Here is a 55,252-nt window from a genome sequence, read left to right as displayed (position 1 = left end):
AGGAGATGTCGTCAAAAGCCGGAATTGATATCGATCAATTCCTCGACAAGATCTATGCAAACGCATTTATGAAGAAGCCTCCTCCCGACCGGTCGCTTCATTATCAATTGTTCTACAATTCCATCTCAGCTCCGAATTGCAAAAAAGAATATCTTATTCAAAGGGTAAAGCAAACCAAAATATATTATAAAAAGAATGGAAAAATTGCGGAAAAATCTGAAAAATACTTGGTGGAAGTTTTCAAACTAAACAGTTACAGGCAAACCAAGCGCGCGGACGCTCACCATCAGTTTCATTTCCTGGGAAAAGCCACATCAAGAAAGACGGTGGTGGACATCGAAGTCGGCTGCGGCGAGATCAGCGGCGTCGCCGCAGGCTTTGCCTGGCCCTTTGACCGAAAGATACTATACAAGCTGGCTCAGGATTATTCCGACAAGATCGGCCTGTACGAGAAAATCGATTTCGAGTTCTCCAGGTCGTACAGCTTCACCTCGGAGTTCGACCGTAGTGGACACAAGATAACTTGGCCCGATTTTTTACAGAGCAATCTCTGACTGGCGGTTCCTTCTGAACTCGCGCTCCTAATTGGTCAGGCCGATCTCGCGCATTTTCGCATAAAGCGCTTCATCGGGCTCGCCGGTGACCGGCAGGTCGAATAGCGACTGGAATTCACGGATGGCGCTTTTGGTCTTCGAGCCGATGACGCCGTCGATTTCGATGCCTTCATTGCCGAAGGCCTTCAGGCCGGCCTGGACCTTGAGGACAAGCGGATCGGAGGCCGGCAGCCCGGCCGTTTGCACCTGGTCGCTGGTTTCCCGCGGCGCTGGCGCCGGCGTGGACACGATGCCGGCCGTCGTCTGTTTGGCACCAAGCTGGGTCAGAAGTTCGTCATCGATCGCGCCCGAGGCCGGCAGCCCAACCTTCTTGCGGTAGCTGGCGATCGCGGCGCTGGTGTTCGGTCCGGCGATGCCGTCGACGGTGCCCGTATAGAAATCGAGATCGCGCAAAATCCCCTGCACCTGCTCGACGACGGGATCGGGCTTTGGCTGGGGAAGCTGGACCGGCTCCCGCTCGATGCGGATCGTGGTCTCGTTCTCTCCATCATCGAGCCCGGGCATGCCGGTTTCGAAATCCGGCGCGACGTAAGTCTGGTCCAGGTTGCGCGTCGAGAAGAACGCACCTGAATGGAAATGCGGCTGATACCAGAGCGCGTTCGCCGAAACGAACGTCAAGGCGACGAGGAACGCCGTCGTCCCGCCGACAAGCACCGGGTTGCGCGAGATGGCACCGCCAAGTGCTACCGCGCCGTTGCGCATGAAAACCACATGGGCCGGCCTCTTAGGCCGTTTTGCGGAGCGAGCCATCGGTTCCCTCTTTGCTGGCCGTTGTCTTGACTGTGATTTCCCGGACATCATGCTCTTCCCGCTTCGGCGCCGGGCCGGCAACCGGCAGGCTGATCGTCACTGTGGTGCCCTCGTTCGGAGCGCTTTCGATGCTCATCGTTCCGTCATGAAGGGTCACCAGCCCCTTTACCAGCGAAAGGCCGAGCCCGGTCCCTTCGAACTGTCTCGTATAATCGTTCTGAACCTGCACGAACGGCTTGCCCAGTCGTGAAAGATCGTCGGCGCCAATACCGATTCCGGTATCACTCACCCAAAAGTGCAGCCGCGAACCGACCCGCTTGGCACCGATCGTCACGGCGCCGCCGTCTGGCGTGAACTTGATCGCGTTGCAGGCAAGATTGATCAGCATCTGCTGGATCGCCCGGCGGTCGCCGCTGATTTCGCCGACATTCGGGCCAAGGTCGATGCTGAATGTGATCGCCTTCGCTTCGGCCTGGAACTTCATCATCGAGTGGCACATTGCCACCGCGTCATTGAACCGGAATGGTTCGAGGTGGATCGCGTAGGTGCCCGACTCGATCTTGGAAACGTCGAGGATCGAGTTGACCACGCTGAGCAGATGCTCGCCAGACTGCTTGATCAGGCCGACATATTCTTTCTGCCTCGGATCGGAAAAGCTGCCGCACATTTCATAGCCGAGCATGTCCGAGAAGCCGATGATGGCGTTGAGCGGCGTGCGAAGTTCATGGCTGACGGCGGCGAGAAATCGTCCCTTGGTGATTTCGCCGCTGTTTGCCGCTTCGGTCGCCGATGCCGCGGCGTCGCGCAAGGCGATGATCTCGGCATTTGACCGGACGACCGCAACGAAACCGGCATCGTCATTGCCGTTTCGGGCAAGCTCGATGGCGAATGCCTGGTAGTTGCCGCCGCGCTGCTCCGCGGTCTCGTTCGGCAAGCGGAGCCGCAGTTCGACCTGCCGGAAAGCGGCGCCACCGCGCAGATCGGCAAGCGCGCAGAGATAGCCGACCCGGTCGGCCACGTGGATGCGCTCGAACAGCCCGTTGCCCAGCAGCAGTTCCGGCGCCAGCCGCAGCATATCACGCGACTTGCCGGAAACGTCGGTGATTTCGCCGTTCTGGCCAAGCCGAAAAACCACCGCGTTGATGACATCTTCCAGCACGACCGGATCTTCATCCGTCTCGGCGGTTGCATCGCGTTCGAACAGTCCGGCAATCCGCAGGCCGACCGTCGCTGCATAGAGGAGCGGCAGCAGCCACTGCCATGCGGAAATCGCCCCGATGCCGGCAAACTGCCCGAGCATCGGCTGCATCGAGAGCGCGGCCACGGCGACCCCAAGCCCGAGAGCCGCGGCTTTTCGTGTCCGCCATATCCAGGCCGATTCGAAAACAAACGCCGCAAGCATCATCAAAAGCGGAGAAGTCGCTCCGCCGCCGCCTGCTATGACTGCGGCGGCGGGAAACGGAGAAATCAGGAGCACGGATACGCTGGCCAGTCTGTCGCGTCCAGTCGAGACGACGAGAAGTGCCGCGAACCAGCATGCACCGAAGACGGCGAAGATCGCAGCCAGTGTCGCCGCCGGCCCGAACGGACCGAAGAAACTCTGGCCGATTGCACAGGCAGCGAAGAACGGAGCGATCAGCAGAACCGAGAGCAACCGTCGATGACGCTCGCGCTGCGCGGCGTCGGTGATCGAGGGATGCACCAGCCGGTCGCAACCGGCCGACATTCCCGCAAACCACTCATTGGATTTGGTTGCACACAGACTCAACAAAACGCACTCGCACTTGCCCGGCTTCACGGGTCGCTTTTGATTGATACCGAAACTCTCATCGAGCTTTTAAGGAATGGATAAAGCGCAGCCATCCGACACCGCATACGAGGCCGATATTGGGTCGCGGGCAGCGAAATACCCAGTCACTTCGCCCCATAGTAAACAGTCGGTTATGATCGATTGGGGTCGCCATTCATGCCCGACGCAAGGGAATGGTCAGGAAAAACATTAGAAAACAATGATATAGATGGTCAATAAAAGATTAAGCCAAACGTTCGGAAACGAAACGAATGAGAGGTCATTAAAATTTGAATCGTATTTGTCGAAAAGTCGAATGCGCCGGACAATCGCTCCTTCGTATGAGTGTGGCATCTTCCCGTGCAACGAAAGAGATCGCGCCGGCAAACGATGCGTGATCCGCAGTGCAGAGAGGGTAGGTCATGTTTTTTCTGATCCGAACCGCGTTCTGGTTTTCGCTGGTGTTGCTGATCATGCCTTTTGGCGGAACCGGCGGCGGCGGCAATGAAGCAGTCAGCCCCATCCAGGCCATGTTTGCCGCGCGAGAAGCCGTCAGCGACGTGAGCGGCATCTGCGAACGCAAACCCGATGTCTGCGAGATCGGGAAATCGGCATTTCAAACGATCGGCGTCAGGGCTCGTGAAAGCGCCAGGATCGCCTATGAGTTGCTCGACCAGCAATTCGGCGAACCCGATCCCTCCATTCAGACCGGCAGCATTCCAGCCGCCATCGACGCTCCAACCGTCAACTGATCCCCTTTTGACGCCGGCTCGATCCGGCGCCACCGCAAGCGCCTCCCTCTCGGCGCCTTGCGGTGTCTTCTTTTTCCGTGACCTTTGGCATCGCGGCAACTATATCCAGTGCAGCCATGGTCACCACGATCAACGAGATATTCGACGACTTCGCCTTCCTAGACGAATGGGAAGACCGCTATCGGTATGTCATCGAACTCGGCCAGGCGCTGCCGCCTTTCCCGGACGCCGCCAGGACCGACGCTCACAAAGTCCAGGGCTGCGTCAGCCAGGTATGGCTGACAACCGACCTCGGCTCCGGCGCGGATCCCGTGGTCACCTTTGCGGGCGATTCCGATGCGCACATCGTCAAGGGTCTCGTGGCAATCATGCTCGCGTTGTTTTCGGGCAAGCGGGCAAGCGAGATCGTTGCGGGCGATGCCGAAGCAACGCTGCGCAAGCTCGGCCTTGACGAGCACCTGACGCCGCAGCGCGCCAACGGCCTGCGTTCGATGGTCAAGCGAATCAAACGCGACGCCGCGATGGCGCTCGAGCCGGCCGCTTAGCCTCAAAAGGCGTCGTGTCTCAGGTTGAAACCGCCTCGTCTGGTTTGATGGCTTAGGTGAAAACGCCTATATGCTTATCGGAAGCAGGTGCGGAGATGTCGCATGACGATCTATAACCTTCTGATGATAATCGGTCTTGTTGTGGTGATTGGCTTCATCGTAAAGGGCTTTTGGAGTTCCACGCGCGTCAAGCCGATGGAACAGCCTGACAATTGGCAGCGTCATATCGGGGGCGACTGATCCCGATCCTACCGGATGGCCAAAGGCACCCGGGGATATGATCGGCAATGCTGACGACGCCGTCAGTTGATTTTCGGACGGTAGTCCGCAGTTCCCCAGTGCAGCATCTGCCCGGCATGGCCGCTCTGTCTCGATTGCGGATGATAATGGCGGTGCAGAACGCCAAGCGCGGTCTTCAGCACGATCTTCGCCGAACGGACCGGCCACTCCCGTTCCATTTCCACCTGCTCGAGCCCTTTCAAGAAGCAGCAGACGTCGATCAGCACTCCGGCAAGTTCGGGACCGACGGCATCAATCGCATCATCCACCCGCTGGCGTGAGGCAAGTGCCGCGTCGGTCAGATCCGCCACGCCGTTGCTGCCGTCACGCCGGCCGGACGCCACCGAGGCCACCCAGTTCGCTCCCATGCGCGGCATGATCTGCCCGCGCGTGTAATCCGAGCGCAGCCGCTCCCCGGCGCGCCATTCGCTTTCCGTCAGAAACGGCCGGCCGTCCTTGGCCTTGCGCCGCACCAACTGGGCAAGTGGCGATTCGGCGAGATTGGCGATGACGGTTGCCATGTTCCCGGCCGTTGTCTCGATCCTGATCTCGTCGAGGTCGCGGTGCTGGTCCTGGAACGCATCACCGACAGCCAGCGCACGCCTCAGATAGGCCGCACCTGTTTGCGACAATGAAAGTTTGCCGGCGACGCGCTCGACTAGGCCGCTCCGGGCCATCGCTTCCAGCGCCATCCTTGGAACGCTGATCGTTCCTCTGTCACCACCATCGAGAAGAATCTTGCCGCCGACGGCCCCGCCGGCAGGCACTGCCTCGCCGCGCGACAGGAACCGCGCGATCCGGACCCATTGCTTGTCTCCCCCCGCGGGACCCATTTATGCGACCTCGTGATTGCGGAATGCCGCCACCGCCACCCGTTCTGTCATCGCGACGATTCGATCGAAGTCGGGGTCGTCGCGCATGTCTTCGATCAGATGGCAGGCATATAACACCGTGGTGCGCTCGCGCTGGAACCCCTTGCCGACCTCGGTCATTGAGAGACCCAGGATGACATGCGTTACATACATGGCGATCTGGCGGACACGCGATATCTCGAATGAGGTCCGCCCGGTCTTGCGCATGTCTTTGCTGCTGACGCAGAACAGCGCGGCGGTCACGTCGATCATGCCTTCGCAGAGTTCGATGACCTCCTCGTTGCGTTTGCCGCTCGGCCGCCAGATCTTTGGCCGCCAGAGCGCCGACTTGTCGATCAGTTTGCGTAGCTGAAGAGAAGATTGAACCTGAAGCGCTTGCACGGAACATATCCTTCGACGAAGAAGATAGGAATATGTTCTTATACGCAGCCTGATGCAGGGTGTGAACAAAAAAGGAACATGAAAAAGGGCAGATTTTAACAAGCCATTGAAAACAGTGTGATATTTTTGTCCTGCATAAAAATATCGCACGGATTCATCCCCACCCCCTCAGCCAGCGCCAACAATGGCCCAGGCAAACAAGGTGGGTGCAAATGTCCGGAATTCTCGGTGAAATACGCGCTTTCAAGGCGCGCAAGGCAGTGCTCGAAATGGAAGCGCGCCAACTTGTGGCCTTGCGCCTGATTTCAGGCGTCGACATGGCCGCGGCGCTGGCGGCCAGACCGGACCAGGCAATCCACATAATGAAGCGTGTCGAGCGGCTGATCGAACGGGAACGGCTCAAGGGCCTGCGCCGACACTGGGCCTACGACCTCAACCGGCATATCGCGCTCAAGCAGGCGCTTGACCAACTGCGCCGGGCTCACGCCTGCCCGGTGCCGGTCCAGCCCTGCCGCTTGGCGCAGCCCTGGAAAGCAAGACGACGCCCAAAGGCGCCGTTTCGCTAAAGTCAAAATGCGGGAATTGTCGTTTATCTGGCCTTGCGCTTGCGGCCCAGACCCATCTTCTTGGCAAGCTGCGAACGCGCGGCCGCATAGTTCGGCGCGACCATCGGGTAGCTCGCGTCGAGGCTCCACTTGTCGCGGTACTGATCCGGCGTCAGACCGTAGTGGGTCATCAGGTGCCGCTTCAGCGACTTGAACTTCTTTCCGTCCTCCAGGCAGATGATGTAATCATCGTGCACGGATTTCTTCGGATTGACTGCCGGCTTCTGCTTGTCGGCCGGAGGTTGTTCACTGTTGCCACCAACTCGGCCCAATGCAGCATGTACATCGGCAATGAGGTTCGGCAATTCGCCAACCGGCACCGGGTTGTTGCTGACATAAGCTGCCACAACATCGGCGGTGAGTTCGATCAGCATTTCGCTGTTTTTTCCAGGCGTTTCGGTAATGTCCATATCTCTCAGGCCCCAACGTAAGTTGTCGTGAACTGTCCCCGATATCGAACTTCGGGGTATCAGGCGATTCCGTGCGGAACACTCAATGTGCGATTCCGATCGCAGCGTTTAAATGGGGCCTCCAGTATTCCAAGTCAATCGTTAATCGTTACTTCAAGGAAGAATGTTGAGATTCCGGTCTACTCCGATTCTATTTCTACTTTAGGTGCATCCATTTATCATACTTATCCTGGCCTGTTCACATTCGGTGACACACAGATACACTGCGGCTACATTAGCAAACCGTGAAATCCCGTTCCGAACGCTGGATAGAAATCAGCTTTGAGACGCAACCGGTGCCGGCTATGCCAGCCAACGCACACGCTCGCATTGTCCACAGTCGTGCCGGCTCAATGCGGGGCGATATACTTGCCGTAGACCCAGCCGGTGACGAAATTGCCGTTCTGGGAAGGATCGTGCCAGACCTCGCACCAGCGCTGCCGCACTTTCTGTTTCTGCTTCCAGTCCGGCTGGTTTGCGATGTCGAGCAGGTCGACGCCTCCGGTGCAGCGCCCAGTCATCTGCAGCACGGTGCCGTTCGGATAAGCGCCCTGCTTCTGCGAGCCGCTCGACGGAAATTTGCGGACATTGAGCGCATCACCGAAAGGCACGTTGGCGACTTCCCAGGCCGCGAAAGTCGCGGCGGCGGATTGTATGGCCGGCAGTGCCACCGCTGAAGCGATCGCCAAGGCCATTGCAGTTTTGACAAAGCTGTTCATTGCTGTTTCTCCCCCGGACCCGCCGGCTAAGTTGACGCGTTGAATGAATGCCTCGCGGCCCTTGAACCAACGCTGATCGGCGTGTTCACTTGCCGTTCAAGATAAATCCAGAGAACCCAATGACCCGAAATACCAGATTTCCCGAAGCCACACCGCCGCAGACCGAACAACGGCCGCGTCCCGACACCTGGCACAATATTACGCGCGTCGACGAATATGCATGGCTCAGAGCGGAGAACTGGCAGGAGGTTTTCAAGGACCCTTCCACCCTCGACCCGGCAATCCGCAGCCACCTGGAAGCGGAGAATGCCTATCAGGCTGCCTTGATGGAAGACACCGGGACACTGCGCAAACAGCTTTTTTCCGAGATGAAAGGGCGCATCAAGGAAGACGATTCGTCGGTGCCGATGAAAGACGGTCCCTTCGCCTATGGTTCGTCGTTCAAACTCGGCGGCGAACAGCCGCGCTATTTCCGCATCCCCAGCGCCGGCGGCGCTGAAGAAATCATCCTCGATGGCGATCATGAAGCCGAAGGCAAGGCCTATTTCCGCATCGGCGGCATCGACCATTCGTCCGACCACCGCCGCCTGCTCTGGGCCTTCGACGACAAGGGCTCGGAGTTCTTTTCGCTGCGGGTGCGCGATCTTTCCAACGGTGGCGACCTCGACGACCAGGTGTCCGACACCGGCGGCTCCGGGGTCTGGAACACCTCGAACGACGGCTTTTTCTATACGCGCGTCGATGCCAATCACCGCCCCTCGAAAATCTTCTTCCACGACATCGGCACGCAAACCGCCAGCGATCGGTTGATCTACGAGGAGACCGATCCTGGATTTTTCATGAGTGTCGGCGGCAGCCGCCGTAACGAATGGATTTTCATCGCCATCAACGACCACGAAACCTCGGAGTATCGGCTGCTGCCAGCCGGCGATCCTCTGGCCGTGCCGCGCATCGTGGCGCCCCGTGAAACCGGCCTGCAGTACGATCTCGAGGAAGGCGGCGACATCTTCTTCATCCTCACCAACGCCGACGGCGCCAAGGACTTCAAGATCGTCACCGCTCCCGTCGCCGATCCATCGCGCGCCAACTGGCGGGATCTCGTCCCGCATGAGCCGGGCCGGCTGATCCTGTCGATGCTGTCGTTCCAGAATTTCCTGGTTCGGCTGGAGCGCAAGGACGGCCTGCCGCGCATCGTGATCCACGAGCGCGCGACCGGCGAAGAACACCTGATCGCCTTCGACGAGGAAGCCTTCTCGCTCGGCCTCTCCGGTTCCTACGAATACGACACCGAGACGATGCGCTTCACCTACTCGTCGATGACGACGCCAGCGCAGGTCTTCGACTACGATATGCGCTCGCGTGAGCGTGTGCTCCTGAAAACCCAGGAAGTGCCATCCGGCCACGACCCGGAGAACTATGTGACACGCCGCCTGATGGCGAAATCGCACGACGGGGAACTGGTGCCGGTCTCGCTGATCTATCACCGTGAGACGCCGCTCGACGGCACCGCACCCTGCCTGCTCTACGGCTACGGCTCCTATGGCATCACCGTTCCCGCAGCCTTCAACACCAATTGCCTGTCGCTGGCCGACCGCGGCTTCGTCTATGCCATCGCCCATGTGCGCGGCGGCAAGGACAAGGGCTTCTCCTGGTACGAGGACGGCAAGCGGGCGAAGAAGATGAACACGTTCCGCGACTTCATCGCGGTAGCGCGTCACTTGGTCGCCGAAAACTACACGTCGCACGACCGCATCGTCGCGCAGGGCGGGTCCGCCGGCGGCATGCTGATGGGCGCCATCGCCAACATGGCGCCCGACGCCTTCGGCGCCATCATCGCCGAGGTTCCGTTTGTCGACGTGCTGACCACCATGCTGGACGAGACATTGCCGCTGACCCCGCCGGAATGGCCGGAATGGGGAAACCCGATCCAGTCGGAAGACGACTATCGGACGATCGCCGCCTATTCGCCCTATGACAACGTCACGGCACTCGATTATCCGCCTATCCTTGCAGTCGCCGGTCTCACCGATCCCCGCGTCACCTATTGGGAACCGGCGAAATGGGTGGCGCGTCTCAGGGCGCGCGGCACGTCGGGCAATCCGGCCCTGTTCAAGATCAACATGGATGCCGGGCATGCCGGTGCGTCGGGCCGGTTTTCGCGGCTCGAAGAGATCGCCTACACCTATGCCTTCGCGCTGAAGGCGACCGACAAGGCCAGCCAGACAGGCTGAGCCCGTACGCTCAGCCTTTCGGGAAGCGTCCATCTCGTCGCGCCGGCACGAGGGGCCTGCTAAGAATGGAAACCGCCCGCTCCTTCGAACAGCGGGCGCTGCTTGGCAAGCCCGTTGCCGACGACTTCGAAGAAGGCCCGCACCCGGGCGGTTCCCTTCAGGTCGGCATGCGTGACGATCCATATCTCGCCGGTCAGTGGTGGCAGGAGTTGCGGTATCGCGCGAACCAGGTCGGGTTCGGGATCACCGAGATAGCAGGGCAGCAAGGCGAGCCCAACGGCGGCTTTCACCGCGACCAGTTGGTTCACCAGACTGTTCGTCCGGTAGATGATTGCCTGCGCCGGCACCGTTCTGGCAAGCCAGTCGGCGGGTGCGATTGATGACGCCGCTTCGTCCCAGCCGATGATCGGATGCTCGGCAAGGTCCTTGAAGGCAGCGATCCTGCCTTTAGCCGCATCCCCGTAAGACCGCGCGGCATAGATGGCCCAAGCGACGTTGGCCAGCTTGCGGCCCCAGAGATCGCCCTCCTTAGGGCGCAGCGGCCGCAGCGCGATGTCGGCCTCGCGGCGTGAAAGGTCGAGCACGCGGTTGTCGATTGCAAGCTCGATCACGATGCCGGGATGTTCGCGGCGGAAGGCGGCTATGTGGCCGGTCAGCAGGCGGTAGGCCAGCGTCTCAGAGGACGTGACCCGCAGCCGGCCCGACAGGCGGCGATCGCGCCCCGTCAGGTCGCGGTCGAGCGCCATGACCTCGTCTTCGATGCGCTCCGCCGCATCTGCCATCCGTTCGCCGCTCGCCGTCGGCTGGTAGACCCCGCCGGGCAAGCGTTCGAACAAACGCACGCCCAGCCGTTCCTCCAGCCCGTTCAACCGTCGAAACGCGGTCGAATGGTCGATGCCGAGCAGCTTTGCCGCCGCGGTCAGCGTGCCGCCGCGCGCCACCGCCAGCACAAATCGGGGATCGTTCCAGTCGCTCATGAGCCGATCGTAGCACAGGCCATGCTTGCAATCACGCAAACAGCATTGGCGAATTGCCAAATTCCCTTGCGTGATGGCAGGCCCCATATTCCCGGCATTCGCAATGTCACGACAAGGAGCTCTTCCGTGAAACTCTACTACGCGCCGGGAACTTGTTCGCTTTCTCCCCACATCGTCGCCCGTGAGGCCGGCATTCCGCTAGTCCTCGAACGCGTCGACATCGGCAGGTTGCCGCACAGCACGGCGAACATTCCCGACTTCGGCACGATCAACCCCAACGGCTATGTGCCTGTGCTCGAACTGGACGACGGCTCGCTGCTGACCGAGGGCGTTGCAATCGTCCAGTATCTCGCCGACCTCATGCCCGAATCCGGACTGGCTCCGGCTGCCGGAACCCGCGAGCGTTATCAGTTCCAGTCCTGGCTCACCTTCATCTCGAGCGAGTTGCACAAAATGTACAGCCCGTGGCTGTTCCATCCCGAATACGGCGCGGATGCCGAGGCGGGCGCCCGCGACAGGATCCGGCAGCGCCTGGCTTTCGTCGAAACCCACCTTGCCGGCAATGGTCCTTATCTCATGGGCAGCCGGTTCACCGCCGCCGATGCCTATCTCTTCACGATTGTCGAGTGGTCATCCTTGACCAGGATTGACCTGACCCCGTTTCCCGCGGTGCGGGACTACCTCGCCCGGATCGCCGGCCGGCCAAGCGTCGTCGAAGCGCGCGCGGCCGAGCGCCGCAAGGCCGCGGCTTGAGGGCAGACCGATGACCACGCTCACCCTCGTCAGCCACCATCTTTGCCCTTACGTGCAACGCGCCGCTATCGCGCTTCACGAGAAGAACGTCGCCTTCGATCGGGTGACGATCGATCTGGCCGAAAAGCCCGGCTGGTTCCTGAAAATCTCGCCGCTCGGCAAGGTCCCTCTCCTTCGCGTGCCTTCGGCGGAGGCTGGCGAAACCGTGCTCTTCGAAAGCAGCGTCATTTGCGAATATATCGAGGAGACGCAGCCAGGGCCGCGGCTCCACCCCGAAGATCCGCTTGAACGGGCGCGGCATCGCGCATGGATGGAATTCGGCTCAGCCATTCTCGCCGAACTCTGGGGGTTCGAAACCGCGCGGGACTTTGCAACCTACGAAACCAGGCGGCAGGCACTGGCGGCGAAGTTCGCCGCGGTCGAAGCCGTACTCGGAGCCGGTCCATATTTTGCCGGCGCCTCCTTCAGCCTCGTCGATGCCGTCTTCGCACCGATCTTTCGCTATTTCGACGTCTTCGACACGATCGCAGAAACCGGAATCTTCGCCCAAGCCCCGAAAGTCAAGGCGTGGCGGGCCGATCTTGCGGCGCGCCCGAGCGTTCGTGCCGCTGTGGGAGAGGATTATCCGCGGCGTCTGCGCGCCTTCCTTGTGGCGCACGACGCACATCTCCTCAAGCTGGCAGCATGAGGCAGTCATGAGTCAGAGTGTTGCATGGATAGCCCTGGTGACTGCGGGACTCCTTGATGTGGCCTGGGCCGTTTCGATGAAATATTCCGACGGCTATTCCCGCCCGGGCTGGACTGCGGTGTCAATCGCGCTCCTCGGTCTTTTCGTCTACCTGCTCGGCCGGGCGCTGCAGGTGCTGCCCGTCGGCGTCGCCTATGCCGTATGGACCGGCATCGGCGCCGTCGGAACAGTGTTGCTGGGCGTGATTCTGTTCGGGGACACGCTCGGCCCGTTCCGCATCGGTGGCGTTGCTTTCGTCTTCGCCGGCATCGTTATGCTGAAATTCGCGCCGGCGTGAATGGCCACCCACCGACGAGAAGAATCCGCTCGCATTTACCGCTGCAACGCGCTACCGGCCCCATCCGGGCGGCGCAATCCCGCATCGTCCTATCCCTGCCTTCGGATCATGATCGATGCTCCTTATCGACACCTATCTCGACAAGTCCACCATCCAGGGGATTGGCGTCTACGCGAAAAACCCCGTAGCCAAGGGCGCCCTGATCTGGCGGCTCGACGAGCGTTTCGACCGGCTGATCGACGTCGAGACCTGGGAGGCCCAGAGCGGTCCGGTGAAGGACTATCTCGACCGCTACTGCTACCCGCGCCGCAGCGACCCCAGATACATCGTCTTCGAAGCCGACGACGCCCGCTACATGAACCATTCCTACAGCCCGAACTGCGACTTCTCGCATGGCGACCTCGCCCACGCACTCAAGGACATCGCAGCCGGCGAAGAGCTTACCTGCGACTACAATGTCTTCTTCGCCGACGGCTTCGAGTTCCTGGGAGATCGATAGCCCGGCGGAACCCGTTTCAGCGCACCGATTGCGTATTCGCTGAATTTCCGAAAAAATCGCCGCGCCTTGTCGGAATCGCGCGGCCTCGAACGTCCTTGGGTTGAAGGCGCCCGGAGTTGAACTCCCAGCGCGCGGATCGAGCCATGAAGGACGTGCAGCCATGAACCTTTCCTATCGCTGGGTCATCGTCGGCGCCGGCGCCCTGATGACCTGCGTCGCCATCGGCGCCATGTTCTCGCTGGCGATTTTCCTCGAGCCGATGACCACGGACACCCACTGGTCCCGCGCCGGCATATCGAGCGCGATGACGCTCAATTTCCTGATCATGGGCGTCGGCGGGTTCATGTGGGGTGCTGCGACCGATCGTTTCGGCGCCCGCATCGTCGTGCTGATAGGCGCGGTATTGCTCGGGCTCGCACTGGTTCTGGCGAGCCGCACGCAGTCGCTGCTCGCATTCCAGCTTACCTACGGCGTCCTCGTCGGCCTCGCGGCAAGCGCCTTCTTCGCGCCGATGATCGCGACGACCACTGCCTGGTTCGACACCAACCGCAGCCTTGCCGTCTCGCTCGTTTCCGCCGGCATGGGCGTGGCGCCGATGACCATCTCGCCATTCGCCGGCTGGCTCATTTCCGCCTACGACTGGCGGATGGCGATGTTCCTTATCGGCGTCATGGCCTGGGTTCTTCTCGTGCCCGCAGCGCTGCTGGTGCGCCAGCCGCCGGCTCCCGCCGCGGATGAAGCCGGTGCCGATCTTGCCGCCGAAGGTGCCGGCATGTCGGTCGGGCAGGCACTGCGCTCGCCCCAATTCCTGGTCCTCGGCATCACGTTCTTTGCCTGCTGCGTGGCCCATTCGGGACCGATCTTCCACATGGTCAGCTACGCGATGGTTTGCGGCATCGCGCCGATGGCTGCGGTCAGCATCTACAGCGTCGAGGGCCTGGCGGGCCTCGGCGGCCGCCTCCTGTTCGGCCTGAGCGCCGACCGGCTCGGCGTCAAACCCGTCCTCATCGCCGGCCTGCTGATCCAGGCGCTTGTCATCCCGGCATACCTCATGGTCAGCCGGCTCGGCGAATTCTACGGGCTCGCTATCATCTTCGGCGCTGCCTATGGCGGCGTGATGCCGCTCTACGCGGTGCTGGCCCGCGAATATTTCGGACCGCGCATCATTGGCACGGTGTTCGGCGCGGCAACCATGCTGTCGAGCATCGGCATGGCGTTCGGCCCGCTGGCCGGCGGCTTCGTATTCGACACGTTCGCCAGCTACTCATGGCTGTTCGTCGGTTCGGCCATTGTCGGCCTTGGCGCGGTGGCCGTGGCGATTGCCTTCCCGCCATTGCCGCGCGCTGCCGAGCTCAAATTGGCGTAACAGCCTGAGTTGCGAAGGGCCGATCCGCCCTTCACCTATCCACCCGGCTGGGCCGGCTGCCTGGCCGGGTACCCGTTGGGATGTGGCGGTACGGCCTTGAGATAGGCGGCGATCGCTTCGCGGTCGGCGGCAGGAAGCATCGCCATGTTCTTCTGCACCGCCACCATCGACCCGCCGACCGAATCGAAATCCGGCGTGAAGCCGGTTTCGAGGAAACTCGCGATGTCGCCTCCGGACCAGTCGCCGATGCCGCCCTCGCCGCTCGTTATGTTCGGCACGATGCCATCGCCTTCGGCGGCGACCGCGCCGGCAAGCCATTGATCCTTTTTCAGTCCGCCGGTGAACTGCCGCGGCGTGTGGCATTCGCCGCAATGGCCTGGCCCCTCCACCAGATATTGACCGGCCCGAGCGTTTTCCGGCGCGCCGTCCGCAAGTACTACGACCGGTTCATCGCTCAGATAGAGCCGCTTCCACAGGCCGAGCCCGCGGCGGATGTTGAACGGAAAGCCGAGCTGGTGACCGGCGGCCTTTCCCTCGACGGCGGGCAGAGTTTTCATGAAGGCATAAAGGTCGGCGATATCGGCCGGTTGCATGCGGGTGTAGGAAGAATAGGGAAACGCCGGGTAATAGTGCTCGCCGGCCGGCGAAACACCGCGCAGCATCGCATTGGCGAAATCCTCTAGCGACCAGCCGCCGATGCCGTCCTGCGGATGCGGCGAAATATTCGGCGCGACGAACGTCCCGAACGGGGTTTTCAATTCGAGCCCGCCGGCCAGTTCCAGCCGTGCCGGGCCTTCCGACTTCGGCCGGGCATGGCAGGACGTGCACCCGCCGGCCCAGAAGATCCGCTCACCCTTCGTCGCATCGCCTTCGCCAAGCGCTGCGACCGCCTCGGCATCGAGCAGAACCGGAGCGGAAAGAAACCAGGCAACGGCAGCGCCGGCGCCGCCGAGCAGGACGGCGGCGACAGCCAGTTTGCCGATCAGGCCCATCGAGCCGGAACTAGCTCTTCTTGATGCGGAAGGTCTCGTGGCAGCCGCCGCAGTTTTGGCCAAGTGCGCCAAGCGTGGCCTTCACGGCTTCGACGTCCTGCGGCGGGGCGGCGACGGCAGCGGCCGTATCGGCCTTGAACTTGTCGACCTTGGCCTGGAACCCGGCCATGTCTTCCCAGATCTTCGGCGACGCAGTGGTGTCGCCCTGGTCGGTGCCGGCCGGGAAGAGTGCCGCCACGTCCATCTTGGCGGCATCCTCGCTGAGCGTCGTCAGCGCAGCCAGCACCGCGGCGGCGTCGAAAGGCTGCTCGCCCTTGGCGATCGCACCGAGTTGACCGGCGGCCTTGCCGTTCGCTTTCATCAGTGCTTTCCGGTCGGCGATGGGATCGGCAAAGGCTGCCGTTCCGGCGAGCGCGAGGGCAGAGATGGCGAGTATGAGCTTTCTCATGAAATTCCTCCGATTGATGAGAGCGTGGAGACGAATGGTCTCGTGAATCTAACGACCGATTTGGACCATAAATTCCGATCACACGCATTCACGGTTTTGTGAGTTTGGCGCCGACCACAAACAAAAACCCCGGCCGAAGCCGGGGTTTTCAGTCGGCGATTATTTCGCCTTTTCATAGAGTTCCAGCACATGATCCCAGTTGATCAGGCTGTCGACGAACGCCTCCAGATACTTCGGGCGGGCATTGCGGTAGTCGATGTAATAGGAATGTTCCCACACGTCGACGCCAAGGATCGGCGAGGCGCCGTGAACCAGCGGGTTCTCGCCGTTCGGGGTCTTGGAGATGGCCAGCTTGCCGTCCTTCACCGAGACCCAGGCCCAGCCGGAGCCGAACTGCGTGGTGCCGGCGGCGATGAAATCAGACTTGAACTTGTCGTAGCCGCCGAGATCGCTGTCGACAGCCTTTTGCAGCGCGCCAGGCAGCTTGTTGCCGCCGCCGCCTTTCTTCATCCACTTCCAGAAATGGATGTGGTTGTAGTGCTGGGCGGCATTGTTGAAGAGGCCGGCGTTCTTGCCGAAAGACTGCTTGACCACTTCCTCCACGGACAACTTGTCCATGCCGGCTTCCGCCGCGAGCTTGTTGCCGTTGTCGACATAGGCCTTGTGGTGCTTGTCGTGGTGATACTCCAGCGTCTCTTTCGACATATAGGGCTGCAGCGCCTCATAATCGTAAGGCAGTTCCGGCAGTTCAAAAGCCATGGTCGTACTCCTCTTTTGGCAAATTCCGGCAGTCCATACCGGAAAACATAGACCCGGACCACCTTGCGGCAAGCCGGGAACAAAGCTCCCGCGTTCTATCTAGTGAATCACCCGGCGGAAGTCGAATGCGCCCAGTCCCAATAAAGTTCCCGGGCGCGCTTGGCCACGGATCCAGGCTGGAGATCGCGGCCCTCGATGCGCGTTACCGGAACCACCTTCGAATGGTTGCCGGTGGAGAAAATCTCGTCGGCCTCGAGGAAATCCTGCACCGAGAGCGTCCGTTCGGTGGTCCTGAAGCCGTAGTCGCCGAGCAGCGAAATGGTTCGCGAGCGGGTGATCCCGGACAGAAACGAACCATTTGCCGCCGGCGTCGAAATATGCCCGTCCTTGACGAGGAAAATGTTGGAAGTGCCTGTTTCAGCGACATTTCCCAGCATGTCGAGCACGAGCGCGTTGTCGAAGCCGCGTGCCTTCGCTTCAAGTATGGCGCGGCCGTTGTTGGGATAAAGGCAGCCGGCCTTGGCGTTTGTCGGCGCCGTCTCGATCGACGGCCGGCGAAACGGCGACACGGTCACCGAAAACCCGGCCGGCGAAATCATCGGCGATTCGTAGAGGCAGAGGCAGAAGCGCGTCGACGATGGTTCGGCCGGCACTCCCATGTAGCCGCCATGCTCGGCCCAATACATTGGCCTGATATAAACCGCGGTCTTGCCGTCGAATTTCTTCAGGCCCTCCCAGGTCAGGCCGACGATCTCGTCGACCGTCTTGGTCGGCTGCAGGCCGAGCGCGACCGCCGAAGCGTTGACGCGTGCCGAATGGCGATCAAGATCGGGGGCCACGCCTTCGAACCAGCGGCCGCCGTCGAAAACGCTGGAGCCAAGCCACATCGCATGCGAACGCGGTCCGATCAGCGCCACGTTGCCCTCGTACCAGTCGCCATCGACGAAGGTCCAGGTTGCCGTTTCTGCCGCAGTCGCCAAAGTCATCAACTATTCCATTCGCAGATGTTTCTTCCGGCGCCATCGAAAAGACTTTGACGGCAGAGGTCAACTGGCAAAACTTGGGCCAGGCCGTTCTTGACCGCACCCTGCGGTTGCGATGAACTGCCTGAAGAAACGAGGGAATCGATGCGCCACGCGGCTTATGTCTTCGACGCCTACGGCACTCTGTTCGATGTCCACGCGGCGGTAAGGCGTCACGCCGATGAAATCGGCCCCGACGGCCAGTTTTTCTCCGAAATCTGGCGCGCCAAGCAGCTCGAATATTCCTGGGTCCGCACCCTGATGGATGCTTATGCTGATTTCTGGCAACTGACCGAACAGGCGCTCGATTTCGCGTTCAGCAAGGTGCCGTCGGTCGACCCCGCGTTGCGCGAAAAACTGCTCGATGCCTATTGGCACCTCGATTGCTATCCCGAGGTGCCGGCGGTCCTCAAGGCCCTGAAGGCCGACGGCGCCCGCCTTGCGATCCTTTCGAACGGCTCGCCGGCAATGCTCGAGGCAGCCGTCCGGTCGGCCGCTCTCGATAACGTGATCGACGAGGTTATCTCGGTCGACAGCGTCAAACGCTTCAAGACGGACCCATCCGTCTACGATCTGGTGACCACCGGCTGGCGGCTTTATCCGGCTGCGGTTTCCTTCCAGTCCTCCAACCGCTGGGACATCGCCGGCGCCACGAAATTCGGCTTTCGCACCGTCTGGATCAACCGTACCGGCCAGCCAGACGAGTATCGCGACCTGTCCCCGGCCTTAATTCTTCCTTCACTGGAAGGACTGCTAATCGCCGGGTGAAAGCCCTGCCAACACGGCGTGGCGCAAATGTCACAACTCGGTGCGGTCACGGCTTCGCCATTGTTTGTCCAACTTGAGGCCAGATTCGGACACCCTATCTCCACCCGTGTCACGGGAGGGAGGGCGCACGGAATTCCGGGCGTTCAGTAGTTCTTCAGTAATACGCCAAGCAGGATAAAATGCCCGGAATTTCAAAAGCATCCGTCGGTTTCAGCCGGCGTCAGTTTCTTACGGCCTCCAGCGCAGTCGCCGCCTCAGCCGCACTTTCAGCCTGCACCACGGTCGGCGAGAGGCTTCCCGATTACACGGACCGCGAGCCCATCCCGCAGGAGCCACGGCTCAGCGGCTACGACCAGATGTACGCTTCCGTTTTCGACGAAGGCTACGAACTGCCGGCGATCCCGGTCAACAAGATCGATCGCAGGTACCTCCGCCAGATCGTGCAGGACCCGACCGGCGAAATGCCCGGCACCATCGTCGTCGATACGCAGGCCCACTTCCTTTACCTGGTTCGCCCCTCCGGCGAGGCGATCCGCTACGGCGTCGGCCTCGGTCGCGCCGGCTTCGCATGGTCGGGACGCGCAGTCGTTCAATGGAAAAAAAAGTGGCCGACCTGGAAAGTTCCGGACGAGATGATCGCCAGGCAGCCGGAACTGGAGAAATACAGCGTCGCCAATGGCGGCATGCAGCCCGGCCTCAAGAACCCGCTTGGCTCGCGGGCGCTGTATATCTTCCAGAACGGCGAGGACACGCTCTACCGCATCCATGGCTCGCCGGAATGGTGGACCATCGGAAAATCGGTGTCGTCCGGCTGCGTTCGCATGATCAACCAGGACGTCATGGATCTTTACAACCGCGTCCCGAACAAGACGCCGATCGTCGTCTACTGACGCACGAGCCCTGTTCCAACAGTTCGGCCGGGTTTTCATCCAAACTGTTGGAACATCCACGATGATGAGGCATCGCAGCGTTTACAGGCCGCTGGAGAACTTCCGGCGCGATTTCGCCCGCAAGCTGACCGCCACCTCAAAATCCCTTCTTCAGGCTCCCTAGTATCCCCCGCACCAGCGCGCGGCCAACCGACGATCCGACCGAGCGAACCACCGATTTGATCGCCGCTTCGGCAACCGTCTGGCGGTTGGATGCGCGCGGCCGTGGCGCCGCGCGGCCGGTGGTACGGGTGGTCGGGGCGGCATCGTCGCCAAAGCCCGGAATCGTCCAGCGCGTGCGGCCGCTGTCGGCCGGCTCGGCCTCCTGGGCCTGCTGCTCGGCCTGCGCCTTGTCAGCGGCACGCTTCTGCAAGGTCTCGAACGCTGATTCGCGATCGACGGTCTTGTCGTATTGCCCGGTAACCGGGCTTTCAGCGATGATTTTGGAGCGCTCGGCATCGGTGATCGGCCCCAGCCGTGAAGCCGGCGGCCTGACCAATGTGCGCTGCACGATGGACGGCACGCCCTTCTCCTCCAGCGTCGAGATGAGCGCTTCGCCCGTGCCGAGCTTGGTGATCGCCTCGGCGCAATCGAAATCGGGGTTCGCCCGGAACGTATCGGCTGCGGTCCGCACCGCCTTCTGCTCGCGCGGCGTGTAGGCGCGCAGCGCGTGCTGCACGCGGTTGCCGAGTTGCGCAAGTACCGTCTCCGGCACGTCGAGCGGATTCTGGGTGACAAAATAGACGCCGACGCCCTTCGAGCGAATCAGCCGCACCACCTGTTCGACGCGGTCGACCAGCGCCTTCGGCGCGTCGGTGAACAGCAGGTGCGCCTCGTCGAAGAAGAAGACGAGCTTCGGCTTATCCGGGTCGCCGATTTCCGGAAGCTGCTCGAACAGTTCGGACATCAGCCACAAAAGGAACGTCGCGTAGAGGCGCGGGTTCATCATCAGCTTTTCGGCGGCCAGGATGCTGACCGCACCGCGGCCGTCGCGCGTCGTGCGCATCAGGTCGGCGATGTTGAGCGCCGGCTCGCCGAAGAAGAAGTTGCCGCCCTGCTGCTCGAGCACCAGCAAAGTGCGTTGGATCGCGCCGACCGACGGTTTCGTCACATTGCCGTAGCGCGAGGAAATTTCGTCGGCGCGGCCGGCGATGTTGGCCAGCAGCGACTGCAGGTCCTTCATGTCGAGCAGCAGCAGCCCTTCCTCATCGGCGATCTTGAAGGCGATGTTCATGACGCCTTCCTGCGCATCGGTCAGGTTCATCAGGCGCGACAGAAGCAGTGGCCCCATCTCGGAAACGGTAGCGCGTATGGGATGCCCCTTCTCGCCGAAGAGGTCCCAGAAGATCACTGGAAATTCCTGGAATTCGTAAGGATCGAGCTTCACCTGCTCGGCGCGCGCGACAAGGAAATCCTTGGCCTCGCCCATGGCCGCGATGCCGGAAAGATCGCCCTTGATGTCGGCTGCGAACACCGGCACGCCGGCGTTGGAAAAACCTTCGGCCAGCACCTGCAGCGAAACCGTCTTGCCGGTACCGGTGGCGCCGGTGACCAGGCCATGACGGTTGCCGTACTTCAGCAACAGCTCTTCCGGCCCCTGATAGCTGTCGTCCGGCTTTCGGCTCGCTCCGATGAAGATGCTGCTTTCGTCTGCCATGGACTGGATCTCCGGCGAAGTGGTTTTATCTGTTATGGTGCGGCAAAGGCGCACCGCACTTGGTATAGAGACGGCGTTTCGATGCGACAATGGCGCGCTGGAAAATTGCGTTGCGCTAAAAAATGCCTCGCGAGGGTTGCGGATGGGGCTCACCTTTGGCAATCGATATCGTGATGAGTTCGTGCCCAGGACGAACGCGGCTGGTTTCGAGGAGGAATGATGGACGCCGGCGCGGTATTCAAGGACACAGTTTTTCCGGCCTTTGACCAGGGCCGCTGGCGGGCGCTTGCCGAAAAGGCCCTTGCCGGCGCCGATTTCGAGCAGACGCTGGCATCGCGGACGGATGACGGTATGCGCATCGATCCGCTCGTGGGGCGATCCGCCGGTGCCCGTCCGGTGCTACGTGCCGATCCGGCCGAACATGGCGCGATCACCCAGCGCCTCGACGATCCCGATCCGGTCCGCGCCAACGCCCAGGCGCGCGAGGACATCGCGCAAGGCGCAACCGGCCTCTCGCTGGTGTTCGAGGGTGCTCCGAATGCCTTCGGCTACGGGCTTCCGGCTACCCCCGAAGCGATGTCGACGGCGCTCGAAGGAATTCCCCTCGACAGCACCTATCTGCGTATCGACGCGCATCCGCAGAGCCGCGGCACCGCCGACTGGCTGGTGGCCCTGTTGAACAGACTTCGCGTCGACCCTTCGAAGCTCAGTTTGTCTTTCGGCATCGATCCCGCGGCGGTGTTCGCCGGCACCGGCCGGCTGCGCATGTCGATCGAGGCGCTACGGGCATCGATGCCGCAATCGCTGGCCCACTTCTTCGCGCTTGGCGTTCCCGGCGTGCTGCTTGAAGCCGATGGCCGCGTCTTCCACAATGCCGGCGCCACCGAGGGCCAGGAACTCGGCATCATGCTCGCCTCCTCGGTTTCGCATCTGAGGATGTTCGAGGAGGCGCGCCAGGCGCTTGTCTACGCGGCTCCCCACATCGGCTTTGCACTCAGTGTCGATCAGGACCAGTTTCTTTCGATGGCAAAGGTCCGCGCCATGCGCAAACTCTGGGCGAAGGCGCAGGAAGCCTGTTCGATCCAGCCCTCCCCGGCGATCATCCACGCGGAAACCTCCTACCGCATGATGACCAGGAACGACCCGGAGACCAACATCCTGCGGACGACGATCGCCGGCTTTGCCGCCGCTACCGCCGGGGCCGATTCCATTTCGATCTTGCCCTATACGGTCGCGCATGGCCTTCCCGACCCGTTTGCCCGGCGTGTTGCCCGCAACACGCTGCTGGTCATGGAAGGCGAGAGCCGCATCGATTTCGTCGCCGATCCGGCCGCCGGTTCGGGCAGCATCGAGGCGCTGACGGATTCGCTCTGCGAAGCCGCGTGGTCGGAATTCCAGAAGATCGAGAGCGAAGGCGGCGCCCTCAAAAGCCTTGCCGACGGCAAGATCCAGGCGCGCGTCCGCACGGCGCGCGAGGCACGCGCCGATGCCTACCGAAGCGGCAAGCGGACGCTGATCGGGACGACGCTCTATCCAATGAAGGCGGAACGCCCGGTCGTGACCTTGCCGGCCGAGCCGCGCATCATCGCCGACGAAGGCGCGGTTTCGTGCGAGAGCCTGCCGCCCGTCCGCATCGATCAGTCGATCGAAGGGCGGAAATGATCCCGGACTTTTCGACGATTGCCTGGTCCGATCCGAAGGCCGGGCAGGCAAAGGCTGGAACAGATATCTGGCAGACGCCGGAAGGCATTGCCGTCAAGCGCCTTTATGGCGAAGCCGACCTGGAAGGCGTGCCGTTCCTCGACACCTGGCCGGGCGTGGCGCCCTTCATCCGCGGGCCCTACCCGACCATGTATGTCCAGCAACCCTGGACGATCCGTCAGTATGCGGGCTTTTCGACGGCCGAGGAATCCAACGCCTTCTATCGCCGCAACCTTACCGCCGGCCAGAAAGGCCTTTCGGTCGCCTTCGACCTGGCAACCCACCGCGGCTACGACAGCGACCATCTGCGCGTCGCCGGCGATGTCGGCATGGCCGGCGTGGCCATCGATTCCATTCTCGACATGCGCCAGCTCTTCGAGGGGATCCCGCTCGGCGAAATGACGGTCTCCATGACCATGAATGGCGCCGTTCTGCCGATCCTGGCGCTTTACGTCGTCGCCGGCGAGGAACAGGGTGTAGCGCTGAAGGATCTCGCCGGCACCATCCAGAACGATATCCTCAAAGAGTTCATGGTGCGGAACACCTACATCTATCCGCCGAAGCCCTCGATGCGGATCATCTCCGACATCTTCGCCTACACGTCGCAGCACATGCCGAAGTTCAACTCGATCTCGATCTCCGGCTATCATATCCAGGAAGCCGGGGCGACCGTCGACCTCGAACTCGCCTACACCATCGCCGACGGCATCGAATATGTCCGGGCGGGCGTTGCCGCCGGGCTGGACGTCGACAAGTTTGCGCCGCGTCTTTCCTTCTTCTGGAACGCCGGCATGAACTTCTTCATGGAAGTGGCAAAGCAGCGGGCCGGACGTCTTCTGTGGGCGGCCCTGATGCAGAAGAACTTTTCGCCCAAAAGCGAGAAGTCGCTGGCACTGCGCGCGCACACGCAAACCTCCGGCTGGTCGCTTACCGCGCAGGATCCCTACAACAACATCATGCGCACCATGATCGAGGCGATGGCGGCGACTCAAGGGGGCACGCAGTCACTGCACACCAATGCCTTCGACGAGGCACTGGCGCTGCCCACCGACCATTCGGCGCGCATCGCCCGCAACACACAGCTCATCCTGCAGAAGGAATCCGGCACCACCCGGATGATCGATCCGTGGGGCGGTTCGGCCTTTGTCGAACGCCTGACCCACGATCTGGCCGTGCGCGCCATGCAGCACATCGAGGAGGTCGAGAGCCTGGGCGGCATGGCCGCGGCGATCGAAAAGGGCATCCCGAAGCTGCGCATCGAGGAAGCCGCTGCCCGCACGCAGGCGCGCATCGACAGCGGCGAGCAGCCGATGATCGGCATCAATGCCTTCAAGCCGGAAACTGACATGGAAATCGATGTGCTGAAGATCGACAACGCCGAAGTCCGCGCCCGGCAACTGTCCAAACTGCAGCAGTTGAAGGGCACCCGCGATGTCGGCGCTGTCGAAGGCGCGCTCGATGCGCTGACAAAAGCCGCGCACGGTGACGGAAACCTGTTGGAATTCGCCATTCGCGCCGCGCGCGCCAACGCCACCGTCGGCGAAATCTCGCTGGCGCTGGAAAAGGCCTTCGGCCGCCATGTGGCCGAGGTAAAAACCATCTCCGGCGTTTACCGCAAGGAACTGGGCGACAGTCCGGTTGTCGATCGCGTGCAGGACAAGGTTGATGCCTTCGAGCGCAGAAACGGCGCCAAGCCGCGTATCCTCGTTGCCAAGATGGGCCAGGACGGCCACGACCGCGGCCAGAAGGTCATCGCGACCGCTTTCGCCGACCTCGGCTTCGATGTGACCGTCGGCTCAATGTTCCAGACACCCGAAGAGATCGCCAAGCTCGCCGCCGAGCACGATGTCCACATCGTCGGCGCCTCGTCTCTGGCTGCCGGCCACCTGACGCTGGTGCCGGAACTCAAGGACGCGCTGAAAAAACTCGGCCGCGACGACATCGTCATCGTCGCCGGCGGCGTCATCCCGCCGCAGGATTTCGACGCCGTGCTGGCCGCCGGCGCCGCCGAGATCTTTCCGCCCGGCACGGTCATTCCGGAAGCCGCAGAGCGGCTGATGGACGGGCTGCTCGGCCGGCGCTGAGTCCTACTCCGGCGCGCCGGGAAACATGGCGATGGCTTCGCCGCCGCCGGCCGGCCAGAACCTGATGGTGCGATCCCTGCCGCCGGTGATGATTGTGCCGTCAGCGTCGAACGCCACCGCATAGACCGGTCCGGCATGTCCGCTGAACTGCATTATCTCGTTGCCGGTGTCGACATCCCAGAGCCGCGCCGTGCCATCCAGCGAACCGCTCAGCAAGCGTTTGCTGTCTGCGGAGAGCGCCAGCACGTAGACCGTCCCGGAGTGCCCGTTGAAGCGCCGCACTTCGCGACCGCTTTCGACATCCCAGAGCTTGATCGTATAATCGCCGCTGCCCGTCAGCACCTGGCGCCCGTCGGGCATGAACACCGCACCGTAGGTGCCGCGCTCATGACCGAGCCAGCTGCGCAACAGCTTGCCCTTGTCGATGTCCCAGAGCTTCAGCGTCCCGTCGATACTGCCGCTGATTGCCCGCGTGGCGTCCGGCGAGATGGCGACGCCGCTGATCGACCAGTCGTGACCCGTCAGCACATGCAGCACGGTTCTGTTTTCGACGTCCCAGACGATGACCGTGCCGGCGCGGTGAACGCTCACCGCGCGCCGCCCGTCGGGCGAGAGTGCCAGCTTGTTGGCGCCGCCATGCTCTGGCGCCGAGAAAACATGAAGCACGGCACCGTCGGCAACCGACCTCAGCACGACCTCTCCGTCGTCGCCCGCCGTCAGCGCGCTTTTTCCGTTCGGGAGGAAAAGCGCCGTTCGCGCCATGTCCTTGTGCGTCCCAAGCGTTCTAATCAGGCGTTTTCCATCGATATCCCACAGCTTGATCGTATGATCGGTGCTGGCGCTTATGATCGAGTGCCCGTCCGGCGAAACAGACAGCCAGACGACGGCATCGCGATGCCCATCAGGCTGCGTCGGCAGTTGAACCGGCGGCGGCATCGGCACGGTGGTCTGCGACGGTACCGGCGGAGCGGCGGTCTCGGGCTGCTCGGTGATTTCTGGTGGCGAGGTCAACTCCGGAGCAAGCACAAGTTCTGGCCATGAAGCCTCGTCCGCTGGATTTGGCGTCCCGATGGCTTTGGTGCCGCCAACCCCTTCCTGCCCGGCGGGCGGCTCCGGCGCGAGCGCCTGTTCGGGCGCAGCTGGCGCGGCGTCTGCCGCTGGCTCGACCGAAGTAACCGGGCCGGTCTCGCTGCTTTGCTGCTGGCTCGGCGCAGGCCCGGGCTCGCTCCCTTCATTGACCAGTTGTTCCGCGATTAAAGGCGATGCGCCGAAACGATCGGCAACAAGTGCAACGAGCGCGGCCAGCAGGAAAACGGCGAAGACAGACCGCAAGATTGGCTTTCCCGCGGGTCGTACCGCGACGTTCCTGCCGAACAGTGGCGCGCGGCTTGAAGTTTCTTGACCGGATCGATCCAACCCTCCGCCGGTCCAGAGCCGTCCGGCTCCAAGCAGGCTGGCAACACCTGCCGCAAGAAAAACCGCCACAGAAATTCTGGCGTCCAGAATACCGCTCAAGGCACCAATTCCGCCGCCGCTCAGCCAAAGGTACAATCTAGCGAAGCACATTATGCCGATGCCGAGCAGGAGAACCGCAAGCAACTTGTCGAAAAGACTGACCCTGTTCATTGAAATCCCCTGCCTTGACCTCGACCAGCATGCAACATCGGGCGTTCGATTTGCTGCCTATTCGAACATCCTATGAGCCTGTGTCGCGAAGACTACCTTAGAGAAATCCAGCCGCCAGCTAAAGATGCCCCCTCTTCCTCCATCGTCAAAAATGGACTGAAAGGCTGCTTGCAGGCAGCTCTTGTAATTTCGGTCGGAGTTAATGTTAGAACAAATGTAATAACATCGCTTGCGCGCATGGACCCTCCGTGTTATATCGTCTGTTATAACATAGGAGAGCCGCTATGAATGTCACCTTGCGCAAAATCGGCAATTCCGAAGGCGTCATCCTGCCCAAGGAGGTGCTGGAGCGTTTTAACCTCAAGTCGGGTGACCGCTTGCTTGTCATCGAGGACGGTAACGACTTGCGGCTGCGCCGTGCTTCGGACGATCCGGAGGAGTTCGAGCGGAAAATGAAGATCGCGCGCGAGCGGATGAAGAAGTACGAAAAGACCTATCGCGCACTCGCGAAATGACCGACTTCCATACCCGCGATTTCGTGGAAGCCCTCCACGCGGAGCAGCTACGCCTACACGGCGGAGCTGCTGGCGTGCGAGACGAAGGCATGCTGGAATCGGCCCTTTTCAGACCTCAACAAAAAGAAACATATGGCGACCCGGACATCGCGGACCTGGCCGCCGCATATTTGTTCGGTATCGCCAAAAATCATCCATTCGTCGACGGAAACAAGCGGACCGCATTAGCTGCAGCGGATCTATTCCTGTACTTCAATGGCGTCAATCTTGAAGCTGATGAGGACGACCTCATACAATTCGTACTGATGGTTGCGGCCGGCGAGATCGATGAAGATGGGGCGGCCGCGTTCTTCCGCGACCATATCGAGCCGCTCGACTGATATCGATCAGTCGGCTGCCAGGCCCAGGCTGACGATCTCCCATTCCTTGCCGTTGACCGTGGCCCGATCGCCGACGGAATTACCGAACGCGATCGCCATCAGCGAGGAATGGTAGATCTGCCGTGGGCCGCATCCAGACAAATGGTGTTCCTGACGGGCCGTAGCGTCTTCCCGACGGGCGGGATGCGAACCGGTTGTCGCGACAATCCAGTCATCGCGCTGTTGCTGAAGATGAACGATTCAACCGAGCAAAGACCATGAGCCGTCCGCATATTCGCTCGTAAATCAAATCCGTGTCTCGATCATTTCAGGAAATTCGGCACCGCCGCATTGGCTTTACTCTGGGGAAGCATTAAAAAAACTTCGTTCGCAAGGCGGGTGCATCAAGGAGAACCTTTATGATCTTGTCGGCGCAAACGTTCCGCAACGCTGCTGTGTTTCTATTGAGCCTGTGCTTGTCCGGCCTGTCCGGCGCGGATGTTGCCTGGTCGCAGTCGAATATGTTTGGCTGCGTGCTGGAACGCGTGGGCGCTTCACAGACTGTTCTGCGCTGTCGCGATGGTCTGGCGATCACTCCCGAAGCCGGTGCACGCTATTCACTTGTCGACCGCGATGGGGACGGCAGCGTCGATGCCGTCAGGTTGCAGCGCAAGGCCCTGCTGGTCGACGCACCCGAAGGCCGATCGGGCTCCGGCTTCCAGGTGATCACCCCTCAAGCCATCGCCGCGGTGCGCGGCACGAGATGGGCGGTTGACACCGCTGCTGGCAAAACCTCGGTATTCGTCGTCAGGGGCCGCGTGTCGGTACAAAGGCCGTCAGCAAGCGCGGCTGTCGTGCTTGGGCCAGGCGAAGGCGTCGACGTGGAACCCGGAACCGCGCCGCTTACCGTTCGGCGTTGGCCGCCGGCCCGTGCTGCGGCCCTGCTTGCCCGCCTCGGCCAATGAGGCTCCCGAAGGGCCGCACGCTCCAGACGCTGATCGCGATCGTGCTGGCCGGGCTTTGGGGTGCCGCGCTGGGTTTCGGTCATGCGCGCGGCGATATCTGGTTCCTCGAGCGCGTCGAAGCGACGATGACCGATATTCGCACGCTCATCCGGGGCAAGAGGCAAGCTCCCGATTCAATCACCATTATCGCGATAGACGACGATGCGGTCGGCCGTGCCGGCGGCTATCCGTTACCGCGCGCCACCCTCGCCCGGATAATCGACGCCGTTGGACGCCTTGAGCCGAAGGCCGTGGTTGTCGACATATTGCTGGTCGATCCGGGACCTGAGAGCGAAGATCGGGCACTGGCGCAAGCGCTTGGCGCGAGGCGCAGCGTGATCGCAGCGGCAGCGGTTTTTGCCGAGGGTGAGCAACGGATATCGGCGGCAGGCGATAATCCCGCCGCCTTGTTGCCCAACGCCGACAGGTTTCTGCTGCCGTTGGAAACATTTGCGAACGTCGCCGCGGTCGGTGTGGTCAACGTGGCTGCGGACCGGACCGGATCACCGCGTTTCATGCCCATGCTATTCAGGTCCGGCGACCGGATCGAAGCGTCGCTTCCACTGCGCGTCGCCGCCGTGGCGACAGGCGAAGACCCGGTGGTCGAGGCAGACCGCTTGCTGCTTGGCGAGCGAGCGGTGAGAACCGATTTCGGCCATGTTCTTCCGGTGAGCTTTTATGGACCGCGCGGCACGATACGGACACTCAGCGCCTCTGTCGCGCTTGACGGCCGATTGCCTCCCGACAGCATAAAGGACCATATCGTGGTCATCGGGGCCACGGTAACCGGTGGTGGTGATGTCTTTCCGACTCCGTTCGATTCCATTCTTCCCGGCGTCGAAGTCGTTTCCACGGTAATTGCCAACTTGACCACTGGCGACGGCATCATACGCGACAGGCAGGTCCGTCGCGCCGATGCCGCGTTCGCCGTGGTTCTTCCCATGCTTCTCGTCGGTCTGCTAGCGTGGCGCCGCAGCGCGATCAGCCTTGCGCTGATCGCCGTTGTCATTGCGGCCTGGCTGGCGTTCAATGTGGCAGCGTTTGTGCAAGGCATCTGGCTGAGCTTGGCACTGCCGATGACCGCCGCGGGACCGCCAGCGATTCTCTTCGGTGCAGTGCAGCTCTGGTTGGGCAGGCGACGTGCGCAGTATTTCGCCGACCAAAGTACCCTGCTGCAGCAGTTTCACGCGCCCGGGCTGCAGAAATGGCTGGCGAGGCATCCCGATTTTTTATCCCAACCCGTTCGGCAGGACGCGGCAGTCGTTTTCGTAGACATTTCCGGATTCACCGGATTGAGCGAAACGCTGGGGCCGGGTGCGACGCGCGACCTGTTGAACGAGTTTCACGCGCTCATCGACAAGGTCGTCGTCGGTTGCGGGGGCGTGATATCGAGTTTTATGGGTGACGGCGCCATGATCCTGTTTGGCCTGCCTCAATCTTCGCCGCACGATGCTTTCGACGCAGCCCGCTGCTGTGTCGGCCTCTCCGATCGCACCACGGCATGGCTCGCTTCGCTGCCGGAATCGACTGCCTCACGCATCGGCTTCAAGATTGGCGCCCATTTCGGCACGATCGTTGCGTCGAGATTGGGCGGCGGCAGCCATCAACACATTGCTGCTACGGGCGACACGGTCAACATCGCCAGCCGCTTGATGGAGGTCGCGGCTGGTCAGGGCGTTGAAGTCGCCGCCAGCGAAGAATTGCTCCAAGCCGCCGGTCGCACCTGCGAGTTCTACAAGGCGGGCTCTCTTTCAGGACCTATGGAGACGCCAATCCGTGGCCGGGCCGGCTCACTCGCGGTCTGGCTCTGGCGAAGCCCGTCCATCCCCTGAGTAGCGGATTGTGAGGCAGAGGTCGCTCTGTTGAAGCTCGCCGCTGGGATTTGTGAACCGACGGAGCGACCGACGCTTAGCTCCGCGAACCGCCGTTCGCGGTCATTTCAACGATCTCCCATTCCCTGCCGTTGACTGTGGCCAGATCGCCGACGGACTTGCCAAACAATGCAATGGCCATCGGCGAGGAATGGGAAATCTTGCCGTGGGCTGCATCGGCCTCATCCTCGCCGACAATCTTCCATGTGTTCTTGTGACCGTCATCATCTTCGATCGTGACGCTCATTCCGAAACGCACCACCGAACTGTCGGGATCGGGCACAGACAACTCGGCGTTTTCCCGCCGGGCGTTCCAGTAGCGCAGATCGCGTGAAACCAGCGCGATGCGTTCCCTGCTTCCTTCGGCCTCCGCCTTGCCAAGTTCAGCACGCAGCGTGGCGACTTCGGCATCGATGGCGGCGAGGCCGTTTTCGGTGACAAGGTTGCGATGCTGGCTGACCGGACGCTCGCCGATGTCCGAGATGGCGTTTTCGCTGTCGTCTTCGCGGGTGAAAGCTCTGCTCATAAAGGAAACGTAGGCCCCCAGGCGTCCCAGCACAAGGCATTTAGCCGACCCAGAAAGGTCACCGATCCTGTGGCACAAATCCTGCCAGCTTCATGCCTGAGCAGGATGAACTGTGCCAATGCTGAACAGACGCCGTTTCCTCAGACAGACCGCGGGCTTCGCCGTTGCGGGATTGACGGTTCCCTCCGCCGTCCATGCGGCAAACCTGCCCGGCATCCAGGCTGCGGCGATGCGCGGCTCGATCGATGCGACGGATCTCGGCGCCCGGCCGGGCGCGCTCGACGACCAGAGCAGGATTTTCGCGCGCATGCTGGAAAAAGCCGGCAACCAGGACATGCCCTTATTCCTGCCGCCCGGCACCTACGTCGTCTCCAACCTGACATTGCCGCGCCATCTGCGCCTCACCGGCGTGCCAGGCGCCACCCGCATCATCTATGGTGGCGACGGACATCTGTTTGCCGCCGAGGATGCCGAACATATCGAATTGTCCGGGCTGGTCATCGACGGCGCCAACCGCTGGATCGGCGACCACGCGCAAGGGCTGCTCGACCTTCGCCGCGTCCAGCATCTCGTCATCGACAATTGCCGCATCATGGGCAGTGGCAAGAACGGAATTTCGCTCGAACGCGTCTCCGGACGCATCGAGCGCTCCGAAATCAGCGGCGCCGCCGACGCCGGCATCTACTCCGTCGAAGCCGGCAAGCTGCAGATTCTGACCAACATGGTCTCCGACTGCGGCAACGCCGGCATCCTCGCGCATCGCTGGCAGATCGCCGATGACGGCACCATGATCTTCGGCAATCGCATAGAGCGCATCCTTGCGCGTGCTGGCGGCACCGGCCAGAACGGCAACGGCATCAATGCCTTCCGCGCCAACAGTGTGGCGATCGCCAATAACACCATCGCGGATTGCGCTTTTTCCGCGGTCCGCGCCAACAGCTCCAGCAACATCCAGATCGGCGGCAACTCCTGCATGCGCTCTGGCGAAACCGCGATCTACGCCGAATTCGCCTTCGAAGGCGCCGTTATCAATGCCAACATCGTCGACGGCGCCGCCAACGGCATTTCAATCGTCAACATGGACAGTGGCGGCCGCATGGGCGTGTGTTCTGCCAACATCATCCGCAACCTGTCGACCGATGGCCCCTACCAGCCCGACCCGCCCGGATTCGGTGTCGGCATTTCCGTCGAGGCCGATTGCGCGGTCACCGGCAATGTCATCGAGAACGCACCGCGCTACGGCATGAACATCGGCTGGGGCGCTTTCATGCGCAACGTCGTGGCGACAGGCAATGTCATCCGCAAGTCCGGCACCGGCATCGGCATTTCCGTTGTCGAAGGTACCGGCTCGGCGGTCATTTCCGACAATGTGATCGACGACGCCAAGAACGGCGCCATTATCGGCCATCGCTGGGCAAAACCCGCGACCGGCGATCTCGCGTCACTCGAGAAAAGCGGCTTCGCCAATCTGACGGTCGAGCGAAATCATGTGAGTTGAGCATCGGCGCACTGGTCAGGATACAGGCAGCTTCTATCCAAGCACACTCACCGGCCGCATGACCCCAACCGCTTCGCCCTTGCGGTTTTCCACCACCGGCCGCGAAAGTGCGTTCAATTTCGTGAAAACAGCTTCGTCTTTCGCGAAAAACTCCGCCAGAATCGCCGAAATCGTGATTTCGGCGGCACGGCCTGCACCGTCCTCGCATTTCAGGGCGATACCCAGGCCAAGTTCGGGAATTGCCGCGCAGAAAACGCCTTCGGCACCTGTCTTGACGAAGATCCGGCCCGGCGCGGCTTCCATCAGCCTGGTGCAGGCGCGGCCGGTGCCGGCCACGTAAAACGGCTCGGCCATGCAGGCCGACATCAGGCGTTTCGCGGCTTTCGCGCGTTCAGGCGCGAGGCCGTTTCCGGTCGTCATCCTTGCGAAACCCACGGCGAGGCTCTTCAGCGGCACCGCATAGGTCGGGATGGCGCAGCCGTCGACGGCGGCGTTGTCCTCACCGTGCTTCGCGCCGGTGACCTGCTCCATGGTCTCACGGACAAGCTGCTGGAACCTGTGTTCAATGCCGACATAGCCTTGATGATCGATTCCCTCATAGCAGCAGACGCAGAGAAAACCCGCGTGCTTGCCAGAACAGTTGTTGTGCAACTGGCTCGGGCTGGATCCAGTGCGGGCCAAAGCAACCGTTGCGTCGTGGCCCAGCGGCCAGTGCGAGCCGCATTCGAGCGCGGTTTCATCCAGACCCGCTTTGGCCAGCATGGCTTTCGCCAGTTCGGCATGGCGGACCTCGCCGGAATGCGAGGCGCAAGCCAGCGCCAACTCCTTGTCGCCGAAGCCATACGCGTCGGCGGCGCCCGTTTCGATCAGCGGCAGCGCCTGAATCGCCTTGACCGCCGAGCGCGGGAAAACCGGCATCTCGATATCACCGACCTCATGGGCTAATTTCCCATCGCCGTCCGCGATGACGAACGAGCCGCGATGCACGCTCTCGACAATGTCACCGCGCAAAACTTCGACGAGGACGGGGTTGGTCATGGATTCACCAAAATGCCTGGACTTCCTGGCGATGCACCTATTCGCTCGGGTGCGTGAAGGCAAAGGATTTCCGTGCAATGCGGTTCGTCGCGCGTTTTCTTCTGGCAATCGGCATCATCTTCCTGTTGCCGGCGCTGGCGACCGCCGGCTGGTGGAAACTGCAGGAACACCCGTCGTCGTGGCGTTCCGCCGACTGGACAGGAAGCGGCCTGCTGAAGCCCGCCAGTGCCGACAGCGACGCCGCGATCTATGTGCTTGGCGCCCGCACCGGCGGGCTCAAGGGTGCATTCTCGCTCCACTGCTGGATCGTGCTGAAGCGCAAGGGCGCAGACGAATATGAGCGGTTCGACAAGGTCGGCTGGGGGCTGCCTATCAGAAAGAATGCCTATGCTGCGGACGGCCGCTGGTATTCAAACATGCCTGTGATCATCCACGAGGTTCACGGAGCGGCGGCTGAAAAACTGATGCCCGAGGTCGATGCGGCGATAGCGTCCTACCCCTATGCGAAACGCGGCGACTACCACATCTGGCCGGGGCCTAATTCGAACAGCTTCGTAGCTTATGTCATGCGCTCGGTACCGGCCTTCGGCGGCCAGATGCCGCCGAACGCGGTGGGGCGTGACTTTGCGCCGGGAATCGTTTCGCTCGACTGGTCCGGGCAGACCAAAGACCTGCACGCGACTTTCGGCGGCCTGTTCGGCTTTGCGCTGGGCGCCACCAGCGGTTTCGAGATCCATTTTCTCGGACTGGTCGCGGGCCTCGATCTCTTCAACCCGGCGTTCAAGATTCCCGCCTATGGCAGGCTTTCGCTCACGTCGGCTGATTGAGTTTCGCTACTGATCGAAGGCGTTGAAGAGCACGCTTCTCAGGCCGATCTGCTCGGTGTGGTTGGCTGGTATCTGATAGAGGATATCGTCGATCAGCAGGCCCTTGTCCGTCGAGACCAGAAGCAGCCTGTCGGTCCAGCCGGCGTCGGGCGCGTCCGGAAAAGCATAGCTGATGTCGAGTGCCGTCCGGCCCGACAACTCCTTGATCGGACCTGCCTTGCAAACCGGCGCAAGGTCGGGAAATCCCTGGTAAGGAATGCCGTCGCCGAGCGGTGGCTTGTCGCCGGGCGCTCCCTTGGCAATCGCGTCGTTGCGCGCTTCGGCTTCCTCGATGACCTTCAGTAGAGACGGCGAAAGCAGCGCGCGAACCCGGGTTTCCTCGTCCTTGACGCGGGCCGCGCAGAATTCCGTTCCCACCTCCTCCGGCTTTTCGAATGCAAGTGCCGCTCCACAGCCAAGCGTTGCGAAGCCGATGGAAACGGCGGCGAAAATCTTCAGATGCATGGATTTGCCACCGTCAGCAGGCCGCGCCGAGCAGCTTTCCAAACAGATTCGAGTTCCCTCGTTATCTTGTTGATGCACAACATCTTTCCCGTTCCGTCGAGGTCAGTCATCCGCGAGAATGCCGGTCGACAGAAATCCGCCATCGACGGCAAGAGTATGGCCGTTGATGTAGCTTGCCTCCGGCGACAGCAGGAAGGCGATGGCCGCCGCCACCTCCTCCGGCTCGCCGTATCGCCCCTGCGGCACATGGCCCAGCCAGACGCGTCGGGCTTCCTCGGAATGCAGGCGGGCAATCATCGGCGTCTGGATCGGTCCGGGTGCTACACAATTCACGCGGACGCCGCGATTGCCATATTCCAGCGCCAGCACCTCCGACAGCAGCTTCACACCCGCCTTCGAGGCGCCATAGGCGACGCGGCCGCGATTGGCCCGCAGCCCCGAAACAGAGCCCATATTGACGATCGACAGCGTCGCGCCCATGCGTTCAAGCGCCGCCTTGGCGCAGATGAAGGTGCCGACGAGATTGACGTCGAGGATTTCGCGAAAAAGTTCGGCGCTGGTTTCTTCGGCGGAAAGGTCGCGCGCAATGCCGGCAGAATTGACGAGGCCGCCGATCAGGCCGAGGCGGTCGACGGTCTGGTCGAAGACGTCGGCCACCTCCTCCTCGTCGGTGATGTCGGCCTGGAGGAAGATGGCGTTTTCTTCCGAGAAGGAATCCTCGGCGCGGGCCAGGGCATCCTCGTCGGCATCGACGATGGCGACCGGCCAACCGTCGTCGAGGAGGCGTTCGGCGACCGCGAGGCCGATACCCGAAGCGCCACCGGTGACGACGGCGGAATGCTTCATTTGATACGCTCGAGGATCGACACGTAGTTGGCGACCGCGGCACCGCCCATGTTGAAGATGCCGCCGAGTTTCGCGTTCGGCACCTGGATGCCGCCGGCCTCGCCGGTGAGTTGCATGGCGGTCAGCGCGTGCATGGAAACGCCGGTGGCGCCGATGGGATGGCCCTTGGCCTTGAGGCCGCCGGATGGATTGACCGGCAGGCGGCCATCCCTGGCGGTCTGGCCCTCGGCGACGATCTTGGCGCCCTCGCCCCGCTTGGCCAGTCCCATCGCCTCGTATTCGATCAGCTCGGCGATGGTGAAGCAGTCATGCGTCTCAACAAAGGAGAGGTCGTCGAGCGTCACGCCGGCGTTTTTCAGCGCACGGGTCCAGCCCTGCTCGCAGCCTTCGAACAGAAGGATGTCGCGCTTCGACATCGGCAAAAAGTCCTGCACATGCTCATTGGCGCGGAAGGCGACGGCGCGTTTCATGGAAAGCGCCGTGGACGTGTCGGCCAGCACGATGGCCGCCGCGCCATCCGAGACCAGCGAACAATCGGTGCGCTTCAGCGGTCCGGCGACGAAGGGGTTCTTCTCGCTCTCCTGGCGGCAGAAATCGTAGCCGAGATCCTTGCGCATCTGCGCGTAGGGATTGTCGACGCCGTTCTTGTGGTTCTTCGCGGCAATCGCTGCCAATGCGTCAGACTGGTCGCCATAACGCTGGAAATAGGCGTCGGCGATCTTGCCGAAGACACCGGCAAAGCCTGCCGGAATATCGCCGTCCTCCGGGAGATAGGAGGCGCGCAGCAGGTTCTTGCCGATCTCGGGGCCGGGCGTCGTCGTCATCTGCTCGGCGCCGACCACCAGAACGATGCGCGACGCCTTGGCATCGATCGAGCGGATGCCCTGGCGAACCGCCGCAGAGCCGGTGGCGCAAGCGTTTTCGACGCGGGTGGCCGGCTTGAAACGCAAGCGGTCGTCCGCCTGGAGCACCAGGCTGGCGGTAAAATCCTGCGCCGAAAAACCGGCATTGAAATGGCCGAGTACGATCTCGTCGACGTCGTCGGGACCGATGCCGGCATGTTCCATGGCATCGCGAGCGACGCCGACGATCAGCGATTCCAGCGTCTCGCCTTCGAGTTTCCCGAAGCGCGAATGCGCCCATCCGACGATACAAGCAGTCATCTTCGTCTCCGTAATAATGGCAGCCTAGCACGGGATTCGGCGTGAGGCTTTGGATTTATATTGTTCAAGGATGAACTGTTTTCCAGTGACGGTAAAGGGGTTTTGATTGGTGCAGATGGGCTTTCCGGCGGACTTGTCTTGCCGGCTACGCACCCTCTCTGGCTGACCGCCACCCTCCGGCAATTGCCCCTCACCCTCTCCGGTAAGATGCCCCTCACCCTTACCCTCTCCCCGTAAGGACGGGGGGAGGGGGTCGCCAACGTTACGGCCAGCCTCCTTCTCCCCGTTCTTCACGGGGAGAAGGTCCGGCAGGGGATGAGGGGCATGCATCTTCTTCAGAACAAGTTTCTCCCTTGCCACGCCCGGATTTTTGTCCGTCTGACCATTGAGGCAAGCGGCAGGCCGGACACCTGCCCGGTCATGAGGTGTCGAGGCGCGCCAGTGCCGCGCGGGCGAGCGTGTGGGTTTCGGACAACAGGTCGTGCTCCTCGCGCCGCGTCTCTTTCGGAGCCCGGAGCGGCAGGGAGCCCGGAGGGGATCCGGGCCTGAGCGGTGAGAGCGCAACGTGCCTGCCCGCCGCGCGGGCCTGGATACGCCGGAGCCGCCAGCGCGCCAGGCGATCGGCCTGCGCCGGCAGATCGTCGAGCGCGTTCGCCAGCGCAGCTATGCGGCGCAAAAGGCCCGCGGCGGGAAGCTCATCGTCGCCGGGCATGGCCGGCGGCGGACCTTTCCAGCCCGCGCCACGCGGCTGGCCTGAAAAGAACCATTCGTAGCGCTTCTCCCGGTCGGTCAGCGCGAAAAGCGGCGGCCGTGCATCCGCCGCAGGCTTTTTGCCATCGCCGGACGGACCGGCAGTCCCGCCGCCGTGCATCCGGAGCGGCGCGTCGCCGGCGCCTTGCGCCGGCTGCGTCGCCGGGCGCCCGCAGTTCGCGGCGCGCGATTCCCGGACGGGCAAGCTGCTCGCCAGGACGACGATCAGGCGACGCGTCGCGGCCTCGACCAGTCGGAGCAAAGGAAGCAGCATGCGAACAATGCGGCGGGGCAAGGTCCAGGCCTCGCGGCTGGCCTCCGTGGCACGGCCGGCGCGCCGGGTGTCGGACAGAGCGGCGCGCGTGTCGTCGGCCAACCCCGCATAGACGAAGATAAAGGCGAGCAGGCGCAGCAGCGTCGCGTGATGGCGCTCCGTTTCGCTCTTCCACCGATCCTGCCTGTCCATCGCGCCTCGTCCCGCAAATGAGAATTGGCAAAGGATAAAGGGGGGCCGGAGGGGCGTGGATAAAATGGAGGAGGGAATTTTTTCAGAAATCGTGCACGAGATTGAAATCGCTGCGAAAAAATCTTCGGGAGAGAGCAAAGCCCTCCGAAGACGCGGGATTTTCATCCATCCAAAGTGGGTTCGCTTGTTCCGGAGAGCAGCGTCCTGCGCAGCTTCACGCTGCCGCGACGTTCCGGCATGGATCCTCGGGTCAAGCCCGAGGATGACGAAGCGGAGAAGTTGGTGGCACCCCTCAAGCGTTGCGACTGTCGGAAGCATTCATGACTGCAAGCTTATGTCCAACGACCGCTCGTGCAGCCTCAGTTTTTTGTTGATTGACCGATCAATAAAAAATAGCTTCCAGCCGACTGAGGACACTCATGCCAAAACTCGGAATGGAACCGTTGCGCCGCAAGGCGCTGATCGATGCGACGATCTCGGCGATCGGCGAGCGCGGTTCGCTGGACGTGACGATGTCGGAGATCGCCGGCCGCGCCGGGGTCTCGTCGGCGCTGGCCCACCACTATTTCGGCGCCAAGGACGACCTGCTGCAGGCGACCATGCGGCACCTGCTTGCCGAACTGGGCGGCGACACGCGCGCCGCGTTGCGCAGCGCCGGCAGCGGCCAGGCGCGGGTCTCGGCAATCATCGCCGTGAACTTTTCCGAAAAGCAGTTCCAGCCGGAGACGATCGCCGCCTGGCTCGCCTTCTACGTCGAGGCGCAGAAGGCGCCGGAACTGCGCCGGCTGCTGCGCATCTATGCGCGGCGCCTGCACTCCAACCTGATGAGCGGGCTCGGCCGCCTGCTGCCGCGCGCCGAGGCCGAGCATACCGCCGAGGCGATCGCGGCGCTGATCGACGGCTTCTACATCCGCCGCGCGTTGAAGGACGGCACGCCGAACGCCGGCAGCGCCATCGCCATCATCGAAGACTACCTCGCCACCAAACTTCAGCAGAAAGCCAGATGACCGCTCGTCCCAATATCCTCATCGTCATGGTCGACCAGCTCAACGGAACGCTGTTTCCGGACGGGCCGGCGGATTTTCTGCATGCGCCGCACCTGAAGGCGCTGGCGGCGCGCTCGGCGCGGTTCGCCAACAACTATACCGCCTCACCGCTCTGTGCGCCGGGCCGCGCCTCGTTCATGAGCGGGCAACTGCCGTCGCGGACCCGCGTCTACGACAACGCAGCCGAATTCGCTTCCGACATCCCGACCTATGCGCACCATCTGCGCGCTGCGGGCTACTACACCGGCCTGTCGGGCAAGATGCATTTTGTCGGCCCGGACCAGATGCACGGTTTCGAGGAGCGGCTGACGACCGACATCTACCCCGCCGATTTCGGCTGGACACCGGACTACCGCAAGCCCGGCGAACGCATCGACTGGTGGTATCACAATCTGGGTTCGGTCAGCGGCGCGGGTGTGGCCGAGACGACCAACCAGATGGAATATGACGACGAGGTCGCCTTCCACGCCGAGCAGAAGCTTTTCGAGGCGGCGCGGAGTTCCACCGATGCGGACCGCCGACCGTGGTGCCTGACGGTTTCCTTCACGCACCCGCACGACCCCTATGTGGCGCGGCGCAAATACTGGGACCTCTACGAGGATTGCCCGGCACTCGAGCCGGAGGTCGGCTTCATCGCCTACGAAGACCAGGATCCGCATTCGCAACGGCTTTACAAGGCGAGCGACTACGCGAAGTTCGACATTACGCCTGAGCAGGTACGCCGGGCGCGGCGCGGTTATTTCGCCAACATCTCTTATCTCGACGACAAGGTGGGCGCGCTGCTCGACGTGCTGGAGCGCACGCGGATGCTCGACGACACCGTGATCCTGTTCTGCTCGGACCACGGCGACATGCTCGGCGAGCACGGCCTGTGGTTCAAGATGTGCTTTTACGAGGGTTCTTCCCGCGTGCCGCTGATGATCGCCGGCCCCGGCATCGAGGCGGGCAAAATCACCGCGCCGACCTCCAACCTCGACGTGCTGCCGACGCTGTGCGAGCTCGCGGGGATCGAACTCGGCGGCATCGCGCCATGGACCGACGGGCAGTCGCTGCTGCCGCTGATCGGCGGGGCGGCGCGCGCGGAACCGGTGCTGATGGAGTATGCCGCCGAAGGCTCCTACGCGCCGCTGGTGGCGATCCGCGACGGCACATACAAGTTCGTGTTCTGCGAGATCGACCCGCCGCAACTGTTTGATCTGGAATCGGATCCGCAGGAGCTGACGAACCTCGCGGCGGACCCAGATCATGCCGGTTTGGTCGCAGATTTCACGGCGAAGGTGCGCGCGCACTGGGACATGCAGAAATTCGACGCGGCGGTGCGCGAAAGCCAAGCGCGGCGCTGGGTGGTCTATCCGGCGCTGCGCAACGGCGCCTACTACCCCTGGGAATTCCAGCCGCTGCAAAAGGCGTCGGAGCGCTACATGCGCAACCACATGAACCTCGACACGCTGGAGGAAAGCAAACGCTTTCCGCGCGGCGAATGACGGCGATGGAAGCGGATTTCGTCATCGTCGGCTCCGGGTCGGCGGGGGCAGCGCTTGCCTACCGGCTGTCGGAGGACGGCAGGAACTCGGTGATCGTCATCGAATATGGCGGCACGGATTTCGGGCCGTTCATCCAGATGCCGGCGGCGCTTTCGTTCCCGATGAACATGAGCCGCTACGACTGGGGCTTTTCCAGCGAGCCGGAGCCGCATCTGGGCGGCCGTCGCCTGGTGACGCCGCGCGGCAAGGTGCTGGGCGGCTCGTCGTCGATCAACGGCATGGTCTATGTGCGCGGCCACGCCCATGACTTCGACCACTGGGCAGACGAGGGCGCGGCGGGCTGGGCTTATGCCGACGTGCTGCCCTACTTCAAGCGCATGGAAACCGCGCATGGCGGCGAGGATGGCTGGCGCGGCACCGACGGTCCGCTGCATGTGCGTCCAGGCAAGCAGCGCAACCCGCTCTACAAGGCTTTCGTCGAGGCGGGGCGGCAGGCCGGCTTCGAGACGACGCCGGACTACAACGGTTCCAAGCAGGAAGGTTTCGGGGTGATGGAGCAGACCATCCATCACGGCCGCCGCTGGTCTGTCGCCAACGCCTATCTGCGGCCAGCGCTGAAACGGCAAAACGTGAGTCTCGTCAACGGCTTCGCGCGGCGGGTGGTGATCGAGAATCAACGCGCTGTCGGCGTCGAGTTCGAAGCTCGCAAACAGATTCAAGTCGTTAAGGCAAAACGTGAGGTGATCATCGCCGCCTCGTCGATCAACTCGCCGAAGCTTCTGATGCTGTCGGGCATCGGGCCGGCGGCGCATCTCAAGGAGCACGGCATCGACGTGGTCGCCGACCGGCAGGGCGTCGGGCGGAATTTGCAGGACCACATGGAGCTCTATATCCAGCAGGAATCCATCCTGCCGATCACGCTCTATTCCAAGCTCAATCTTTTCTCCAAGGCGCTGATCGGCGCAGAGTGGCTGTTGTTCAAGAGCGGGCTCGGCGCCACCAACCATTTCGAGAGCGCCGCCTTCGTGCGCTCGAAGCCAGGTGTCGACTATCCCGACATCCAGTATCACTTCCTGCCGGCAGCGATCCGCTACGACGGGAAGGCGGCGGCGAAGTCGCACGGCTTCCAGGCGCATGTCGGGCCGATGCGGTCGAAGTCGCGCGGTTCGGTTACGCTGAGATCGGCTGACCCGCGGGAGAAGCCGGCGATCCGCTTCAACTACATGTCGCACGCGGACGACTGGGCTGATTTTCGCCACTGCATAAGGCTGACGCGGGAGATTTTCGGGCAGCAGGCGTTCGACCCCTATCGCGGCCGGGAGATCTCGCCGGGCAAGGATGTGCAGAGCGACGATGAGCTCGACGCCTTCATCCGCGAACACGCGGAGAGCGCCTTCCATCCCTGCGGGACCTGCCGGATGGGACGCGCGGACGATGAGCACAGCGTGGTCGATCCGGAATGCCGGGTGATCGGCGTGGAGGGCTTGCGGGTCGCCGACTCGTCGATCTTCCCGCGGATCACCAACGGCAATCTCAACGGACCGTCGGTCATGACCGGCGAGAAGGCGGCCGACCATATCCTCGGCAAGCAGCCGCTGGCGCCGTCCAACCAGGAACCCTGGATCAATCCGCGCTGGCGGGTGAGTGACCGGTGACGTTTGCGCTGTCCCTCACCTGCCTGCCGGCATCCTCTCCCCGTAAGAACGGGGAGAGGAAAGAAGCGGCCACGTCGGCGATCCCCTCTCCCCGTCCTTGCGGGGAGAGGGTGAGGGGCAGCGTTTGCATTCGATGGATGAGGTAACCTGATGAAAGTCCAGCCGATCGCCTCGCACTATATCAACGGCCGCTTCGTCGAGGACGAACAGGGTGCGGTACTTCCGGTGATCTATCCGGCGACCGGCGAGGAGATCGCGACACTGCATTCGGCGACGCCCAACATCGTAGAGCTGGCGGTCGAGGCGGCGCGCGAGGCGCAGCCGGCCTGGGCGCGGCTGAAGCCGGTGGAGCGCGGGCGCATCCTGCGCAAGGCGGCCGACCTTTTGCGCGAGCGCAACGCGCAACTGGCGCGACTGGAGACACTGGACACCGGCAAGGCGATCCAGGAGACGCTGGTGGCGGACGCGGCCTCGGCCGCCGATGCGATCGAATACTTCGCCGGCGCGATCGCGACCTATAACGGCGATTACGTCGACCTCGGCGGACCGTTCGCCTACACCAGGCGCGAGGCGCTCGGCGTCTGCGTCGGCATCGGCGCCTGGAACTATCCGATCCAGGTGGCCGGCTGGAAATCGGCGCCGGCGCTCGCCATGGGCAACGCCATGGTGTTCAAGCCTTCGGAGAACACGCCGCTTTCGGCGCTGGCGCTGGCGGAAATCTACTCCGAGGCCGGACTGCCGGACGGGCTGTTCAACGTCGTGCAGGGCTATGGCGATGTCGGCGGCGCGCTGGTTTCGCATCCCGGCGTGGCGAAGGTGTCGCTGACCGGGTCGGTCGGCACCGGCAAGCGTGTTCTGGGCATCGCTGGATCGCTGATGAAGCACGCGACGATGGAGCTTGGCGGCAAGTCGCCGCTGATCGTCTTCGACGACGCGGACGTTGAAAACGCCGTCGGCGGCGCCATGCTCGGCAATTTCTACTCGACCGGCCAGGTTTGCTCCAACGGTACCCGCGTTTTCGTGCAGCACGGCATTTTCGACCGCTTCCTCGACCGGCTGACCGAGCGCACCAAGGCGATCCGCATCGGCGATCCACTCGACCCGGACACGCAGATGGGGCCGCTGATCAACAAGGCGCAGCACGAGAAGGTCACCGGCTACATCGAGGCCGGCAAGACCGAGGGCGCCGTGCTGCATCATGGCGGCAAGGTGCCGTCGCTGCAGGGCTTCGAAGGCGGCTTCTTCGTCGAGCCTACGATCTTCACCGGCGTAACCGACGACATGCGGATCGCGCGGGAAGAGATCTTCGGGCCGGTGATGAGCATTTTGTCATTCGCCGACGAGGACGAGGTGATCGCGCGAGCCAACGACACGGAGTTCGGGCTGGCGGCCGGCGTCTTCACCCGCGACCTGCCGCGCGCCCACCGCGTGATCGGCGAATTGCAGGCGGGAACCTGCTGGATCAACGCCTACAATCTGACGCCGGTGGAAGTGCCGTTCGGCGGCTACAAGCAGTCCGGCATCGGGCGCGAGAACGCGCTGGCGGCGCTCAGCCACTACTCGCAGGTGAAAACCGTCTATGTGGAGACGGGAGACGTGCAGAGCCCGTATTAGGATACAATCTTTTGGGGTGGCTCCCACGGCGCACCCACATTCGGCACCACGGAACCGTCATTTCGGACGACCATGGTTTCTATCACGCCGACAATGACGTCCTCGTCTTTGTCCAACCCGGAAACCAAAACATAAAGCTCATCGATGGGCGCCCGCCGGAACCCATGCCCCATGCGAAACGGATTGTATTTGATCAAAATCGGGGCTCGCAACTTGAACACTACCATCAAGTCGCCTCGACCACCGCCCCAGAAGCTGATGGCCTTTACGTCTGCCCATCGCAAGATAGTCCGAAGCTGACGCGTATCCATCACCCCCTCGCCGTCAATGATCAGAACGGCACCGGATCGCGCAGAATCCAGGATTCTAGTTACAGCGAGGCCTACGCCGTACGAAGCCACCAACGAAATGAGAAGAGCCGCAGCAAGCTTCAGTATCCATAAACCTGATCTGTCCGAAAGCGCCCATTCGAATACCTCGAACGTGATCCCTATTAAGACAAATATCCCGACCAGCATCGCAATACCACGCCAGCCGAATCGCGCAAAAGCCACTAAAGGAAAGTGAATGTTTCTCGGGGGTATTCCGAACGTTTTTCGAAGCGTGGGGCGCCCTGGGATATCTATCGATTCGAGTTGATCGCTGGAAGCCAAGATCTACGAGCCTTTATGCAGCAATTCGCTGCCGCATTATTTATCGGCTTACCGCGAGCGTGTCGATTAAAGCGACGTATGCGGCTTCGACAGCTATTCGATCTTACCGTAACCGGCAAGCACTGCCCGGTTGAACTGATCCGCCCCTCAGCTTTTGCCGGTTCCCAAATCGTCGGAATAACCGGCATTGACGCGAGGCCACTGGACGATGGGGCGGCCGTCGAAACGATAGCCCTGCTCCTCTTCCGAAAGCTTCAACCAGCCGTCGGGCGAATCCTCGAATCCTTCCTGCCGTCCGTAGGCAGTCAGATCGAGCAAGGCGTAGCTGTTGCCCATTACCTCGACGCCGCGCCCCGTCGTCCAGTACGTCTCGAAGACCTTCGATCCCTGCCGCAGGTAGCAGACGAGGTGCATCATGCCGATCTTGCGCCCGACCAGGAGGGTTTCGAGCGATTTCTCGGCCGAATACCAGGGCATTTTCCAGCCCATGAAGTCGCGGTAGCGGGCGCTTTCCTCATAGGAGCCCTGGCTGAACGTGGCGTAGGTGACGTCGCGGGAGTGGATGAAGGAAAGCTCGCGGACCTGGGACGTGTAAAGCGAGCACCCCTCGCACTGATCCGGCGCGGCTTTGCCCGGGAACCACATGAGATAATAGGCGATGAGCATGCGGCGTCCCTCGAATGCGTCCAAGAGGGTCGTCGCGCCATTTTCGCCGACGAGCGGCGTCGAGCCGTCCACCTCGACCATGGGCAGCCGACGGCGGGCGGCCGCGATGGCGTCACCTGCCTTCGCGTGGGCCTTCTCGCGGATCCGCAACGCATCCAGTTCGGCCTGGAACGCGGCGCGGTCGACTACCTTTGGCGCTGCAGGAGCATTTCTCGTACGGTCTTTCATCGTCCATCTCCGTAGTCCAGAATTCACGACTAAGACGCGGCGCGCCGAATGGGATTCGGCGATCGCGCCTTAGATTCCTTGATTTGATGCATGTCGCCATCCCGAAACCGAGGATACTTTCGGGCGACATGCATCAAGCCTTCGCGTCCTTGTCGCGAAACGCCGCCTCGCCGACGTCCGACACCTCGACCCACTTCTTGTCCGGTGCAGCGCCTTCGACATAGCTGTCGTGCCAGTTCCACCATTTGTAGGTCGGCGTCTGGGGGTAACCTTCAGGCGAATCCTCCCAGACCTCCTGGCGTCCGAGCGGCGTCATGTCGAGATAGCTCCAGACCGTGCCGATCGCCTCGTCGCCGCGGCTGTTGATGAGGTAGGTACGGAAGATCCGGTCGCCGTCGCGGATGAACACGTTGTGGCCGTGCCACTCGTCGACGCCGAAGTCCTTGTCGAAGCTGTCGGTGACGGTGACCCAGGGTATCTCCTCCCAGCCCATCCTGGCCTTCAGCCGCGCGATGTCCGCCTGCGGCGCGCGCGAGGCGAAGACGAGCGTGGTGTCGCGGGCATTGAGGTGGGCGAGGTGGGAAACCTGGTCGGCCACCATGGAACAGCCGCGGCAGGCATGGTCGGGCCAGCCATGCACGCCCGGCTCGTAGAAGGCGCGGTAGACAATCAGCTGGCGGCGGCCTGCGAAAAGGTCGAGCAGGCTGACGGCGCCGTCGGGTCCTTCGAATTTGTAGTCCTTCTCCACCACCATCCACGGCATGCGCCGGCGCTCGGCTGCGAGCGCGTCATGGGCCCGCAGCTGGGCTTTTTCCTTGACGAGCAGCTTCTCCCAAGCGTCGTTCCAATCCTCAGGCGACACCACCGCCGGTGTCTGCATGCCGGCAAGTTCGCCGTTGCGTCCGTTCCTGGCTGATGCGGTCATGGCTTGAACCTCCTCGTTTGGATCATTCCCTTACCTAAACGGCGGAAGCGCAAATCCGTTTCGCCGCCGGTCGCGAGACGTTCTCGCACCGAAGGTCGACGGGGCGGGAGTAACAAGTCTGGCGGGATTGCGTTTGGCGAGGATTGCGCCGGCGTGCGCAACGATCTGCATCCCGGACCTCGCAAGCATTGACATACGGCGCGTATGTTCCGATATGCCGACATACGGGGCGCATATCGATAGGAGCAAAAAATGAGCAAACGCGACGCGATCTTCCCGGCCGGCCGCCAGGCGCTCTACGACATCAACCGCTATTCGGCCGCCATCCGCTCGGGCGACCTTCTGTTCGTCTCGGGCCAGGTCGGCAGCCGAGAGGACGGATCGCCAGAGCCGGATTTCAAAAGCCAAGTCCAGCTCGCTTTCGACAATCTGGAAGCGGTGCTCAAGGCCGGCGGCGCCACCTTCGACGACGTCGTCGACGTGACCAGCTTCCACACCGACCCGGCTACACAGTTCGAGACGGTCAACCCAATCCGCCTGAAGGCATTCGGCGAAAAGCCCTATCCGAACTGGACGGCGGTCGGCGTCAACTGGCTGGCCGGCTTCGACTTCGAGATCAAGGTGATCGCAAGAATCCCGCAGGCGGGCTGATCGATTGATGCATCGCGCCGGCACGGCGTCTGCCCGCTGGCGCATCTACAGCCGCTGTTAATCCGACTTCGGTTGGACAGCGCTGAAACTCAGACGGATCTCATGGAGAGCCTAGTGAAGACCATTCAGGTGTTGTTCTTCGACGTTCTGGGAACGGTCGTCGATTGGCGCGGCAGCATAGCGGCCGAGGCAGATTCCTTTCTGAAGCGGCATGGCGCTTCGAACATCGACGCCAGCACTTTCGCCGATGCATGGGTCGGGCGCTATGACGCGTCAGTCGAGGCTGTTCGTTCGGGAAAGCGGCCGTTCGTTTCGCTCGACCGGCTCAACCGGGAGAACCTGGAAGCGTGCCTGGAGGGGTTCGGATTGGCGATATCGGCCCTGCCGAGCGCGGAACTGGAGAACCTCAATCTTGCCTGGCACCGCCTGAAGCCGTGGCCGGATTCGGTGGAAGGTCTGTCCAGCTTGAAGAAACGTTTCATCGTCGCGCCGTTGTCCGACGGGAACACGCGGCTTCTGGTGGACATGGCAAGACATGCCGGGCTGCCATGGGACACCATCCTCGGCGCCGATGTCTCCCTGGGCTACAAGCCGATGCCACAGGTTTATCTTCGCGCCTGCGAACTGTTGGGCGTGGCTCCGCAAGAGGCGATGCTGGTGGCCGCCCACGACTACGACCTGGACGCCGCGCGCCGATGCGGATTGAAGACGGCGTATGTCGCTCGCACAAATGCCCAGGACCCGTCGAAGATCGACGACCCCAAGCCGCCTGGTGATTGGGACTACACGGCACGCGGCCTGATCGAGCTCGCCGAGATTTTGAAGTAGATTTCGGCGAAGCCCCGCGCCGCATCGTTCGCTCTGGCCACGACGGCCATCGTGCTCGGCCGTTCCACCTGCACAGGGTGTCGCGGCAGTGCCGGGCTCAGCCGCCGAACCTTTGAACCTCGATGCATTTGGAGACGCGGCAGTTGTCGGTATCGGCCACCGCAATCTTGTGCATGGCGACCGTCTCGCCGGCAGCGCATGAGGATGCGCTGCCCACAAACCGATCGTAGAGCGCGATGCCGGATTCCCCCTGGCGATAAAGGATCGCAACGCCGTCGCGATTCAGGGATTCCTGCACCTCGGCACAGGTCATCCCCTGCACCATATAACGAACCGCCGCCGAGGCGTCGAACGAGACGACCGAGAAACCCGCGGCCATAACAAACCTGATCATCGCAACCGTCCCCTCGAACCTGTGCAATCCAGAAAAGCATCGCGGCGGCGGCTCGGCAAGAGGCACGAATGGCCGGCTTACGCGATGGCGAGGCGTCAGCCTTTCGGATCGCCCTCGGTCCCGTCCAGATATTGCGTCAGCGCCGAGACGAGGTGGTAGAAGATCGACGCCGGCACCTCCTGCGCCAGCGAGCGACCGCGCTCGTCGATCTGGTCGATCCACAGGCCCTGGGGCGCGGGGTCGATGTGCCAGCGGAACAGGCGGCCGACGCGCGCCTCGATCTCGGGCTTCAGGTCCGGGCCGCCGGTGCCGTCGAGGGCGATCGCGGCCTTGACCGCCTCCGACTGCGGCCAGCTGCGTGACACGCCTTCCAGCGGCAGGCCGTGGCGCGACACCGCAGCATAGGCGAGGCCGGTGGCGCGGTTGAGGCCGTTGGCGATGGCCGAGGCATAAAGCTTGCGGGCAAAGACGATCAGGTCCTTCTGGCCGCTCTTGGCCGCGAAATCGACCAGCAGGGACGCCCATTCGAAATGATGGCCGGGCTCGGTCCAGTCGCCCTCCGCACCCGCCGCCGGCTTCCAGTCGCGGTCGAAGAACTCTCCCAGCGTCCAGCTTTCGGCATCGAAGAAATGGCTGCGGAAAAGGTCGATGATGCGGGCCGCACGGCGCAGATAGACGCGATCGCCGGTGACCGTGTGCCATGCGAGGAATGCTTCCAGAAGGTGCATATGCGGGTTGGAACGCCGCACCCCCTCCCCGTCCGGCGTCTCCAGGAAACCGGTCAGGCGTGCGTCTTCCAGATGCGCGTCGAGGAAACGGAAGGTTTCTTCGGCGAGTTGCAAGGCATGCGGATGGCCGGACCGGTGCGCGTGGGCCAGCGCCAGAAGCACGCAGGAATGGTCGTAGGCATCCTCGACCGGATCGGCGACCGAACCGTCGACATTCAGCGTGCGCACCCAGCCGCCGCGGTCGGTGCGGCCGTTCTTCGCGATGAAGCCGATGCCGTGGTCTATCAGTCGCTCGGCAGGACCGGTCCAGCCGCGCTCCTTGGCCACCGCAAAGGCATAGATCTGTCGCGCCATGGTGCGCATGCGCTTCGGCTTCTTCAGCGCGCGGCCGTCGAAGCCGAGCGCCTCGTGGAAGCCGCCATGCACCTCGTCGACACCCGCCGTCGACCACAGCGGCAAGGTTTCCTCGAACAGCCAGTGGCCGACGCGCTTGCGCCAGCCGCCGCTGACGATGACGCGGTCGTGCGCGGGGGTGAATTTCGTCTCCAGCCGGCCGCTCTTTTCGAGCTGCTCGACGATCTTCTTGACGTTCTGGCTGTGGCTGACCGGCGCGACGAAAGTGGCGTCCGGCGTCGAGACGATGGCGACGTCCTTCAGGCCGATCGCCGAGAGCAGGCGCCCCTCGCTGCGCAGATAGGAATTCTCGCAGTCGATGGCGACGACATCGCCGACGACGACGTTGCCTTCCTTGTCGGACGGGCTGACGTCGAGCAGCGATTGCCAGGAGCCGAGATCGTTCCAGCGGAAGCCCGCCGGAACCATGGCGATGTCGGACACCCGCTCGGCGATCGCATAGTCGACGGAAATCGACGGGATGGCGGAATAGAGGTCGAGCGACATATAGAGACCCGACACATCGCCGACGGCGTGGCTGAAGGCCTCGGCCGATGTCTTCCAGATCTCCGGCTGGAACTTTTCGAAGGCCTCGCGCATCGCGCCGGCACGGAACAGGAAGATGCCGGTGTTCCAGAAGAAGGTGCCGGCGGCGAGATAAGATTTCGCCGTCTCCAGGTCCGGCTTTTCGACGAAACGCGATACGGTGCGCACGTCTCCGCCGCCGGAAGCGACTTCGATGTAGCCGTAGCCGGTCTCCGGCTGCGTCGGCTTGATGCCGAAGACGACCAAGCGACCTTCAGCCGCTGCCGGAGCACCCTTTTCGACCGTTTCCCAGAACTGGCGGTCGGTGGAAATCTCATGGTCGGACGGCACCACCAGCACCAGCGCGTCGTCGCCATAGGCGGCGATCGACTGCAATGTGGCAACGGCCACCGCGGCGGCGGTGTTGCGGCCGACCGGCTCGAAGATTGCGCCGCCGCCGTTGAGGTCGAGCGAGGCGATGTCGGTGCGCACGCGGTCGGCATGGCGCTCGGAAGCGATCAGATAGATCGGCGTCTCGCCTTCCGGCCGCGCCTTCAGCCGGCGCAGCGTCTTGACCAGCATGGAGCCATCGCCGGAGAGATCGTGGAACTGCTTCGGATTGTCCTCGCGCGACAGCGGCCACAGCCTCGAGCCGACGCCGCCGCTCATGACGAAACTGACGATGCGCTCTGCCATCTGCCCGCTGCCTATCAGAATGTCTGGTTGTAGGCGCCGACTTCCGGATTTTTCCGGAGCACGGCATCGACCGCCTCGAACATTGCACGCCGACGCTCCGCCGAGACAGGGCTTTCGACGACCACGACCAGTTCCGGCTTGTTCGACGACGCGCGCACCAGACCCCAGGTGCCGTCCTCGGCGACGACGCGCACGCCGTTGACCGTCACCAGATCGGCGATCGGCTGGCCGGCGAGGAGTTGCCCGTCCGTCTGCATCTTCCGGAAATCCGCCACCACCTTGTCGACCACGCCATATTTCACCTCGTCACCGCAATGCGGCGACATCGTCGGCGTGCCATAGGTCAGGGGCAGGTCGCGGTAAAGGTCGGCCATGGTCTTTCCAGGGTTGCGGTCGAGCATCTCGCATACGGCGATCGCCGTTACCAGCCCGTCATCGTAGCCGCGGCCGATCGGCGGGTTGAAGAAGAAGTGCCCGGATTTCTCGAAGCCGGCGATGGCGCCGAGTTCGGCGACGCGGCGCTTGATGTAGGAATGGCCGGTCTTCCAGTAATCCGTCACCGCACGGTTCTTCATCAGCACCGGGTCGGTGTTGAAAAGGCCGGTCGACTTCACGTCGACGACGAATTTCGACCCGGGATGCAGGGTCGAGATATCGCGGGCGAGCATGACACCGACCTTGTCGGCGAAAATCTCGTTGCCTTCATTGTCGACGACGCCACAGCGGTCGCCATCGCCGTCGAAACCCAGCCCGATGTCGGCGCCCGTCTCCAGCACATGATCGCGAATGGCATGCAGCATCCGCATGTCTTCGGGGTTGGGATTGTAGTTCGGAAAACTGTGATCGAGTTCGATGTCGAGCGGGATGACCTCGCAACCGATGCGCTCGAGCACCTGCGGCGCAAATGCGCCGGCCGTGCCATTGCCGCACGCCGCCACCACCTTCAGCCGGCGCTTCAGCTTTTTTCCGGAAGTGAGATCGTCAATGTAGGTTTCGCGGAAGCCCGGCACGAATTCATACGAGCCGACGCCGACGAGATCGAAATCGCCGGCGAGCACGATATCCTTCAGCGCGCTCATCTCCTCCGGCCCGAAGGTCAACGGCCGCTGGCAGCCCATCTTGACGCCGGTCCAGCCGTTTTCGTTGTGCGAGGCCGTCACCATGGCGACCGACGGCGTGTCGAGGGCGAACTGCGCGAAATAAGCCATTGGCGACAGCGCCAAGCCGACATCCCTGACCCTGGCGCCGGCAGCCATCAATCCCGACACCATGGCCAGCTTGATCGCCATCGAATAGCTGCGGAAATCGTGGCCAGTGACGATGTCGGGTCCGGCACCGAGCCGGCGGATCAATGTGCCGAGCCCCATGCCGAGCGCCTGCACACCCATCAGGTTAAGCTCCGGCTCCTTGGCCGAACCGGCGTGGCCGAACCACCAGCGCGCATCGTACTCGCGAAAGCCGGACGGCTTCACCAGCGCGCTGGTCTCGAAGGCAAAAGTGTTCGGCTTGGCATCGCCGACAGGCTTCAACGTCACGGAAGAAACTCTCCACAAGCGGAATCTGCGACCGGACAGTAGCCGCAAACGATTTACCGCTGCATTAAACGATCCGGAGCCGCTTTGCGACAGCGTAAAGGGAAAAGCAAATCAGGCACTTCGACGAAGCATGTTTTTTGGCGCGATGATCGTCCTTTGGCGCTTGCGGGAACGATGGGCGGCGGCTATAAGCCCGCGGTCTGGTCGCGGAGTGTAGCGCAGCCTGGTAGCGCACATCGTTCGGGACGATGGGGTCGCAGGTTCAAATCCTGCCACTCCGACCAGAAAAATCAATGTACGACCCGGAGACATAGGTAACAGTTTGTACCTAAGACATGGGTGACAATCTCGTGCCGAACGGATTGTCGATAGTCTGCAAGGTCCTCTGCTCCAGGTCGATATATCCGAGATCATAGCGCATGAAGGAGACGAGCCAAATGCCGTCGTCGACTTCTTTGATGCCGAGCTTCTGGCCGGCGAGCACGTGCGAGATATTGATCTTCTTTCTCATCATGCAGATGCGGTCGCAGGTGGTGACGATGATGTCGCGGTCGTGGAAGGGATATTGCAGTTCCGGCAGCCCCTCATAGGCTCTGGAGGCGGGCGTGTAGACCTCGGCCGGGGTCTTCATGGCGAGCGCCTCATGCGGGCGTTCGGTGTTGAATTCGGCCACGAAAGCATCGAATCTGGCCTGCTGCTGGAGGCTGTTGGCGCCGGCCGGGCGCGTGGTTTCGGTCTTCAGGGTCCGGTGCATGCGCTCGTGGCGGCCATTCTGGTGCGGGCTTCCAGGTTTGCGATCAGCGGCAGGATGCCGTTCTTCAGCGCGTCCGGATCGGCCAGCCGCTGGTCCGCCAGGATGGATCCGCCGCCATCCAGAATGAACGCATGCGTGCCGAAGCGCGACGACAGTTCCTGCGTGATCTTGGACAGATTTTTTAATTCGACCGCGGCGATCACCCAGGCCTTCGTGGCGCCGTCGCGCGCGAGCGGCGCCGAGACATTGGCGAACAGGCCGTATTCGTTGGCCACGAAGGCGCCCCACCGGCGTCCACCGACTTGCTTCCGCTCTTCGAGGACGGCGCGGACCTCCGGCGATTTCGCGGTCTCGGTGGGGAGTTTCCGGATCGTTCCGGCGGGATACTCGGCGTTGTCCTCTCCGGCAACCGCCGCTCCCCTGCAGATAAGATCGGGCGTGCAGACCAGCATCGCATTCACCCCTGGCGCTGCCGCCAGCGCACCGGCAAGCGCTGCCGACATCTCCTCGCCGTCGATCTGGAACTCGCCCTGGGCATAGAGTTTCGCGACACCGTCCACCGCGCTCTCGGCGCGCCCCATCTCGGCGCGCAGCGAATCCTCCATCGCATCGATCAAGAGCGTCGACTGGGCGCCGAGCAGGTCGAAGGTGTTGCGGACATTGGCGCCGACTGACAGCGCCAGCACGCCGCCGACCGACAGCAATACCAGCGTGCCGAAGCTCAGCGCCATGATGACCGCCACCGGTATTCGGCGCCGTTTCTTTTCGGGACGGACCAGGCGCACTGGTTGTGCGGGCGTGCTCATGCACTCAATGTCGCAATGCGCAACGGAATTGCAAGCCCGGCCATCGGGCGGATCGACACGCCGCCGCGCGTTTCCGTAACCACTTCTCGACACGCCTGCCATATGCAGTGTCTCGAGGGCGATCGATCGGGAGCCGGCTCAATATCAGCAAGCTTGTGCAACATTACCGTCTCTGTTTGCGGTTGCGCAGACCGCTCGCTGTAGAGACTACTTTGCCGCAAGTATGCTTCGACTTGCTGTGCATATCGGATTGAATTAATTTCTTTGAGCGGGAGCGGAAATCTTATTGAAGCACTGCGGCGAATCCTGCGAACAATTCATTCGCGTTGTAAGGCATATTGACGAAAGAATCCGACGCGGCACCATTAAACTTCCGGTATGCCAGTAAAGGGGGACGACATGCCACTTTCGTTGATCTTCATACAGCCCGGCAACTACACCATTAATGACAACGGCACACCCGGCGACAACATTTCGGACATTCGCGACGGCAACGACGTCGTCATCTTCACCTTCGGGCATCCGGCCGACGCGCTGATCTTCACGGTCTCCACCCCCGGCGTAAACCTCAACATAGATTTTACCGACTCGCTCGGCGCGGCGAACTTCACCCTCGGCAGCCTCACCGATGCGGCGCAGACGCCAGACTCGATCGCAATGAACAGAGTCGACACGACGGGCGCTGTCACCCTCGTCTCGAACGGGGCGATCGGCGAAGGCGGCGCCGACGCCGGCGCCGACATTGTGGCAGGCGCTCTGATCATGAGCGCCGCGACCGGGATCGGCGCCGGCAATGCGATCGAGACTCGGACGAGCCTGTTCGAGGCGGAGACCACCACCGGTGGCATCAATGTCAGCAACTTCGGCAGCGTGCAGATCGGCGGCGTCAGCGCGGACGTCGACGGCCTGGACGTCGGCACCTCCGGCGACATCAACTTCACCACGCTGGGAAGCATCTTCCTCTCCGAAGCAAACTCGGTCACCGCCGCCGAAGTGGTTCGTGGCGGCAGCACGTCCGGCAACGTCACCCTGACCGCCATCGGCGCCAACTCCGACATCATCGGCAATGTCGACAATGGTGCGATCACGGCGCCACGCGGGAGCATTAATGTCACCGCCGGCCGCGATGTCCAGTTCGGCACCATCGGCGCCGATTTCAACAATGACGTGATCGGCAGCGGGGCGGTCACCATCAACGCCGGCCGCGACGTTCTGATCGACGGCTTCGCCGATATCCTGTCCGACAACTTCGGCCTCGATACCGGCGGCAATCTGACGGTCACCGCTGGGCGTGACATCGGTGTGCTCAACGTTGCGGGCACCAGCGCCTCGATCACCGCGTCCGGCACAGGCGGAGCCGACCTCATTCTCACCACCGGCCCCGGCGGTACCCTGACGGTGAACGCTCCGGGCTCATTCGCGGCCGGCTCCAGTAGCGGTGATGTGATCGCCAACGCCGACCGGATCTTGGTCGGCGCGGCCTCCGGCATCTCCGCCCCCAGCGGCCAGGTGGTCTTGCGACCCGCCACCGCTGGCTGGGCTATCGATGTCGGCAGCGTGACCGACGGCGCCTTCGCGCTGGAACTCTCCGACGCCGAGCTCGATCGCATCTTCACGCCAAACCTGACGATAGGCAGCGCCCAGGCGGGCTTGGTTACGATTTCCGCCAGCATCACGCCATCGAACGCCCCGGATCTCGTCATCCAGAGCGG

Annotated in this window: 57 protein-coding genes, 1 tRNA gene and 1 pseudogene (1 of these 59 cut by a window edge); 31 read left to right on the top strand and 28 right to left on the bottom strand. The window is 62.5% G+C overall.

Translation table 11 applies throughout. The features are described 5' to 3' along the window. Nucleotides 1–554: the 3' portion of a hypothetical protein gene (locus OHD58_RS08785; RefSeq protein WP_263802827.1), read on the top strand. Its footprint begins 172 nt before the window's first position; only the last 554 of its 726 coding nucleotides appear in the window; the start codon falls outside the window, past its left edge; the stop codon is at nt 552–554. A 27-nt stretch (nt 555–581) separates the two neighbouring features. Here the strand turns inward: OHD58_RS08785 and OHD58_RS08780 are convergent, their stop codons facing one another. Together OHD58_RS08780 and OHD58_RS08775 are read right to left on the bottom strand one after the other, a co-directional pair. Further along, nucleotides 582–1,364 carry a peptidoglycan-binding protein gene (locus tag OHD58_RS08780; protein ID WP_263802826.1) on the bottom strand — a complete coding sequence of 261 codons (783 nt, stop codon included), beginning with the start codon at nt 1,362–1,364 and terminating at the stop codon, nt 582–584. Further along, nucleotides 1,339–3,090: a PAS domain-containing sensor histidine kinase gene (locus OHD58_RS08775; protein WP_263802825.1), complete on the bottom strand. Its 1,752-nt coding sequence runs from the start codon at nt 3,088–3,090 to the stop codon at nt 1,339–1,341. The genes OHD58_RS08780 and OHD58_RS08775 overlap by 26 nt, the downstream gene beginning before the upstream one ends. A gap of 485 nt (nt 3,091–3,575) precedes the next feature. Here OHD58_RS08775 and OHD58_RS08770 point away from each other — a divergent pair, with 485 nt between their 5' ends. From OHD58_RS08770 to OHD58_RS08760, 3 genes are all read left to right on the top strand, one after another. Next, nucleotides 3,576–3,905, top strand: a complete 330-nt coding sequence (locus OHD58_RS08770) for a DUF5330 domain-containing protein (RefSeq protein WP_263802823.1) — start codon at nt 3,576–3,578, stop codon at nt 3,903–3,905. Between the two features lie 116 nt (nt 3,906–4,021). Then, nucleotides 4,022–4,450: a SufE family protein gene (locus OHD58_RS08765; RefSeq protein WP_263803571.1), complete on the top strand. Its 429-nt coding sequence runs from the start codon at nt 4,022–4,024 to the stop codon at nt 4,448–4,450. Nucleotides 4,451–4,552: 102 nt separating this feature from the next. Continuing rightward, nucleotides 4,553–4,690 carry a hypothetical protein gene (locus tag OHD58_RS08760; RefSeq protein WP_263802822.1) on the top strand — a complete coding sequence of 46 codons (138 nt, stop codon included), beginning with the start codon at nt 4,553–4,555 and terminating at the stop codon, nt 4,688–4,690. A gap of 62 nt (nt 4,691–4,752) precedes the next feature. Here OHD58_RS08760 and OHD58_RS08755 read toward each other — a convergent pair whose 3' ends face one another. Together OHD58_RS08755 and OHD58_RS08750 are read right to left on the bottom strand one after the other, a co-directional pair. Then, on the bottom strand, nt 4,753–5,562 hold the full coding sequence (locus OHD58_RS08755) for a DUF6456 domain-containing protein (RefSeq protein WP_263802821.1): 810 nt from the start codon (nt 5,560–5,562) through the stop codon (nt 4,753–4,755). Next, nucleotides 5,563–5,982, bottom strand: coding sequence for a helix-turn-helix domain-containing protein (locus OHD58_RS08750; protein ID WP_263802820.1), 420 nt, complete (start codon nt 5,980–5,982; stop codon nt 5,563–5,565). A 212-nt stretch (nt 5,983–6,194) separates the two neighbouring features. Between OHD58_RS08750 and OHD58_RS08745 the strand changes: the two genes are divergently transcribed. Then, entirely contained in the window at nt 6,195–6,548 is a 354-nt protein-coding gene (locus OHD58_RS08745) for a cytoplasmic protein (protein WP_263802819.1), read from the top strand. A 23-nt stretch (nt 6,549–6,571) separates the two neighbouring features. Here OHD58_RS08745 and OHD58_RS08740 read toward each other — a convergent pair whose 3' ends face one another. After that, nucleotides 6,572–6,997, bottom strand: coding sequence for a MucR family transcriptional regulator (locus tag OHD58_RS08740; protein WP_318528245.1), 426 nt, complete (start codon nt 6,995–6,997; stop codon nt 6,572–6,574). A 389-nt stretch (nt 6,998–7,386) separates the two neighbouring features. Next, the gene (locus OHD58_RS08735; protein WP_263802818.1) at nt 7,387–7,755 is read right to left on the bottom strand and encodes an SH3 domain-containing protein; all 369 of its coding nucleotides are present in this window, start codon (nt 7,753–7,755) and stop codon (nt 7,387–7,389) included. Nucleotides 7,756–7,874: 119 nt separating this feature from the next. On the opposite strand from OHD58_RS08735, the gene OHD58_RS08730 reads away from it, so the two are divergent. Next, nucleotides 7,875–9,986 carry a S9 family peptidase gene (locus OHD58_RS08730; RefSeq protein ID WP_263802816.1) on the top strand — a complete coding sequence of 704 codons (2,112 nt, stop codon included), beginning with the start codon at nt 7,875–7,877 and terminating at the stop codon, nt 9,984–9,986. A 59-nt stretch (nt 9,987–10,045) separates the two neighbouring features. Here OHD58_RS08730 and OHD58_RS08725 read toward each other — a convergent pair whose 3' ends face one another. Then, a complete protein-coding gene (locus OHD58_RS08725) occupies nt 10,046–10,963 on the bottom strand; it encodes a LysR family transcriptional regulator (protein WP_263802815.1) in 918 nt (305 codons plus the stop codon). Nucleotides 10,964–11,089: 126 nt separating this feature from the next. Between OHD58_RS08725 and gstA the strand changes: the two genes are divergently transcribed. The 5 genes from gstA (at nt 11,090) to OHD58_RS08700 (ending at nt 14,606) form a co-directional block, all read left to right on the top strand. Further along, complete coding sequence (gene gstA / locus OHD58_RS08720; RefSeq protein ID WP_263802814.1) at nt 11,090–11,716, top strand: glutathione transferase GstA; 627 nt, start codon at nt 11,090–11,092, stop codon at nt 11,714–11,716. 10 nt (nt 11,717–11,726) lie between these two features. Continuing rightward, nucleotides 11,727–12,404 carry a glutathione S-transferase family protein gene (locus tag OHD58_RS08715; protein ID WP_263802813.1) on the top strand — a complete coding sequence of 226 codons (678 nt, stop codon included), beginning with the start codon at nt 11,727–11,729 and terminating at the stop codon, nt 12,402–12,404. Nucleotides 12,405–12,411: 7 nt separating this feature from the next. Continuing rightward, entirely contained in the window at nt 12,412–12,741 is a 330-nt protein-coding gene (locus tag OHD58_RS08710; protein WP_263802812.1) for a DMT family transporter, read from the top strand. A 115-nt stretch (nt 12,742–12,856) separates the two neighbouring features. Continuing rightward, complete coding sequence (locus OHD58_RS08705; RefSeq protein WP_263802811.1) at nt 12,857–13,240, top strand: SET domain-containing protein; 384 nt, start codon at nt 12,857–12,859, stop codon at nt 13,238–13,240. Nucleotides 13,241–13,400: 160 nt separating this feature from the next. Continuing rightward, on the top strand, nt 13,401–14,606 hold the full coding sequence (locus tag OHD58_RS08700; protein WP_263802810.1) for an MFS transporter: 1,206 nt from the start codon (nt 13,401–13,403) through the stop codon (nt 14,604–14,606). 35 nt (nt 14,607–14,641) lie between these two features. Here OHD58_RS08700 and OHD58_RS08695 read toward each other — a convergent pair whose 3' ends face one another. The 4 genes from OHD58_RS08695 to OHD58_RS08680 all read right to left on the bottom strand — a co-directional run bounded on the left by OHD58_RS08695 (nt 14,642) and on the right by OHD58_RS08680 (nt 17,791). Then, the gene (locus tag OHD58_RS08695; protein ID WP_263802809.1) at nt 14,642–15,598 is read right to left on the bottom strand and encodes a cytochrome c; all 957 of its coding nucleotides are present in this window, start codon (nt 15,596–15,598) and stop codon (nt 14,642–14,644) included. A gap of 10 nt (nt 15,599–15,608) precedes the next feature. After that, the gene (locus tag OHD58_RS08690) at nt 15,609–16,046 is read right to left on the bottom strand and encodes a c-type cytochrome (RefSeq protein ID WP_263802808.1); all 438 of its coding nucleotides are present in this window, start codon (nt 16,044–16,046) and stop codon (nt 15,609–15,611) included. A 159-nt stretch (nt 16,047–16,205) separates the two neighbouring features. Continuing rightward, nucleotides 16,206–16,805: a superoxide dismutase gene (locus OHD58_RS08685; protein ID WP_263802807.1), complete on the bottom strand. Its 600-nt coding sequence runs from the start codon at nt 16,803–16,805 to the stop codon at nt 16,206–16,208. Between the two features lie 107 nt (nt 16,806–16,912). Next, on the bottom strand, nt 16,913–17,791 hold the full coding sequence (locus tag OHD58_RS08680; RefSeq protein ID WP_263802806.1) for a branched-chain amino acid aminotransferase: 879 nt from the start codon (nt 17,789–17,791) through the stop codon (nt 16,913–16,915). A 141-nt stretch (nt 17,792–17,932) separates the two neighbouring features. Here OHD58_RS08680 and OHD58_RS08675 point away from each other — a divergent pair, with 141 nt between their 5' ends. Beyond that, complete coding sequence (locus tag OHD58_RS08675) at nt 17,933–18,595, top strand: haloacid dehalogenase type II (protein ID WP_263802805.1); 663 nt, start codon at nt 17,933–17,935, stop codon at nt 18,593–18,595. A 179-nt stretch (nt 18,596–18,774) separates the two neighbouring features. After that, nucleotides 18,775–19,485 carry a L,D-transpeptidase gene (locus OHD58_RS08670; RefSeq protein WP_263802804.1) on the top strand — a complete coding sequence of 237 codons (711 nt, stop codon included), beginning with the start codon at nt 18,775–18,777 and terminating at the stop codon, nt 19,483–19,485. A gap of 136 nt (nt 19,486–19,621) precedes the next feature. On the opposite strand, the gene OHD58_RS08665 is transcribed toward OHD58_RS08670, so the two are convergent. Next, nucleotides 19,622–21,181 (bottom strand): helicase HerA-like C-terminal domain-containing protein, encoded by a 1,560-nt coding sequence (locus tag OHD58_RS08665; protein ID WP_263802803.1) that lies wholly within the window; start codon nt 21,179–21,181, stop codon nt 19,622–19,624. Here OHD58_RS08665 and OHD58_RS08660 point away from each other — a divergent pair. Genes OHD58_RS08660 through scpA form a run of 3 tightly spaced genes read left to right on the top strand, consistent with a single transcriptional unit; the run spans nt 21,156 to nt 24,966 of the window. Next, nucleotides 21,156–21,401, top strand: a complete 246-nt coding sequence (locus tag OHD58_RS08660) for a hypothetical protein (protein WP_263802802.1) — start codon at nt 21,156–21,158, stop codon at nt 21,399–21,401. The two genes, OHD58_RS08665 and OHD58_RS08660, sit on opposite strands and share 26 nt — an antisense overlap. Beyond that, nucleotides 21,401–22,843 (top strand): methylmalonyl-CoA mutase family protein, encoded by a 1,443-nt coding sequence (locus tag OHD58_RS08655; protein WP_263802801.1) that lies wholly within the window; start codon nt 21,401–21,403, stop codon nt 22,841–22,843. Before OHD58_RS08660 ends, OHD58_RS08655 begins: the two co-directional genes overlap by 1 nt. Next, nucleotides 22,840–24,966 carry a methylmalonyl-CoA mutase gene (gene scpA, locus OHD58_RS08650; protein WP_263802800.1) on the top strand — a complete coding sequence of 709 codons (2,127 nt, stop codon included), beginning with the start codon at nt 22,840–22,842 and terminating at the stop codon, nt 24,964–24,966. Before OHD58_RS08655 ends, scpA begins: the two co-directional genes overlap by 4 nt. Nucleotides 24,967–24,969: 3 nt before the next feature. Here scpA and OHD58_RS08645 read toward each other — a convergent pair whose 3' ends face one another. Beyond that, on the bottom strand, nt 24,970–26,298 hold the full coding sequence (locus OHD58_RS08645; RefSeq protein ID WP_263802799.1) for a WD40 repeat domain-containing protein: 1,329 nt from the start codon (nt 26,296–26,298) through the stop codon (nt 24,970–24,972). Nucleotides 26,299–26,364: 66 nt separating this feature from the next. On the opposite strand from OHD58_RS08645, the gene OHD58_RS08640 reads away from it, so the two are divergent. From OHD58_RS08640 to OHD58_RS08630, 3 genes are all read left to right on the top strand, one after another. Then, nucleotides 26,365–26,595, top strand: coding sequence for a hypothetical protein (locus OHD58_RS08640; RefSeq protein ID WP_263802798.1), 231 nt, complete (start codon nt 26,365–26,367; stop codon nt 26,593–26,595). Nucleotides 26,596–26,876: 281 nt separating this feature from the next. Continuing rightward, a complete protein-coding gene (locus OHD58_RS08635) occupies nt 26,877–27,107 on the top strand; it encodes an AbrB/MazE/SpoVT family DNA-binding domain-containing protein (RefSeq protein ID WP_263802797.1) in 231 nt (76 codons plus the stop codon). Next, a complete protein-coding gene (locus tag OHD58_RS08630) occupies nt 27,104–27,487 on the top strand; it encodes a type II toxin-antitoxin system death-on-curing family toxin (RefSeq protein ID WP_263802796.1) in 384 nt (127 codons plus the stop codon). Before OHD58_RS08635 ends, OHD58_RS08630 begins: the two co-directional genes overlap by 4 nt. Nucleotides 27,488–27,493: 6 nt before the next feature. On the opposite strand, the gene OHD58_RS08625 is transcribed toward OHD58_RS08630, so the two are convergent. Beyond that, a complete protein-coding gene (locus OHD58_RS08625; RefSeq protein WP_263802795.1) occupies nt 27,494–27,628 on the bottom strand; it encodes a hypothetical protein in 135 nt (44 codons plus the stop codon). Nucleotides 27,629–27,885: 257 nt separating this feature from the next. Here OHD58_RS08625 and OHD58_RS08620 point away from each other — a divergent pair, with 257 nt between their 5' ends. Next, nucleotides 27,886–28,431, top strand: coding sequence for a FecR family protein (locus tag OHD58_RS08620; protein ID WP_263802793.1), 546 nt, complete (start codon nt 27,886–27,888; stop codon nt 28,429–28,431). Beyond that, complete coding sequence (locus OHD58_RS08615; protein ID WP_263802792.1) at nt 28,428–30,302, top strand: CHASE2 domain-containing protein; 1,875 nt, start codon at nt 28,428–28,430, stop codon at nt 30,300–30,302. The genes OHD58_RS08620 and OHD58_RS08615 overlap by 4 nt, the downstream gene beginning before the upstream one ends. Before the next feature lie 76 nt (nt 30,303–30,378). Here OHD58_RS08615 and OHD58_RS08610 read toward each other — a convergent pair whose 3' ends face one another. Then, complete coding sequence (locus OHD58_RS08610) at nt 30,379–30,867, bottom strand: GreA/GreB family elongation factor (RefSeq protein ID WP_263802791.1); 489 nt, start codon at nt 30,865–30,867, stop codon at nt 30,379–30,381. Between the two features lie 118 nt (nt 30,868–30,985). Between OHD58_RS08610 and OHD58_RS08605 the strand changes: the two genes are divergently transcribed. Continuing rightward, nucleotides 30,986–32,365: a TIGR03808 family TAT-translocated repetitive protein gene (locus OHD58_RS08605; RefSeq protein WP_263802790.1), complete on the top strand. Its 1,380-nt coding sequence runs from the start codon at nt 30,986–30,988 to the stop codon at nt 32,363–32,365. Between the two features lie 33 nt (nt 32,366–32,398). On the opposite strand, the gene OHD58_RS08600 is transcribed toward OHD58_RS08605, so the two are convergent. Further along, nucleotides 32,399–33,403: an asparaginase gene (locus OHD58_RS08600; RefSeq protein WP_263802789.1), complete on the bottom strand. Its 1,005-nt coding sequence runs from the start codon at nt 33,401–33,403 to the stop codon at nt 32,399–32,401. Between the two features lie 77 nt (nt 33,404–33,480). Here OHD58_RS08600 and OHD58_RS08595 point away from each other — a divergent pair, with 77 nt between their 5' ends. Further along, on the top strand, nt 33,481–34,230 hold the full coding sequence (locus OHD58_RS08595; protein WP_263802787.1) for a DUF3750 domain-containing protein: 750 nt from the start codon (nt 33,481–33,483) through the stop codon (nt 34,228–34,230). A gap of 6 nt (nt 34,231–34,236) precedes the next feature. Here OHD58_RS08595 and OHD58_RS08590 read toward each other — a convergent pair whose 3' ends face one another. The 4 genes from OHD58_RS08590 to OHD58_RS08575 form a co-directional block, all read right to left on the bottom strand. Next, the gene (locus tag OHD58_RS08590; protein WP_263802786.1) at nt 34,237–34,734 is read right to left on the bottom strand and encodes a hypothetical protein; all 498 of its coding nucleotides are present in this window, start codon (nt 34,732–34,734) and stop codon (nt 34,237–34,239) included. A gap of 102 nt (nt 34,735–34,836) precedes the next feature. After that, on the bottom strand, nt 34,837–35,580 hold the full coding sequence (locus OHD58_RS08585) for an SDR family NAD(P)-dependent oxidoreductase (protein WP_263802785.1): 744 nt from the start codon (nt 35,578–35,580) through the stop codon (nt 34,837–34,839). Further along, the gene (locus OHD58_RS08580) at nt 35,577–36,743 is read right to left on the bottom strand and encodes an acetyl-CoA acetyltransferase (protein ID WP_263802784.1); all 1,167 of its coding nucleotides are present in this window, start codon (nt 36,741–36,743) and stop codon (nt 35,577–35,579) included. The genes OHD58_RS08585 and OHD58_RS08580 overlap by 4 nt, the downstream gene beginning before the upstream one ends. A 418-nt stretch (nt 36,744–37,161) precedes the next feature. After that, the gene (locus OHD58_RS08575) at nt 37,162–37,959 is read right to left on the bottom strand and encodes a hypothetical protein (RefSeq protein ID WP_263802782.1); all 798 of its coding nucleotides are present in this window, start codon (nt 37,957–37,959) and stop codon (nt 37,162–37,164) included. Nucleotides 37,960–38,378: 419 nt separating this feature from the next. Between OHD58_RS08575 and betI the strand changes: the two genes are divergently transcribed. The 4 genes from betI to betB all read left to right on the top strand — a co-directional run bounded on the left by betI (nt 38,379) and on the right by betB (nt 43,758). After that, on the top strand, nt 38,379–38,966 hold the full coding sequence (gene betI, locus OHD58_RS08570; protein ID WP_263802781.1) for a transcriptional regulator BetI: 588 nt from the start codon (nt 38,379–38,381) through the stop codon (nt 38,964–38,966). Further along, the gene (gene betC / locus OHD58_RS08565) at nt 38,963–40,489 is read left to right on the top strand and encodes a choline-sulfatase (RefSeq protein WP_263802779.1); all 1,527 of its coding nucleotides are present in this window, start codon (nt 38,963–38,965) and stop codon (nt 40,487–40,489) included. The genes betI and betC overlap by 4 nt, the downstream gene beginning before the upstream one ends. Nucleotides 40,490–40,494: 5 nt before the next feature. Next, complete coding sequence (betA, locus tag OHD58_RS08560; RefSeq protein ID WP_263802777.1) at nt 40,495–42,144, top strand: choline dehydrogenase; 1,650 nt, start codon at nt 40,495–40,497, stop codon at nt 42,142–42,144. Between the two features lie 150 nt (nt 42,145–42,294). After that, the gene (gene betB, locus OHD58_RS08555) at nt 42,295–43,758 is read left to right on the top strand and encodes a betaine-aldehyde dehydrogenase (protein WP_263802776.1); all 1,464 of its coding nucleotides are present in this window, start codon (nt 42,295–42,297) and stop codon (nt 43,756–43,758) included. Here betB and OHD58_RS08550 read toward each other — a convergent pair. The 3 genes from OHD58_RS08550 to OHD58_RS08540 all read right to left on the bottom strand — a co-directional run bounded on the left by OHD58_RS08550 (nt 43,755) and on the right by OHD58_RS08540 (nt 46,230). Beyond that, nucleotides 43,755–44,411, bottom strand: coding sequence for a hypothetical protein (locus OHD58_RS08550; protein ID WP_263802775.1), 657 nt, complete (start codon nt 44,409–44,411; stop codon nt 43,755–43,757). The two genes, betB and OHD58_RS08550, sit on opposite strands and share 4 nt — an antisense overlap. 147 nt (nt 44,412–44,558) lie before the next feature. Then, complete coding sequence (locus OHD58_RS08545; RefSeq protein WP_263802774.1) at nt 44,559–45,305, bottom strand: DUF899 domain-containing protein; 747 nt, start codon at nt 45,303–45,305, stop codon at nt 44,559–44,561. A gap of 133 nt (nt 45,306–45,438) precedes the next feature. Next, entirely contained in the window at nt 45,439–46,230 is a 792-nt protein-coding gene (locus OHD58_RS08540; RefSeq protein ID WP_263802773.1) for a DUF899 domain-containing protein, read from the bottom strand. Nucleotides 46,231–46,482: 252 nt separating this feature from the next. Here OHD58_RS08540 and OHD58_RS08535 point away from each other — a divergent pair, with 252 nt between their 5' ends. Together OHD58_RS08535 and OHD58_RS08530 are read left to right on the top strand one after the other, a co-directional pair. Beyond that, nucleotides 46,483–46,881 (top strand): RidA family protein, encoded by a 399-nt coding sequence (locus tag OHD58_RS08535; RefSeq protein WP_263802772.1) that lies wholly within the window; start codon nt 46,483–46,485, stop codon nt 46,879–46,881. 114 nt (nt 46,882–46,995) lie between these two features. Further along, the gene (locus tag OHD58_RS08530) at nt 46,996–47,709 is read left to right on the top strand and encodes a haloacid dehalogenase type II (RefSeq protein ID WP_263802771.1); all 714 of its coding nucleotides are present in this window, start codon (nt 46,996–46,998) and stop codon (nt 47,707–47,709) included. Nucleotides 47,710–47,806: 97 nt separating this feature from the next. On the opposite strand, the gene OHD58_RS08525 is transcribed toward OHD58_RS08530, so the two are convergent. The 3 genes from OHD58_RS08525 to OHD58_RS08515 form a co-directional block, all read right to left on the bottom strand. After that, nucleotides 47,807–48,103 carry a hypothetical protein gene (locus OHD58_RS08525; protein ID WP_263802770.1) on the bottom strand — a complete coding sequence of 99 codons (297 nt, stop codon included), beginning with the start codon at nt 48,101–48,103 and terminating at the stop codon, nt 47,807–47,809. Between the two features lie 95 nt (nt 48,104–48,198). Beyond that, complete coding sequence (locus OHD58_RS08520; protein WP_263802769.1) at nt 48,199–50,445, bottom strand: mannose-1-phosphate guanylyltransferase/mannose-6-phosphate isomerase; 2,247 nt, start codon at nt 50,443–50,445, stop codon at nt 48,199–48,201. A gap of 14 nt (nt 50,446–50,459) precedes the next feature. Further along, nucleotides 50,460–51,980 (bottom strand): phosphomannomutase/phosphoglucomutase, encoded by a 1,521-nt coding sequence (locus OHD58_RS08515; protein WP_263802768.1) that lies wholly within the window; start codon nt 51,978–51,980, stop codon nt 50,460–50,462. 207 nt (nt 51,981–52,187) lie between these two features. On the opposite strand from OHD58_RS08515, the gene OHD58_RS08510 reads away from it, so the two are divergent. Further along, nucleotides 52,188–52,264 (top strand) — tRNA-Pro (locus OHD58_RS08510). Between the two features lie 44 nt (nt 52,265–52,308). Here the strand turns inward: OHD58_RS08510 and OHD58_RS08505 are convergent. Then, nucleotides 52,309–52,773 (bottom strand): annotated as a pseudogene (locus tag OHD58_RS08505) (integrase core domain-containing protein); the annotation flags it as partial. After that, complete coding sequence (locus tag OHD58_RS08500) at nt 52,719–53,540, bottom strand: hypothetical protein (protein WP_263803613.1); 822 nt, start codon at nt 53,538–53,540, stop codon at nt 52,719–52,721. The gene OHD58_RS08500 and the pseudogene OHD58_RS08505, both read right to left, overlap by 55 nt. A 399-nt stretch (nt 53,541–53,939) precedes the next feature. Between OHD58_RS08500 and OHD58_RS08495 the strand changes: the two genes are divergently transcribed. Continuing rightward, on the top strand, nt 53,940–55,252 hold a 1,313-nt coding region (locus OHD58_RS08495; RefSeq protein WP_263802767.1), incomplete at its 3' end, for a hypothetical protein.

It is taken from the genome of Mesorhizobium sp. ZC-5 (genome assembly GCF_025753855.1).
GTDB lineage: Bacteria > Pseudomonadota > Alphaproteobacteria > Rhizobiales > Rhizobiaceae > Neomesorhizobium.
This window is presented reverse-complemented; position numbering and strand designations above follow the sequence as displayed.

Bases quoted from the DNA above. Each gene is read 5' to 3' on its own strand.
- OHD58_RS08780 (WP_263802826.1), bottom strand. From the start codon at position 1,364: ATGGCTCGCTCCGCAAAACGGCCTAAGAGGCCGGCCCATGTGGTTTTC.
- OHD58_RS08775 (WP_263802825.1), bottom strand. From the start codon at position 3,090: ATGTCGGCCGGTTGCGACCGGCTGGTGCATCCCTCGATCACCGACGCC.
- OHD58_RS08770 (WP_263802823.1), top strand. From the start codon at position 3,576: ATGTTTTTTCTGATCCGAACCGCGTTCTGGTTTTCGCTGGTGTTGCTG.
- OHD58_RS08765 (WP_263803571.1), top strand. From the start codon at position 4,022: ATGGTCACCACGATCAACGAGATATTCGACGACTTCGCCTTCCTAGAC.
- OHD58_RS08760 (WP_263802822.1), top strand. From the start codon at position 4,553: ATGACGATCTATAACCTTCTGATGATAATCGGTCTTGTTGTGGTGATT.
- OHD58_RS08755 (WP_263802821.1), bottom strand. From the start codon at position 5,562: ATGGGTCCCGCGGGGGGAGACAAGCAATGGGTCCGGATCGCGCGGTTC.
- OHD58_RS08745 (WP_263802819.1), top strand. From the start codon at position 6,195: ATGTCCGGAATTCTCGGTGAAATACGCGCTTTCAAGGCGCGCAAGGCA.
- OHD58_RS08740 (WP_318528245.1), bottom strand. From the start codon at position 6,997: ATGGACATTACCGAAACGCCTGGAAAAAACAGCGAAATGCTGATCGAA.
- OHD58_RS08735 (WP_263802818.1), bottom strand. From the start codon at position 7,755: ATGAACAGCTTTGTCAAAACTGCAATGGCCTTGGCGATCGCTTCAGCG.
- OHD58_RS08730 (WP_263802816.1), top strand. From the start codon at position 7,875: ATGACCCGAAATACCAGATTTCCCGAAGCCACACCGCCGCAGACCGAA.
- OHD58_RS08725 (WP_263802815.1), bottom strand. From the start codon at position 10,963: ATGAGCGACTGGAACGATCCCCGATTTGTGCTGGCGGTGGCGCGCGGC.
- OHD58_RS08715 (WP_263802813.1), top strand. From the start codon at position 11,727: ATGACCACGCTCACCCTCGTCAGCCACCATCTTTGCCCTTACGTGCAA.
- OHD58_RS08710 (WP_263802812.1), top strand. From the start codon at position 12,412: ATGAGTCAGAGTGTTGCATGGATAGCCCTGGTGACTGCGGGACTCCTT.
- OHD58_RS08705 (WP_263802811.1), top strand. From the start codon at position 12,857: ATGCTCCTTATCGACACCTATCTCGACAAGTCCACCATCCAGGGGATT.
- OHD58_RS08700 (WP_263802810.1), top strand. From the start codon at position 13,401: ATGAACCTTTCCTATCGCTGGGTCATCGTCGGCGCCGGCGCCCTGATG.
- OHD58_RS08695 (WP_263802809.1), bottom strand. From the start codon at position 15,598: ATGGGCCTGATCGGCAAACTGGCTGTCGCCGCCGTCCTGCTCGGCGGC.
- OHD58_RS08690 (WP_263802808.1), bottom strand. From the start codon at position 16,046: ATGAGAAAGCTCATACTCGCCATCTCTGCCCTCGCGCTCGCCGGAACG.
- OHD58_RS08685 (WP_263802807.1), bottom strand. From the start codon at position 16,805: ATGGCTTTTGAACTGCCGGAACTGCCTTACGATTATGAGGCGCTGCAG.
- OHD58_RS08680 (WP_263802806.1), bottom strand. From the start codon at position 17,791: ATGACTTTGGCGACTGCGGCAGAAACGGCAACCTGGACCTTCGTCGAT.
- OHD58_RS08675 (WP_263802805.1), top strand. From the start codon at position 17,933: ATGCGCCACGCGGCTTATGTCTTCGACGCCTACGGCACTCTGTTCGAT.
- OHD58_RS08670 (WP_263802804.1), top strand. From the start codon at position 18,775: ATGCCCGGAATTTCAAAAGCATCCGTCGGTTTCAGCCGGCGTCAGTTT.
- OHD58_RS08660 (WP_263802802.1), top strand. From the start codon at position 21,156: ATGAAGATGCTGCTTTCGTCTGCCATGGACTGGATCTCCGGCGAAGTG.
- OHD58_RS08665 (WP_263802803.1), bottom strand. From the start codon at position 21,181: ATGGCAGACGAAAGCAGCATCTTCATCGGAGCGAGCCGAAAGCCGGAC.
- OHD58_RS08655 (WP_263802801.1), top strand. From the start codon at position 21,401: ATGGACGCCGGCGCGGTATTCAAGGACACAGTTTTTCCGGCCTTTGAC.
- scpA (WP_263802800.1), top strand. From the start codon at position 22,840: ATGATCCCGGACTTTTCGACGATTGCCTGGTCCGATCCGAAGGCCGGG.
- OHD58_RS08635 (WP_263802797.1), top strand. From the start codon at position 26,877: ATGAATGTCACCTTGCGCAAAATCGGCAATTCCGAAGGCGTCATCCTG.
- OHD58_RS08630 (WP_263802796.1), top strand. From the start codon at position 27,104: ATGACCGACTTCCATACCCGCGATTTCGTGGAAGCCCTCCACGCGGAG.
- OHD58_RS08620 (WP_263802793.1), top strand. From the start codon at position 27,886: ATGATCTTGTCGGCGCAAACGTTCCGCAACGCTGCTGTGTTTCTATTG.
- OHD58_RS08615 (WP_263802792.1), top strand. From the start codon at position 28,428: ATGAGGCTCCCGAAGGGCCGCACGCTCCAGACGCTGATCGCGATCGTG.
- OHD58_RS08610 (WP_263802791.1), bottom strand. From the start codon at position 30,867: ATGAGCAGAGCTTTCACCCGCGAAGACGACAGCGAAAACGCCATCTCG.
- OHD58_RS08605 (WP_263802790.1), top strand. From the start codon at position 30,986: ATGCTGAACAGACGCCGTTTCCTCAGACAGACCGCGGGCTTCGCCGTT.
- OHD58_RS08600 (WP_263802789.1), bottom strand. From the start codon at position 33,403: ATGACCAACCCCGTCCTCGTCGAAGTTTTGCGCGGTGACATTGTCGAG.
- OHD58_RS08595 (WP_263802787.1), top strand. From the start codon at position 33,481: ATGCGGTTCGTCGCGCGTTTTCTTCTGGCAATCGGCATCATCTTCCTG.
- OHD58_RS08590 (WP_263802786.1), bottom strand. From the start codon at position 34,734: ATGCATCTGAAGATTTTCGCCGCCGTTTCCATCGGCTTCGCAACGCTT.
- OHD58_RS08585 (WP_263802785.1), bottom strand. From the start codon at position 35,580: ATGAAGCATTCCGCCGTCGTCACCGGTGGCGCTTCGGGTATCGGCCTC.
- OHD58_RS08580 (WP_263802784.1), bottom strand. From the start codon at position 36,743: ATGACTGCTTGTATCGTCGGATGGGCGCATTCGCGCTTCGGGAAACTC.
- OHD58_RS08575 (WP_263802782.1), bottom strand. From the start codon at position 37,959: ATGGACAGGCAGGATCGGTGGAAGAGCGAAACGGAGCGCCATCACGCG.
- betI (WP_263802781.1), top strand. From the start codon at position 38,379: ATGCCAAAACTCGGAATGGAACCGTTGCGCCGCAAGGCGCTGATCGAT.
- betC (WP_263802779.1), top strand. From the start codon at position 38,963: ATGACCGCTCGTCCCAATATCCTCATCGTCATGGTCGACCAGCTCAAC.
- betA (WP_263802777.1), top strand. From the start codon at position 40,495: ATGGAAGCGGATTTCGTCATCGTCGGCTCCGGGTCGGCGGGGGCAGCG.
- betB (WP_263802776.1), top strand. From the start codon at position 42,295: ATGAAAGTCCAGCCGATCGCCTCGCACTATATCAACGGCCGCTTCGTC.
- OHD58_RS08545 (WP_263802774.1), bottom strand. From the start codon at position 45,305: ATGAAAGACCGTACGAGAAATGCTCCTGCAGCGCCAAAGGTAGTCGAC.
- OHD58_RS08540 (WP_263802773.1), bottom strand. From the start codon at position 46,230: ATGACCGCATCAGCCAGGAACGGACGCAACGGCGAACTTGCCGGCATG.
- OHD58_RS08535 (WP_263802772.1), top strand. From the start codon at position 46,483: ATGAGCAAACGCGACGCGATCTTCCCGGCCGGCCGCCAGGCGCTCTAC.
- OHD58_RS08525 (WP_263802770.1), bottom strand. From the start codon at position 48,103: ATGATCAGGTTTGTTATGGCCGCGGGTTTCTCGGTCGTCTCGTTCGAC.
- OHD58_RS08520 (WP_263802769.1), bottom strand. From the start codon at position 50,445: ATGGCAGAGCGCATCGTCAGTTTCGTCATGAGCGGCGGCGTCGGCTCG.
- OHD58_RS08500 (WP_263803613.1), bottom strand. From the start codon at position 53,540: ATGAGCACGCCCGCACAACCAGTGCGCCTGGTCCGTCCCGAAAAGAAA.